This window comes from Alphaproteobacteria bacterium (genome assembly GCA_035625915.1).
Classification (GTDB): Bacteria; Pseudomonadota; Alphaproteobacteria; order JACZXZ01; family JACZXZ01; genus DATDHA01.
Genome location: DASPOR010000118.1, coordinates 1 through 51,947 on the forward strand (window position 1 = coordinate 1; position 51,947 = coordinate 51,947).

Here is a 51,947-nt window from a genome sequence, read left to right on the forward strand (position 1 = left end):
TATCCGTGGGTGCGGCCATATCGGCCGATCCGAATGCGGGCACGGTCGCCATCGCCGCCGACGGGTCGATTGCGGAAACGCCCGGCGGCTTCGTGAGCGCGAGCGCACTTGCACTCTCATCGGGGGTGGGGATCGGCACCAGCGGTGCTGCATTCGATATCTCGGCTCGGCATGTGAGTGCCGTGAACATGGGTGTTGGGGGGATCGATATCGCCAATTCCTTGGCGAGTGGTGCGACGGCGACGTTCTCGAATGTCGAGACGATGGCGGGTGACATTACAATTGCGCAGACGGGCGGCAACTTGGCGCTCGGCAATGCGGCGACCGATGTTTCCGGAAATTTGACCGTCGAAGTCGCCGGTGGTGGGAATCTGAGTGCAACCGACCTCACGACCCACGGTGGGGGCGATGTGACGCTCGATGCATCCGCGCACGGCAATATCCTGCTGAACGGAGCCGTCAACGCGACTGGCAGCGTGATTGCCAAGGCGGATGACGACCTGACGCTCATGGGTGCAACCATCGCGTCGGGCGGACAGGTGACATTAGTCGCGGACAATCAGGCGCCGTCGAGCCCGAATATCGGGTCCGGGCAATTCATCGTGAACGGGGTGGCGAGCATCTCAACCGTGTCCGGGGACGGGATCGGCATTTTCACGGCGCGCAGCAGTCAAAATCAAATCGACGGCAGCCTGACGCTCAACGGCATTGCTTTGGCATCACAACCAAAAGTTGCCATATTCGATACTTGGTTTTCGCCCTCGATCGCCTTCGGAAGCTCGCCCTTCACCATATTCTTCAAGGACTCGACCATGAACGCCCCGCCGCCCTCGGTCGAAACACCCGCCACGGCGATGACGGCGCCTTTCACGCTTCCGCCAAGCTTCGAGGACACGTCCGTCCTCACCCAATCCGACGATTTGATCTTCGGACAGAATTCGTTCCCGGTCGCCTTCGGCATTCTCTACGGCCAAGGTGCTAGCAAGCCCGACGGCTTCATGATCCAGGCGAGCAGCTTCGATATCGTGCCCGACAGCTTTTCGACCTTGAGCCGGAAGGTCTTCCTCGATCTGCAAAACCCCGCGACCGAGCTTCAAGGAATTGAGATCGAGGCGGCCACGAAGGCGGACAATGTGCTTGAGCGGGGATATTCCGGCGGTGGGGGTAGCGACGACGCGATCTCGTGCGCCGAGCTCCAATCCGTCCTGCCCGTCCTCAACAGCTCGACGGCAGAGAAGAATTACCAAGAGAGCTGCGAAAGTGCGCGCGCCAACGACGCACCCGAGCTTCGCAACCAGCACTTCTACCGGCCGGTCCTTCGCTGAAGTAGATCGCCCGGCGCGGCCTGTGCCGCATCCGGGAGCGTGATATTGGCAAGAAACTGCCGTGTTGCGTCCGGCCAGGAAAAGGAGAGCGCGTGGGCGCGGCATTCGTCGGCGTTCAATGTCAAGGCGCCCTCGATCGCTTCGGCGAGATTTTCGCGCATGCAGCCGGGACCGTTCGGTCCGACCACGTCGAGCGGTCCCGTGATCGGATAGGATGCGACCGGAAGCCCCGACGCGAGGGCTTCGAGCAGGACCAAGCCGAAGGTGTCGGAAAGGCTCGGGAAGACGAAGACGTCCGCTGCCGCATAGAACGCGGCCAGCGTGTCGTCGTCGACATAGCCCGTATAGCGCGCGTTGGGATATCGGTCCTTGAGCTTCTTGAGCTGCGGCCCCGCACCCACGACGTATTTCGTGCCGGGCAGATCGAGGCGCAAGAAGGCATCGATGTTCTTTTCGACGGCGACCCGCCCTGCATAGAGATAAATCGGCCGGCGGTCGTGAAGGAAATTCTTCGATCGCGGGCGGAAGAGTTCGCCGTCGACCCCGCGCGACCATGGCATGAGATTGGCAAAGCCGCGGCTTGCCAAACGCTCCTTCATCGTTTCAGTCGGCACCATGACCGCGCGCGAGGGCGCATGGAACCGGCGCATGAAGCCGTAACCGATTTCGAGCGTATAGGGCACACGCGCCTCGAGATACTCGGGAAAAGCCGTGTGGTAGGCGGTCGTGAAGGAAAGGCCGTGCTTCAGGCAGTAGCTTCGTGCGGCATTGCCGAGCGGCCCCTCGGTCACGATGTGGACGGCATCGGCCGCGGCGGCGTCGATGCGACGGTTGACTTCGCGTTGGGGAAAGATCGCGAGCGGGATTTCCGGATAGCTCGGGCATGGAATGCAGCGGAAGCCGTCGGGTGAGATCACTGCCGTCCGGTGGCCGAACGCCTCGAGATGCCGGATCGTTTCCTTGAGCGTCCGGACCACGCCATTCACCTGGGGCGGCCAGGCATCGGTGACGAGCAGGATCTTCATCCCGCGTCAGGCCGTGATACCTGGAGGGTGCGCATCGACATGCTCCAAGCGCCGCCCTGTCGATCGTTCGATGTCTGTCATTCGAAGCTCGACCCGCAATATATGGATGCGGTCCACCCATCGACCGCGAATTGTTGAGCGGTTGATACAGGGAGTCCGTGACGGATTGATGACGGCGCGAAAACGATGCGGCATCGCTACTCAGAGAAATCCGGTCGAAAGCCACGGCACGGCGGCGACGACGATCAAGGCCACGATAAGGGCCGCGAGATAGGGCCAAACGCGCCGCATGCTGTCGTCGGGCGAGACTCGGCCGATGGCGCAGGCGGCGTAGAACCCGACCCCGAAGGGTGGTGCGAAGAGGCCGATTCCCATGGCGAGGATGACCACCATCGCGTAGTGCACCTCATGAACGCCAACCGCGCGCGCGACGGGAAAAAGAAGCGGGCCGAACAGCACGATCGCCGGAATGCCTTCGAGCACGCTTCCGAGGATCACGAAGGCGACGACTGTGATCGCGAGGAATCCCGCATGCCCGCCCGGCACACTTGCCATCGTCGTGACGAGCTGACGCGAGAAGCCGGATTGCGTTAGCGCCCAGGCCATCGCGGTCGCGGTGCCGATGATGAGAAGGATCGCGCCCGAAAGCGACGCGGTTTCCACGAGGAGCGGATAGATCCTGCGCAACGGGAACTGGCGATAGACGAAAATGCCGACGACCGCCGTGTAGATGACGCCGACGGTCGAGACCTCCGTCGCAGTCGCCGCCCCTTTGACGACAGCCGCCCGGATCAGGAACGGCAGCACCAAGGCCGGCAGCGAGACCACGAAAGCGCGCAGTACTTCTCGCGCACGTGCCTTACGCACGTGGGTAATGTCCTCGCCCCTCGAGCGGAAATAGCACACCACGACGAGGGCCGCCGCCGCGACGAGGGCCGGGATCAGGCCGCCCGTAAAGAGTGCCGAGATGGAAACGCCGGTCACCGAGCCGATCGTGATGAGGACGAGGCTCGGCGGGATCGTTTCGGCCATGGCGCCAGACGAGGAAAGGAGGGCCACAAGCTCCCCGGGTTCGGCCCCGCGCCGCCTCATCTCCGGAAAGAGGACGGGTGCGACGGCCGCCATGTCGGCCGCCTTCGAGCCGGATATTCCCGAGACGAGATACATCGCCCCGAGCAGCACATAGGCGAGGCCGCCTCGGACATGCCCTAGGAGCGAGGCGAGAAAATCGACGAGCACCTTGGCAAGCCCCGTGATCTCGATGAGCAGGCCGAGGAAGACGAAAAGCGGTACCGACAGCAGCACGAACGTGGTCATGCCCTCGTCCATCCGACCGACCACAGTCAAAAGCGGAACATGGGTCGTGAGTGCGAGATAGGAAAACGTCGCGAGCCCGAATGCGAATGCGATGGGCACGCCCGCCGCGACGCATGCCGCAACGCCGATGACGAAAAACAACACGAGATTGAGATTGCCGAGCGAGATCAGCACGGGCTTGAGGAGCCAAAGCCCCGCCCCGGCCGCCGACAGCAAGACAAGCGCGCCAACCGTATATCGCAGCGTGGAACGTTCGACCAAACGCGAAACGGCGATCACGAGCATAAGCAGAATGCTCACGCCGATCGCAGCCACCCGATAACCGTCGCGGATCTCAAGCGGTGGGGCCGTGATGTCCCATTGAAACAGGAAATATTCGATGGAAGGCGGCAGAATCTGCAAAAGGAAGAGGGCTACCGCGACCGCGGCAAAACTGTCCCACCATCGTCGCCACGAGGCGCCCGCGAAGCCGACGACTGCCGTCAGCCGCATGTGCTCCCGGCGCCGAAGTGCAATCACGGCGCCGATCATGGCAAGCCAAAGGAAGAGGATCGAGGCTAGGCCGTCGGACCAAGTGAGCGGGCGGTTGAAGACGTAGCGGGAAACCACACCGGCGAAGAGTACGGCGATCTCAACCACGACCAAGATCGCTGCGGGCACCTCGGTCAGCCAACCCATGACGGCGTCGAAGCGGGGGAACCGAGCCCCGACCCGCACCTCGGCTCCGACCGCCTGCATTTCGGAAGCGATCGCGGCGGATTCCACAGGGGCGGTGCCGTCGGTCATGGCGCCCGCCCGATCGTCACGGGCGCCATCACGCAAGCTGGCCGACGGACGCCTCGAGGACACCCCAGGCCTCGGCGCCGTATTTGTCCTTCCACTCGGCGTAGAACCCGGCCTTGCGAAGCGCGTCCCGGAAGAGCTGGGCATCGGGGTTATTGAAGGCCATGCCCTTTTGGACGAGCTCGTCCTGCAGCGAATCGTTGAGGGCGCGCACGTCCCCGCGCTCGAGAAGTGCCGCCGCGTTCAAGTTGTGCTCGACGATCTCCCGTAGATTCTGCGGAAGTGCCGTCCACGCCCTCGCGTTGGCGAGGAACCAAAATCCGTCCCACATGTGGTTCGTGACGGAGACGTACCTTTGCACCTCGTAGAATCGGTTCAAGCTGATGAGCGTGAGGGGGTTTTCCTGACCTTCTACAACCTTGGTCTGGAGTGCTGAATAGACTTCGGCGAAATTCATGCTGGTGGGCGATGCGCCAAACGCCTTGAACATCGAGGTCCAGAGCGGACTTACTGGCACCCTGATCTTGAAACCCTTGAGGTCCTCGGGTGTTGCGATTGGGTGCGTGCTCGAGGTGATTTGGCGATAGCCGTTGTCCCACATATTCTCGAAGGCAAAGAGGCCGGATTTCGCAATCGCCGCGCGCACGTGAGCGCCGAGTGCGCCGTCCATTGCGGGCCACACCTGGTCGTAGCTCTTGAATGCAAAACCGATTCCGTTGATCGACGCGACTGGCACGAGCGTGGAAAGGATAAGGCCGGAGAGGATGAAAAACTCCAGAGCGCCGGTGCGGACCTGGGACAACATATCCGTGTCGCCGCCGAGCTGATTGTTGGGGAAGAGCTGGATTTCGATCCGCCCGCTCGTCTCCTCCCGAATTTTCGTCACGGCTTCCCGCAGCCGCACGTTCATCGGATGCGTCTCGACGTTGTTGTCGGCGAGTTTATATGTGAATTCGGCGGCGCTGGCGCGGTGCCTGAGAATCCCGAATGCCGCGATGCCGCCCGTTGCCGCCGCCGCGCGCAAAAGCCTTCGCCGACCGATCTTGCCCGTCATTTGGCCTCCCTCTCGATATTCCTACCGCCCACCGCCCCACCCGCTCCGATATGGCACGGAAAAGGGCGGCGGCGAAAGACTTCCCGATTATATTGCGTAATTATGCCGTACGCCCGCGCCCGAGCGACCGGTACTGGCGCGGCTGGAATGCGCTTGCAGCGCACCGCGAGGTGGCGCGGGATCGTGCCAGGGATGTCGACGTTATGCGTCCGGCCGAGTGCTGCAATCAGTGCTGCAATCAAGGGGGGCTGCTCGAAAGTCTACTTGAGCTGTGCGGCGACCTTCTCGATCCCGGCATTGGCGCAGGCTTCGTCCTTTTCCGCGCCCGGCGAGCCCGAAACGCCAATGGCGCCGATGACCTCGTTGCCGGCCTTGATCGGGACCCCGCCGCCGAGCGCAATCGTGCCGGCGGTATCCTTTAGTCCAGCCACCTCGGGGGTGGTCAGGACGCGGGTGGCCCATTCGGCCGAGGTTCGCTTGAATGTCACCGAGGTAAATGCCTTGCGCCGGGCGGTCGAAAGGGTGTGGGGGCCGCTTCCCTCGTCGCGAATGACGACCTTGTCGAGACCTTCGCGGTCAAGGACCGCGATGCTGACATGGTTGCCGTCCGCGCGGCATTTTTCGAGGGCCCCTTGCGCAATCGCTTGCGCCAGATCAAGCGAGAGCGCTTTCTCGGTAATGACACCTTGTGCGAGTGCTGAGGCAGTGGGAAGGGCGAGCAAAAGCGCCGCAAGGACAAAGCAAACAAGCGAACGAGCACGTGACATCCGATTTCCTCCTCTGACGACGGGTGCGGCCGAGAAGGCGCGTTCCCGAGCGGCCGGATTGTGTCAGGTTCGCCAACCTGGCGCCATCCACGCGGCGGTCAAATCTTGTTGAGCGACCGGCCAGGACGCAAGCCGGCCTTGGGACGCTTACGGGAAAAATCGCACTGGCCCTTCAAAACGAAATCGCTAAAGTACGCGACCTGAGAATATCGCTGAGGGTGGCCGTCTGGCCTCTGGCACCGTGCAAAAATATTCGATTTTCAGCTTGGCTCGGCATGCGCTGACGGGGCACCGCGACTGGCCTCGCGCTTGGCGCGATCCGGAGCCGAAGCCCGCCTACGATGTCGTCATCATCGGCGGTGGAGGACACGGCTTGGCGACGGCCTATTATCTGGCCAAGGAACACGGCGTCACCAAGGTGGCGGTGCTGGAGAAGGGCTGGCTCGGCGGAGGCAATACCGGGCGAAATACCACCATCGTGCGCTCAAACTATCTTCTCCCCGCCAACGCCCATTTCTACGAATGGTCGCTCAAACTGTGGGAAGGTCTCAGCGCCGACCTCAATTACAACGTGATGTTCAGCCAACGCGGAGTGCTCAATCTCGCCCACTCGGACTCCCAGCTCGACAGCTATGCGCGCCGCGGCAACGCCATGCGGCTTCACGGCATCGACGCCGAGCTTCTGACCCGCGAACAGGTGCGCGATTTGGTCCCGCTGCTCGATTGTTCTGAGCGCGCGCGCTTTCCGGTGGCCGGCGGCCTCTTTCAGCCGCGCGGGGGTACGGCGCGCCATGACGCAGTCGCCTGGGGATATGCGCGCGCCGCCGACGCCCGCGGCGTCGATATCATCCAGAATTGCGAGGTCACCGGCATCGAGCGCGAGGGCGGACACATCGTTGCGGTCGAGACCTCGCGGGGGCGTATCAAGGCTGACAAGATCGGCATTGCCGTGGCCGGGCACAGCGGCCATGTTGCGGCGATGGCGGGCATTCGCCTGCCGATTGAATCCCACCTCCTTCAAGCGATGGTGTCGGAGCCGCTCAAGCCGATGCTCGACACGGTCGTCACCTTCGGTGCCGGTCATTTCTATGTCAGCCAATCCGACAAGGGTGAGCTGGTCATGGGTGGCGATCTCGACATGTACAACAGCTACGCCCAGCGCGGGAACTTGCCGGCACTCGAGGAAGTGGCCGCAGGCGGGGCACAGCTTTTCCCGATCATGACCCGGCTAAGGATGATGCGGCATTGGGGTGGGGTGATGGATATGACGATGGACGGCAGCCCGATCATCGGGCCGCTCCCGGTCGGCGGCCTCTATCTCGACGGCGGATGGTGCTATGGCGGCTTCAAGGCGACACCCGGCTCGGGCTGGGTCTTTGCCCACACGATCGCGCAGGATCGGCCCCACCCCCTCTGCGAAGCCTTCTCGCTCGAGCGGTTCGCGCGCGGCGCCACGATCGACGAGAGGGGCGCTGGCCCCACCCCCAATGCCCATTGAGGACACGCTGGCATGCTGCTGATTGAATGCCCCTGGTGCGGCAAGCGCGACCAAACGGAATTCACCTACGGCGGCGATGGCACGCTTTTGCGCCCGGCAAGCACCGCGCCATTGGAGGCATGGCACGACTACGTCTACCTGCGGGATAATCCGCGTGGCCGCCACACGGAACTCTGGCAGCACACGTCGGGCTGCCGCCAGTGGATTCGGGTCGTGCGCGACACCTTGACCCATGAGATTTCCGGATGTTCCCCGGCCAGGTCGCCTTTGGACGATCGGAAGTCATGAGCCAACCGTTCCGCAATGGCCAGGGCGGCCTCATCGATCGTGGGCGCAGCATCGCCTTCACCTTCGACGGTAGGCCCTATGAAGGTCATCCGGGCGACACGCTGGCCTCGGCCCTCTTGGCGAACGGCGTGCAACTCGTCGGGCGCAGCTTCAAGTATCATCGCCCGCGCGGCGTCTATACGGCGGGGCCCGAGGAGCCGAACGCTCTTGTGCGGCTCGGTAGAGGTGCGCGCGCCGAGCCCAATAGCCGCGCGACAATGGTTGAGCTTTTCGACGGCCTTGTCGCGGAAAGCCAGAACCGTTGGCCGAGCCTTGGATTCGATGCCGGCGCGGTGGCCAATCTGCTGTCGCCAATCTTTCCTGCGGGCTTTTACTACAAAACCTTCATGTGGCCCCCGGACCGATGGCCGTTCTACGAAAAATACATCCGCAAGGCGGCGGGCCTCGGCATAACGGCGCGTGAGCCCGATCCGGATCGTTACGAGAAGCGCCACTTTCATTGCGACGTGCTGGTCGTGGGCGGTGGTGCGGCGGGACTTGCGGCCGGACTTGCCGCGGGGCGCGCGGGCGCACGGGTGCTCCTCGCCGACGAGACCGCCGCATGGGGCGGACAGCTCAAACGCGAGCGGATGACAATCGATGGGAAACCAGCCCTCGATTGGGTTGGCCGCACCATTGCCGAATTGCAATCGCTCCCGGAGGTCACGGCCCTTTTGCGGACCACCGCGTTCGGCTATTACGATCACAACCTCGTGGCCCTTGCCGAGCGGGTGTGTGACCACCTCTTGGAGCCGCCACCCTACCAACCGCGCGGCCGGCTGTGGTTCGTCCGCGCGGGGCAAGTCATTATCGCGAGCGGCGCTGTCGAGCGTCCCCTCGTATTCTCCGGCAACGATAAGCCCGGCATTATGCTGGCAAACGCGGCGCGCGCCTACGCCAATCAATTCGCGGTTCGTGCGGGACGTAGTGCCGTCATCTTCACGAATCACGACGACGCCTATCGCAGTGCGCTCGATCTTGCGGACGCGGGCGTTGCGCTCGCCGCCGTGGTTGACGCGCGAGCGGACGCAAGCGGACCCTTGATCGCTCGCGTGCGCGCCAAGGGGATCGAGGTTCTCGCCGGCCATGCCGTGGTCGCCGCAAACGGCGGGCGGCGAATTGCCGGCGTCGATGTGCGCGCACTCGACGGCGGTGGTGCGCCGACCGGCCAGGCGCGTGACATTGCCTGCGACCTGCTCGGCGTGTCGGGCGGATGGAGCCCGAGCGTCCACCTCCACAGCCAGTCGGGCGGCAAGATTGCCTATCGGGAGCCGATCGCCACTTTCGTACCGGATGCGCCCAAGCAGGCAACCCGCTCGGTGGGCGCTGCACGCGGAGTCTTCGGCCTTGCCGCTTGCCTCGCGGACGGCTTCGAAGCAGGCGCTTATGCTGCCCGCGACACTGGGTTCGGCACCGGCGCTGCACCGCCTTCGCCGCGGGCGGACGAGGAACGCGAGGCAGAAATCCGCCCGATCTGGGTCGTCGGCTCGCACGACGGTGCGAAGGGAAAGCGCTTTGTCGATATCCAGGACGATGTCACGGTCGAAGACGTTGGGCTCGCGGCGCGCGAGGGTTATCGCTCGGTCGAGCATCTCAAGCGCTACACGACACTCGGCATGGGTACGGATCAGGGCAAGACGTCCAACGTGAATGGCTTGGCCATCATGGCCGAGCTACGCGGAGAGGCGATACCGGCCGTTGGCGTGACGACGTTCCGTCCGCCCTATACGCCGGTGACGTTCGGCGTCATGGTCGGACGCGAAACCGGCAAGCACTTTGCCGCGACCCGGCGCACGCCCATGCACGATTGGCACGAGGAGCAGGGTGCGGCTTTCGTCGACGCCGGGTTATGGCTCCGCCCGCGCTATTATCCTCGCGCGGGCGAGGATATGCGGGCGGCCTCCGCACGCGAGGCGCGGCACGTCCGCGAGGCGGTCGGTCTCGTCGATGTCGGCACGCTCGGCAAGATCGACGTGCAAGGCCCCGATACCGCCGCATTTCTGAACCGAGTTTATGTCAACGGTTGGAGCACGCTGCCCATCGGCAAGGCCCGTTACGGCCTGATGCTGCGCGAGGACGGAATGGTGTTCGATGACGGCACCACCTCGCGCGTGGGCGAGCACCGCTATTTCATGACCACGACCACCGCGAACGCGGCAAAGGCCCTGAGCCATCTCGAATATTATCTCCAGGTCGTATGGCCGGAGCTCAGGGTCCACGTGACGTCGGTTACCGAGGAATGGGCGGCCATGGCGCTTGCCGGTCCACGAAGCCGTGCCGTACTGGCGAAGCTTGTCGACATCGACGTGGGCGATGGAGCGCTTCCTTATATGGGTGTGGTGGACTGCCGCATCGCAGGCATTCCGGCCCGCGTGTTCCGTATCAGCTTTTCGGGCGAGCTCGCTTACGAAATCAACGTGCCCGCCGATTGGGGCCGTGCCGTGTGGCAGTTGGCGATGGAAACCGGACGCGCCGAGAACATCATCGCCTACGGCACTGAGGCGATGGGAACGTTGCGGGTCGAGAAGGGCCACGTGGCCGGGCCCGAACTCAACGGCCAAACCACGCCCTACGATCTCGGTCTCGGCCATCTGGTCAGTACCAAGAAGGACTTTATCGGCCGCGTCCTTCTTCAACGTCCCGCATTGCAGGATCCGAACCGGATGCGGCTCGCGGGGCTCGTACCCGTCGACGGAAAAACGCGGATCCGCGCCGGCGCGCAAATCGTCGAGTCCGAGGGTGGGAAGGGGCCGGCCGTCGGGCATGTGACGTCGGCCGCGACAAGCCCGACACTCGGCCATCCGATCGCCCTTGGTCTTGTCGAGCGCGGCATGGAGCGCAAGGGCGAGACTCTTTACGCCAGTTATCCATTGCGCGGAGAGGTGGTGCCGGTCCGCGTGAGCGATGCGGTCTTTGTCGATCCCGAAGGGAGACGTCTTCGTGGCTGAACTTCCCGCGCGCCGGTCTGCCCTTGTCGATGTCGTGAAACCCGGCAATTTCGGAACCGTGCCGAGTTCCGGGCCCGGGGTCACGCTCGCCTTGCGCAGCAGCCTTGCCATTATTCAGGTCGCGGTCGAACCTCACCAATTCGACGCGGTGGCAGCCCGCGTCAGCGCCACACTCGATCTTAAATTGCCGCGCGAGCCAAACCGCGCGACCGTCTCCGGAGAACATGCGGCCCTTTGGACGGGGCCGGGGCGGTTTTGGATCGTCGGACCGGATGAGGCCGATCTTGAAGTGGCCCTCGCGCGCGCCCTCGATGGCGTCGGGGCTGCGATAACCGGTCTCGGGCATTCGCGCACCGTAATTCGTTTGACCGGTCAGCGTGTGCGCGATCTCCTCGGCAAGGGGTGCGGGCTTGATTTTCATCCCCGCACGTTCCGTGCCGGTGCGGCGCTGCAAAGCAACTACGAGAAGATCGGCGTTCTACTTCACGCCCTCGATGATGCCCCCACGGTCGATCTCTTCGTCTATCGTGGGTTTGCATTTTCGCTCTGGAATCATCTCGTCGACGGCGCGCTCGAATTCGGCTGCCGCATCGTCGCATGAGCGGGTCGCACGTTCCCGGCTACCGGATCGCGTCGAAGAACGCCGTGCCGCCAAGCGCCTTGAGCGCCCTGCCTGCCGCTTTGCCGATGTCGATGGCGTCAGCGCGCGGACCCGTTTGGGTCGCCCGATGGAGCACGCTGCCGTCCGGCAGGGCGACGAGGGCGCGAAGGGTCAGCATTCCAGTCGAGTCGATCTCCGCGAGGCCCGCGATCGGCGTGCGGCAGGATCCTTGAAGCTCATCGAGCAAAGCGCGCTCGGCGGCGATGCGCGACGCGGTTTCGGCGTGATTGATGGGTTCAAGCCATGCGTGCGCTCCATCGTCTCCAGCACGGATTTCGACGCCAATGGCGCCTTGCCCCGCTGCGGGCAGCATCTCCTCGGGGGTTAGCAGCCTGCGTGCGGCATCCTCGCGCCCGATGCGCCGCAGTCCGGCGAAACCAAGGAGTGTTGCGTCGAACTGCCCTTCCGCAACCTTGCGGATGCGGGTGTCGGCATTGCCGCGTATGGGTCGTACTTTCAGGTTGGGCCAGCGGTTGAGGACCTGCGCCTGACGGCGAAGCGAACTGGTGCCGATTGTCGCGTTCGCGGGCAAGTCGCCGAAATCGGCGGCATTGAACGAAACAAACGCGTCGCGCGGGTCGCCTCGCTCAAGGAAGCAGGCGAGAGCCAGACCATCGGGCAGCCAAGTCGGGATGTCCTTCACCGAATGAACCGCCAAGTCGATGCGTCGCTCGAATAGCGCTTCGTCGATCTCCTTGACGAAAAGACCTTTGCCGCCGATTTCCGCAAGGGATCGGTCCTGAATTTTGTCGCCGGTCGTCTTGATCGGTACGATCTCGACAGCGTGTGGTTCGGCGAGCCGCTTGTGGGCTGCGGCAAGCCTATCGCGCACCTCGTGCGCTTGACGGAGCGCCATTTGGCTGCCCCTGGTGCCGATTCGAAGGATTGGACTGCTCATGGACTCTCTTGCGTCAATCGAGGGCTCATTGATCGTGGAGTTTTCGTTGGGGATCAAGTGGTACTTGGCCCCCGTTCCGGCCGACGGGATGCCTGTTGCGTCGTGCACGGATTCGGGGAAAGCTCATCTGCGGCGAACCATAATGGCTGGCCGAGGAAGGGCCGGCCTCGCGGGGAGGAAAACGATGGAGCTTCAGGCGAGCGGGCTACGCGCCGTCGTTACCGCCGGGGCTGCGGGAATCGGCCGCGCGATCGCCGAGACCCTGATTGCGGCGGGTGCCAAGGTTTATGTCTGCGATGTGTCGGCAAAGGCGCTCGCCAGCTTCTCCGAAGCTAATCCCGCGGCCGGAACCAGCCAAGCGGACGTCTCGAACCTCGCTCAGGTCGATCGCCTCTTCGAGAACGTGGCGCGGGCTTTCGGCGGTCTCGACCTTCTCGTGAACAACGCCGGCATCGCCGGACCGACCGGACACGTAGAGGAGGTTGAACCGGCCGATTGGGATCGGACCCTGGCTGTCAATATCAATGGCCAGTTTTACTGCACACGCAAGGCCGTGCCTCTCCTCAAGCAGGCGGGCGGCGGCTCGATCGTCAATATTTCGTCGGCCGCGGGCAAGTTCGGCTTTCCCCTTCGAACGCCATATGCGGCATCGAAATGGGCCATTATCGGATTTACGCAATCGCTCGCGATCGAGCTGGGGCCGTCCAACATACGGGTCAACGCGATTTTGCCTGGCGTCGTCGAGGGGGAGCGAATCGATCGGGTGATCGAGGCGAAAGCCGCTTCCCTCGACATCACTGAAGACGAAATGCGCAAGCGCATGCTGGACAATGTTTCGATGAAATGCATGGTCAGCGCCCAGGATATCGCGAACATGGTGCTTTTCCTCATCTCACCGGCGGGTCAACGCATTTCCGGACAACCGCTCTCCGTCGACGGCCATCTGACATGCCTGAGCTGAAGTCGATGTCGAAGGAGTCCAGGGGCCGGATTGGCATCGTCGGGGCGGGTCTCATCGGCAGATCGTGGGCAATCGTGTTCGCGCGCGCGGGGCATTCGGTTGCAATCTGGGACGGCAATACCCCGGCTGGCCTTGCCTACAGATCGCCTCAAGGCGCGTGCCGCCTGGCGGGATCGGCGTCTGGCCGCCCTGATCGCCCACAAGCGCGCGCGAGACGAAATCGATCGATAGCTTTCGCTTAAAGAGGAGGACACGAAATGGCCGCGAGCCGCAAAGTCATCATCACCTGCGCCGTCACGGGCTCGATTCACACACCGACAATGTCGCCGCATCTACCGATCACGCCGGACGAAGTGGCGCGCGACGCCATCGCCGCGGCGGAAGCGGGGGCGGCGATTCTGCATCTCCACGCGCGCGATCCGAAGAACGGTCGGCCGACGCCGAGCCCGGATGTATTCATGCAATTCCTTCCCCGCATCAAGCAGCAGTCGAACGCCGTCGTGAACATCACGACCGGCGGCGGCCAAGGCATGACCCTGCAGGAGCGCCTCGCAGCACCGCTCAGGGCCAAGCCGGAAATGTGCTCGCTCAACATGGGCTCGATGAACTTCGGGCTTTATCCGATGCTCAATCGCTACAAGGAATGGAAGTACGAATGGGAGCCGCATCATCTCGAGGCGTCGCGTGACTCTATATTCCGCAATACATTCAAGGATATCGAGCACATTCTAAAGGATTTGGGCGAGGGATGCGGCACGCGCTTCGAGTTCGAGTGCTACGACATCGGCCATCTTTACACTCTCGCGCATTTTCTCGATCGCGGGCTGGTCAAACCGCCACTCTTCGTGCAGACGATCTTCGGCATCCTCGGCGGCATCGGGGCCGATCCCGAGAATCTCATGCACATGCGCCGCATCGCCGACAAGCTGTTCGGAAATGCCTATCACTGGTCGATCCTAGCCGCGGGCCGTCACCAGATGAATTTCATCACCATCGGCGCCATCATGGGCGGCAATGTACGCGTCGGGCTCGAGGACAGCCTTTACATCGGCAAAGGCAAGCTAGCCGAGAGCAACGCGGACCAGGTTGCAAAGATCAAACGCATCGTTGAGGAACTTTCCCTCGAAGTGGCGACACCCGACGAAGCGCGGCGTATGCTGGCGCTCAAGGGTGGGGATCAGGTCGCGTTTTGAGGTGAGCGCTCACAAGCCGAGATAGATGCGCCGCACTTGCGGATCATTGGCAAGCTGGCTCGCCGGGCCTTCAAGCACCGTACGTCCGGTTTGCAGGACATAACCGTAGTCCGCGACCTCGAGCGCCAGATGGATCGATTGCTCGGCAAGCAGCAGCGTCAACCCGCCGTCGTGCAGGCGGTCGAGCGTCTCGTAGAGCGTCTCGACGATCGCCGGGGCGAGACCGAGGCTCGGTTCGTCCAGCAGTAGGATACTCGGCTCGCTCATAAGTGCGCGCCCAAGGGCCAGCATCTGCCGCTCGCCGCCCGAAAGCGTTCCGGCACGCTGCTTGCGGCGCTCCTTGAGGCGAGGGAAGAGCTCGTAGACACGCTCGAGAATGGCAGGACCGCGGCGCTTGTCTTGAAGCGAGGTCGTCCCGAGCCTCAGATTCTGTTCGACCGTCTGCGCGGTGAAAAGCCGCCAACCTTCCGGCGAGAGCGCCATTCTCTTGCGCACGATGGCGAAAGCAGGCTCGCCCGCAATACTTTCCCCGCGCCACTCGATCTTGCCCCTTGTGGCCGCCACGAGGCCCGCGATCGCGTTGAGCGTCGTGGTTTTGCCCGCACCGTTCGAGCCGAGAAGCGCTACGATCGTGCCCGATCTCACTTCGAGCGATACGTCAGCCACCCCTACCAAATCCCCATAGCGGACCTCGAGATGCTCGACCTTGAGAAAGTCCACTGGAGGTGCGGTCAAACGATACCCCCTTCTCGGCTTCGGCGCGCGTGCGAATGACCGAGATAGGCGTCGATCACCACCGGGTCGTTGACGACGTCTCTGGGGGCGCCTTGTGCGATCACGTGGCCTTGGTTGAAGACCACGACGCGATTCGCGAGCGTCAGAATCACATCCATGATGTGCTCAACGATGACAAGCGTCACGCCGGTGCGGTGAATGGCGCGCACGAGCTCGATTGCCCGCTGGATCTCCGTTGGATTGAGGCCGGCGAGCGCTTCGTCGAGCAGAATAAGACGCGGTTCCGTCGCCATCGCGCGTGCGAGCTCGAGGCGCTTGCGGCCTGGTGTTCCGAGATTGCCCGCGCGCCGCTCGGCCTTATCGGCGAGGCCGGTTAATTCGAGGACTTGCCGTGCTGCCCGGCGGGCAATCGCCGCATTCGAATGACGCAAAAAAGCACCGACCATCACGTTTTCGAGAACGGTCAGGTCCGCGAACGTCGCGGGGACTTGAAACGTGCGCGCGATTCCGCTCCGCGCATGCATCTCGGGCGTTGCCCTCGTCACATCGACCGTATCGAAGGTTACACGGCCGGCGGTCGGTGTAAGGTCGCCGGCCAGGCAATTGAAGAAGGTCGATTTCCCGGCGCCGTTCGGCCCGATCAACCCGACGATTTCGCCCTCCGCCACCTCGAATGTAGCACCCGAGACGGCGAGGAAGCCGTCGAATGCCATCGTGATGTCGTTGGCCTCAAGCAGCATGGGCGCCTCCCGCATCGGCTTCGGCCCCTGCCGCGCGAGCCCGAACGCGTGCCCTGATACGCTCCGACATCTGAATGAGGCCCCCCGGTTCGAACCGTGCGATCAGGAGGATGATGCCGCCATAAAACACATAGGTCAGGCCCGTCCCTCCGCCGCCGAATATCGAGTTCATTGTGGTCTGCAGAGGCACCAGGATTGTGGCGCCCAAAAGCGGGCCGAGCAGGCGCCCGGCGCCGCCGAGGGCCGCCATGATCACCATATTGACCGAGACGAGGATCGCCAGCCCGCTGTTCGGATCGACGAAGCCGAACTTCGCCGCATAAAGCGAACCCGCGAGGGATGTGAAGCCGGCACTTACCATAAGTGCTAAGAGCTTGTAGCGGCTGACCGGCACGCCCAGGCTTCGGGCCGCGCGCTCATTGGCGCGGATCGCGCGGAGGTAATAGCCGAAACGGCTCCGTTCCATCCACCGCGTGATGGCGAGGAGAATCGCGAGCACGCTCAGGAAAATATAGTAATAAGGAACCGAGCTTCGAAACACGAGGTCCCACCACCCACGCGCCGTGGGCGGTCCCATGAGCCCGATCGAGGCCCCAAGGAAGTCCCAGTTGCCGACGAGGATGCGGATCAGTTCGGCGACTGCGATGGTTGCCATGCTGAAATAATGTCCGGATAGCCTGAATGTGGGCACGCCGATTCCCACCGCGATAATTACGCCGACTGCAATGCCCGCGGGAAAGCCCAGAATCGGGCTTACCCCCCAAAGCTTATAAAACAGAAGCGGCATATAGGCTCCGGCGCCAAAGAAAACGGCATGCCCGACCGAGACCTGCCCCGCATAGCCGCCAATCAGGTTCCACGCAGAGGCCGCAATCGCCGAGAGGATGACCAATGCCGCAAGCTGCTCGTAATACGCACCGGTGAAGACAAGCGGGAATCCGAGCAGCGCGATCGTCAGCGCCGACCACCCGATTGCCCGGCCCCGAAACATCTAGGCCTTCCCCATGAGGCCATGAGGCCGCACCCATAAGACAACGACGAAAAGCCCATAAACGAACACGTCCTGATAGACGGGGCCAAAATAATACGCGGACAAGGATTCAATGAGTCCGATGACGAGACCGGCAATCATCGCACCCGGCACGCTTCCGAACCCGCCGAGGGTCACGACGACAAAGGCGATCAGTGCGAGGGACTCGCCGACTGTCGGCGAAATCGGAAAGAACGTGGCGATCAAAGCGCCCGCGATTCCCGCGGAGGCGCCTGCGAGTCCCCATGCAATCGCTTGCATGCGGTCTGGGCGGATTCCCATCAGCATGGCCGCATCGCGATCTTCGGCGACCGCCAGGATCTGACTGCCGACCGCTGTACGCGTCAGAAGTACGTGCATGCCGATCGTCAGTGCGAGTGCGACGATACCGGCGAGAAGCTTGGGCGCGCTGAGAAGGATTCCGCCGAGATTGAAGCCGGGTCCGACCAACCCTTCGGGAAGTGTCACGAAATTCGCGCTGAATGCCCAGAACGCCGCATAGCGAAGCAGGAGCAGAAGTCCGAAGGTTGCAAGAATCTGCGCGAGCATCGGTCCTCGGATGACATGCCGGATCAGAGCCATGTACACGACGATGCCGAGAATGAAGAGGAGTATGGCTGCGAGTGCGGTGAAACTCAGCGGACCGGCACCGACAAGCGTGAAGGCCCAAAACGCGACATACATGCCGAGCATGACGAACTCGCCGTGGGCGAAGTTGATCACGTTCATCATGCCCCAGACGAGGGTGAGTCCCGATGAGAAGAGCGCATAGACGGCCCCAATCAAAAGGCCGCCGACGATCACTTGAAGGAGGATCAAGACGCTGTCATCCGGGCCGTTCTAGTTCCAGCCCTTGAAGGGATATTCGAATTGACGCTGCGCCGACTTTCCCGGCCACACGGCCACGTAATTTTCGCCGAAGAGCTGGATCAAATAGGTCGCCGCGAGCGTATTCTGTCCAGTGTCGTCGAACTTCACCCCGCGATAGCCCATCATGAGCTGATCGGCCTTGAGGTCCGTTGCCCGCAGCGCATTTTGAATCGCCGTGGGATCGGTCGAGCCCGCACGATTAATCGCATCGAACAATACGAACGCCGCTTGCATGTCGCGCGCACTCGTATCGTCCATGTCATGACCTGTCTTGGCTTTGAACATGTCGTTGATGCGCTGCGTCGTGCTATCCTTCGGGCCGATATCCCACGCACTTCGGTTGATCGCCCCTTGCGCGATATTGCCTACAGCCTTAATGAATGCAGGATCGGAGAATCCAGAATCGTCCCCAATGACCAGCTTGGGCAAGTAGTCGAGACTCTTCATTGTCTTCATGTAAAGAATCGAATCGGCGGTATAGCTGATGAAGATCACGGCATCCGGGTTCTTCTCCTTGAGCTGAAGCACCTGGGGCGAGACGTCGGCACCGTTCGCGTTATAAGCGATGTCGGCGACGATATTGACGCCGTGCCGCTTCGCGGCATCACGCACCGTTCCGGCGACGGACGTGCCGTAGTCGGTATTCTCGTACACGACGGCGATGTTGCCTGCCGGGTGGCCGGCCTTCTTGAGCTCGTCCAGGAAATCCATGTAGACGTTGGCAAAGTCGGTCGCCACAGGGGTCGTTCGGAAAACCCACTTGAATCCGCGGCCGGTGATGTTCGCCGCGACCGAGTCGCCAACGACGAATGGGACGCCATAGCGCTCTGCGACCGCGGTTGCCGTGAAGCTCACGTTCGACTGGTAACTCCCGATGAGTGCCACGACATGCTCCTGGGTGATCAGTCGGAGCGCCTGATTCTGACCTTCAGACGGGTTGCCCTGGTGATCGGCGACAACGAGTTGGATTTTGGCGCCACCCAAGTTCGGTAGGCCGGCGGTGGCGGCGAGCGGAAGGTTCGTCAATTCGGGGTGCGGATTGTTGACGATCTCGGCGGCAAGCTCGATCGCCGCCTTGGCGGATTGACCGGCACTCGCGGAGTTTCCGCTGAGCGGCATGAGGACGCCGACCTTGACCGCATCCTGTGCGGTTGAAACCGTGGCGACCCCCATTCCCGCCAGGAGAAGGGCTGCTATCATTAGCTTCTTCATGTTTTTCCCCCGCATTCGCACTCGTCCAGGCCCGACGACTGCGGTATCAGCCCACGAACTATGATGCCTTCGGGCCTGGGCCTTGGCAAACGTGTTCGCCACATCTGGGGGCGAGGTCGTGAGCGAATTTCGGATTCAAAGCACGATTGTGCGTTGCGTCTGACAAACGATTCCGGACTTCTCCATTCGTGTGGATGCCCGGGTCAAGCCCGGGCATGACGGTTATGGTTTGTCTTGCGCAGAGCCCGGTCCGCCAAAATCTAAATCGGACAGCCCCGAACCTCTCCCATTGTCATGCCCGGGCTGAACACTTGACCCGGGCATCCACGTGCTTTTGCCCAATCGCTGAAAGACGTGGATGGCCGGCCCTCGGCGTTCGGCCGGTAAGACGACCCAAATAGGAATTGGGGGCCTGAACGAGAGCCCTAATTTAACCGCCAGCGCGAAGTGCAGCCGTGCGCCTCGGGTCGACCCTTCCTTCGTCGGTAAGTGCTACGCGGTAAACGCTCTCGGCTGTTTTGCGATCAATGAGGCCATCGGCGACGTCCTCGGCGACATGCTCTGGGTTTCGCTTTTCGGGTGCGCCAAAGCCGCCCCCGCCTGGAAGCTCGAGCCGGATACGGTCGCGACTGGGCACGGTCTGTCGACCCTTGGGACGGATGGGCCGGCCCGAAGCAAGACTGACCGAACCGGAAGCGCCCTGTTTGCCGCCATCTCGACCGCGCGCGGGATTCCGCACGCGCTCGAAATTGCACAGCAGACTAATGGGCATGCCGCCCGCACCACCGAGCTCGATAACCTGGCCGAGCCCGCCGCGGTGAGCACCGGCCCCGCCGGACCCTTCGCGGAACTCTCGCCGCCAGAACACGATGGGTGCAACGGTCTCCGTCGCCTCAACGGGAATCGTACGCACCCCGCTTGGGAAGGCGGTAACGTTAAGGCCGTCCTTGGCCGGCCGCGCGCCCGATCCGCCACAGTGGAAGATCACTGTTGAAAACTGGGGCAAAGTCGAGGGATCGACGCCGTCGTCGATTTGGTCGACCATAGAGCCACCGCCATAGATTTGCGGATTCCAGAGCGACGAGGCCCCTTCAGCGGGAACACCACCCTTGATCACTTGATGGAGGCACCCGAACATCACGTCGGGCAACATATGGCCGACCGTGTGGCGTGCTGCCACCGCCCACGGACGCTTGACATTGAGCACCGATCCCTCGGGTGCGGAGACGGTGATCGTTCCGAGCGAGCCCGCATTATTCGGCACGTCGGGTGCGACGAGGCACCGCACGCCGAAGGCCGTGTAAGCCGTCGTGTAATTGAGCACGACATTGATACCGTAAGAGCTCGCGAGTGAAGTTCCTTCGTAGTCGACATGAATCCCGTCGTAACCGATCGTCATGGCGGCGGCGAGGGTCAGCGGCTTGTCGTAGCCGTCCATCGTCAGACTGTTTCGATAAACACCGGGCTTCAGATTGCGGATCGCATTGAGGGTCGCCTGCCGCGATGCCTCGATGATCTGGTCGCCAAGCGTTTCGACGTCGGCAAGCTCGAATTCGTTCATCATCTCGACGAGACGCCGTGCGCCGTCCTCGTTGCATGCCGCGCAAGCGAAGATGTCGCCCTCGACCTGGAACGGCTCCCGCACGTTGGCGCGGACGATGCGAAGGAGGTCCTCGTTGAATCGGCCTTCCTTCGCGAGGGGCATGATCGGGATCGCCAAACCCTCCTCGTAGACCTGGCGCCCATCGGGGCCCATCCCAAGGCCGCCGATATCGACGACGTGAATGGTATTGGCGAAGAGCGCGATCGGCCGGCCATTCTTGAAGGCAGGCGTTACGACCGTGATGTCGTGGAGATGTCCCGAGGTGAGCCAGGGATCGTTGGTGATGTAATGATCGCCCGGCTGCATCTTGTCGATCGGATAGACGTCGAGGAAATGCTTGACGCCGGTGGCCATCGAGTTGACATGGCCCGGCGTGCCGGTGATGGCCTGCGCGAGCATGCGGCCCTGGCGGTCGAAGACGCCTGCGGAAAGATCGCCTGCCTCGCGCACGGATGTCGAGAAGGCCGTGCGCATCAGCGTTTGCGCCTGCTCCTCGACGACCGCGATGAGCCGGCTCCACATGATCTGCATGTGGATTTGCGAGAGTGCGGTATTGGATTTCGCGACCATGGAAAAACCTACCCTGTACGGCGAGTGAGTTCAATGTAGCCGAACCCGTCGACCCGCGCGTCGAACACCGGGCTTACGACCGTGGATGTCTCGTCTTCCTCGATCACAGCCGGACCGGGAACGGTCCAGCCGGGTTTCATCGACTCTCGGCGATAGAACGGTACCTCCTGATATTCCCCGGAAGCAGGATCGAAGACCTTGCGTCGCGAAATCGGGCTGGGCGATCCCGCCTGAGCCTTGGACGGAGTCTCGCGGACCTCGTCGATGGGGGCGCTGACGACCGTGACCCAGCTCAAGATCTCGACTTCGACCCCGGGGATGGCCCGGCTGTAGAGCTGCCGATAGGCCTCCTCGAATGCAGCGAGCAGGACCGGTTTGTCGTCCGCGTTGAAATCGCGCGCGGGAAGCGGCACGGAAATCTCGTGGCCTTGGCCGCGATAGCGCATGAAGGCAGCGCGACGCTCTTCGAGCTTTGCTTTCGTTCCCGCGCCCTGCCGCACGATCGCCTCAGCTTCGGCGCGCATCTCCGCGAGAATGCGATTGGCGAGGCCGGCGTCGAAGGTACCGAGGCGCTGGATGTGGCTTCTCACGATCTCGTAGGCGATGGGTGCGCGCAGGAATCCGACAGCGGAGCCCACACCGGCGCTCGTCGGCACGAGCACGCGCTTCAGCCCGAGCTTTTCCGCAACCCGCGCGGCATGAAGCGGAGCCGCACCGCCGAATGCAATGAGCGTACGGTCAGCCACGTTCTTTCCGCTCTCGATCGTATGCACGCGAGCGGCGTTCGACATGTTTTCGTCAACCATCTCGCTGACGCCGAGGGCGGCGAACTCGGTGGCAAGGCCGAGCTTTTCGCCGACGTGGTGCACCACGGCGGCCTCCGCACCGGGTTGGTCGAGGTTCATTTTGCCGCCCGCGAATGCGCCAGGGTCGATGCGCCCGAGGAGCAGGTCCGCATCCGTCACGGTCGGCTCACTGCCGCCCCGCCCATAGCATGCGGGTCCCGGCTCCGAGCCTGCGCTGTCGGGCCCGACCGCGATGCGCCCCATCGCGTCGACGCGCGCGATCGACCCGCCGCCAGCACCGATCTCCACCATCTCGATCACCGGAATCCGGAGCGGGATGCCCGACCCCTTCTTGAAGCGATAGATGCGTGCAACCTCGAAAAGGCGATTTGTCTGGGGCTTGGCGTTGTCGATCAGGCAAATCTTGGCGGTCGTCCCGCCCATGTCGAACGAGATGACCTTGTCGAGGTTGCAGAGATTCGCGATGTGGCTCGCAAAGATTGCCCCACCCGCGGGACCCGATTCAACGAGCCGGACGGGGAATCGAATTGCGGTCTCGACAGTCGTGAGACCTCCACCCGATGACATGAGGAAAAGCGGGCAACGAAACCCCTTTGCCCTCAACCCGTCCTCGAGCTTGCGAAGGTACCGTCCCATTAGCGGCTGCACATATGCATTGGCGCAAGCCGTCGAGAAACGTTCATATTCGCGCATCTCCGGTGAGACCTCGGAGGAGAGCGTCACGGTGACGCCGGGCAGGCGCTTTGCGATGGCGTCGCGCACGCGGCGCTCGTGTACCGGATTCGTGAAGCTGTGCAGAAAGCCGACTGCAATGCTTTTGATGCCCTGTTGCTCGATTTTCTCGAGCGCGCTTGAGAGCGAGGCTTCGTCGAGGGGCGCAAGAATATTGCCCTGAGCATCGATGCGCTCCTTCACCCCATGGCGCCAGCGACGCGGGACGAGCGGGGGCGGGAGATCGATGTTCACGTCGTATTGCTCGAAGCGGTTTTCGTGCCGTATTTCGATCACGTCGCGAAAACCCTCGGTTGTGATGAGGGCGGTCGGCGGGCCTTTGCGCTCGATCAGGGCGTTGGTCGCAAGTGTCGTCCCGTGGATGATGACACCGAGTGCGGCAGGCGCAAGTTTGGCTTCGGCCAGCGCCAAGCGCACGGCCTCGAGGACACCTTCCTCGGGGGCCTGCGTCGTCGTAAGGATTTTACTGGTGTAGCGCTTGCCGGCGACCTCGAGGGCGACGTCGGTGAAAGTGCCGCCGATATCCACGCCAAGTCGCGCGCCGTCTTTCGCATCCATCAAGCCCTGCCCTCCGCCGGACGCGGAAGGCCGCCCGTCCGGCTCGTTTGCGGTGTCACTGTGGCGGCAAGAGTGCTCAGTGCGTTCGGTCGTGTCAACGGCGGATACGGGCCGGGGGAGTGGGCTCGTTCGTGAGATTGAGCGAGCGGGCGACGAGGGTGAGGCATTCGAGCACCACCGTACCGGCGAGAAACGCGGTCATTCCGCCCACGTCGTGGGGCGGGCTTACGGTATTCACATCGGCTGCCACGATGTTCAGGCCCGCGAGTCCCTGCAGAAGCTGCAAGCCCTCGCGCGCCGTGGCCCCGCCCCACGCGGGCGTGCAAACCCCCGGCGCACAAGACGGGTCGAAGAAATCCATATCGAAGCACAGATAGACCGGCCGGCTGGCGAGCCGCTCATGGATGTGGACGAGCGTAGCCGCGATCCCGCGCTGGTAAAGATCGACCCCGTCGATCAACTCATAGCCGAACTGGCGCGTGAATTCGAACACATGCTGCTCGGATGTCGGCCCGCGTGCGCCGATATGGATGGCGTGGCCGAGATCGAGGACACCTTCCTCCGCTGCACGCGTAAAAGTCGTCGCGGTATTGTATTTGTCGAGCGCTTCGCCTTCGCCGGGATAGGTATCGGTATGGGCGTCGATGTGGAGCACGGCGAGGTCCGCGTATTTGCGATGCAAGGCCCGGAGTTGCGGCAGGGTCACCGCCCCGTCGCCCCCCATCGTGATTGGCACGGCACCCGCCTGGACGATGCGAGAGACTGCGTCCTCGATCTTCTCGAAGGCGTCGAGCACGAGGCTTGGGGTCACGTTCACGTCGCCGCAATCGACGACGCCGAGGCGCTCGATCGGGTTGAAATCGGCCTGGGGCGGTTGGTAGGGGCGGACAAGGGCGGACTGCTCACGAATGGCGCTCGGCCCGAGCCGCGCCCCGATTCGCGTGGGATGGATGCCGCAATCGAACGGCACGCCCAGGATCGCGGCCTTAGCACCCGTGAGATCGTAACGGTTGGGTGCGGCCATAAACGAACGAGTGGGGCGAAACAGTCTCGGATCGAAGATTTCCCTTGAAACCGGGTGGTTGACCATCACCAGCCGTCCTTTCGCCGCAAACCCTGGCGTTGCTTGATCTTGCCGAATGAATGCGCTGTATTGCCAGCCCAAATTCGGGCACATGACCCGATAGCCTCTCGTCAATCGGCAATCGAGGTGATAAACCTACTGGTCTCTTGTATACCAGCCCGAAACACGAAGTCACCGCGCGTGTCGCCGCGAAAATCCAAGGGAGACCCCAATGGCCGAAGTCAAAAGCGATATCGAGATCGCGCGAAAAGCGCGCATGGAGCCGATCGAAGCTGTCGGTCAGAAACTCGGCATCCCCTCCGAATCGCTCTTCCGCTTCGGCCACTACAAGGCAAAGATCAGCCTCGATTTCGTCGAAAAGCTCGCGTCAAAGCCGAACGGCAATCTCGTTCTCGTCACGGCAATTACGCCGACTCCTGCGGGCGAAGGAAAGACCACGACCACGGTTGGCCTAGGCGACGGCCTCAACCGGATCGGGAAAAAGGCGGCCATATGCCTCCGAGAGCCGAGCCTCGGTCCCTGCTTCGGCGTGAAGGGCGGGGCGGCGGGCGGGGGTTATGCCCAAGTGGTGCCGATGGAAGACATCAATCTCCACTTCACCGGCGATTTCCACGCCATTACCTCGGCCAACAACCTGCTCGCCGCCATGATCGACAACCACGTCTACTGGGGCAATGAACTCAACATCGACGTCCGCCGGATAAGCTGGCGGCGCGTGATGGACATGAACGACCGGGCCCTTCGCTCAATCGTTTCATCGCTTGGCGGGGTGGCTAATGGGTTCCCGCGCGAAGATGGGTTCGACATTACGGTCGCGTCCGAGGTCATGGCGATCTTCTGTCTCGCCAAGGACATGAATGACCTGATGCATCGGCTTGGCAACATCATCGTCGGCCAAACCCGGGATCGCAAGCCGGTGCGCGCAAGTCAGCTCAAGGCGGACGGCTCAATGGCGGTCCTGCTCAAGGACGCGCTTCAGCCCAATCTCGTGCAGACGCTGGAAGGTAATCCCGCCTTCGTGCATGGCGGCCCATTCGCCAACATTGCGCATGGCTGCAATTCGGTCATGGCGACGACCACGGCCCTCAGGCTCGCGGACTATGTGGTGACGGAGGCGGGCTTCGGCGCCGATCTCGGTGCGGAGAAGTTTTTCGACATCAAGTGCCGCAAGGCGGGACTCTCGCCTTCAGCGGCGGTCATCGTAGCGACGGTGCGCGCGCTCAAGATGCATGGCGGCGTTGCCAAGGAAGACCTCGGCAAGGAGAACCTCCAAGCACTCGAGAAGGGCTTCGCCAATCTCGCGCGTCACGTCGAGAATGTCGGTAAGTTCGGTGTGCCGGCCGTCGTCGCGATCAACGGGTTCACCTCGGACACCGACGCCGAGCATGAGCTCATAAGGCAGAAATGCGGCGAGATCGGCGTTGAGGCCATTCGCTGCAGCCATTGGGCCGAGGGAAGCAAGGGCACGGAGAAGCTTGCACGAACCGTGGTCCGGATCGTCGAGGCGAAGAAGGCAAGGTTTAAGACGCTTTATCCCGACGATATGGCGCTTTGGGACAAGATCCGTACAATCGCCCAGTCGCTTTATGGCGCGCAGGGCATCATTGCAGATCAGCGTGTGCGCGATCAGATCAAGGACTACCAGCAGTCCGGCTTCGGTCATTATCCCGTTTGCATGGCCAAGACCCAGTACAGCTTCTCGACCGATCCCCAGCTCAAAGGTGCGCCGTCGAACCACGTCGTGCCGATCCGCGAAGTTAGGCTTGCGGGTGGTGCGGAGTTCATGGTCGCAATCTGCGGCGAGCTCATGACCATGCCGGGATTGCCTCGCGAACCCGCGGCGCACAAGATCCGCGTCAATGAACAGGGTCAGGTCGAAGGGCTGTTTTAAATTTGGGTGTCGCCCCGACTTTCGTGTCGGAGCCAAGGGGAGGGCGTGGACAAGGGATAAAGCCGCTGCGCGTCAGAGTGTCACGCCTCGGCCTGCGCGCCCACACCGGCAACGTTTGCCTCATGTGAGGCGTGGGGTCGGGTTTGACGTGTGGGCGCTAACCCGAGGCCGATTTTGCCTGGACTGGCCCGACGACAATCCGCTCGCATGGAAAGAGCGCCGTCGCGGTCGTCCCGTGGCCGAGCTTGCTCTTGAGGAACAGTGTTCCACCGTGAAGCTCGACGAGCCGGCGCGTGAGCGGAAGGCCGAGGCCGGTGCCCTCAATACTGCGATTGCGCTCGCTGTCGACCTGCACGAACGCTTCCATCACCTTTGCCTGGTCGGCATCGGAGATTCCAACGCCGGTGTCGCTCACCGAAATCTCCATGTTCCCCGCCAAATCGATTCCAGCCGAGACCTCCACCCGACCGCCGGCGGGCGTGTACTTGATGGCGTTCGTTACGAGATTGAGAACGATCTGGCGCAAGCGCCTGTCGTCCGCGCGCAAATCGGGCAGTCCATGTGGAACGACCGAGCGCAGCGTCACGTTTCCACGCGCCGCACGTGCCAGCACCATGCGCGCACACGACTCGATGATCTTGGCGACTTCACAACGCTCTTCGTGGAGCATGAGCTGACCGGCCTCGACCTTCGAGAAATCGAGGATATCGTTGATGAGGTCGAGCAGGTGATTGCCGCTGTCGTGAATGATTGCCGCATACTCGGCATAGCGCCTGTCGGCATGGGCGCCGTAGGCCTCTTCGCGAATCAAGTCGGAGAAGCCAATGATCGCGTTGAGTGGGGTTCGCAGCTCGTGGCTCATGTTGGCAAGGAATTGCGATTTGGCCCCACTTGCTTGCTCGGCGCGCTGCTTGGCCGCGGCAAGATCCTCCGCAAGGGCGGCAAGCTCTGCACTTTGTTCCTCGAGGCGGTCCTTCGAAAGCTCGATCTGGTTCACGTAGTCTTGCAGCCGCTCCTCGCTCTCGGCGAGGGCGCGCTCGAGTTCGTGGCGTCGGCGTTCGTGAATCAGGAGGCCGCCGAGAAGGATCGTGCCGATCGGAGTGAAAATCAGCAGTTCGGGCGCCCAAATTTGAAACGTCTGCCGGAAATAGCTCCAGCCCGGCAGTAGTGAAATAATAATAACGCCGTGCAGAACGAGGAGGAGCGATAGCAGGCCAAGATGTCGATAGGCGATCTCGATCCGCCGACGCGACGCATAGGCCGAAAGGCCTATGCCTAACAGCGACGCCAATGAAATTCCGACAACGCCAGGATATACGCCGATACCGCCCAGGGCTAACCGATATCCCACGGCGAGCAACGCGGCGACCACGGCTGCGGCGGGGCCGGCGAAGGGCCCGGTCAATGCCAAAATGACGGATCGCATGTCGAAATAGACGCCGTCGTTTACTTCGATCGGCGTCAGCATCACGAATATTGCGGCGAGCCCGAATATTGTTCCGCCGACGGCCGCGCGTCCCCACTCAGGCAGGTTCTCCATCCGCCGCGCGAGCAACGAATAGATGACCATGACGGAAACAAGAACCGCCAGATGGGTCGTCAAATCGACGAAGATGGCGATCAGGCTGAGTTGCAAGCGAATATGCTCCAAGGATGCAATGCAACTGCTGCGAGCATCCCCCTAGCCGCAGCGAACCTGTTGTCGCCGGCAAATATATCACTTACGGCTCAACCTTTGGCGGGTTTGCAGCGACAGATGCGCACAAAATTGTCGAAGCCATGGTGACGCGGGCCCTACGATAGACTTGCCGCCCTCGGCTGACAGCCCGCTTTACTGCTTCTCGTCCGCAAACTCGCGCTCAATTGCATCGTTGTGTTCGCCGACCTCGGGTATCCTGCCGAGCGGTCCATCCGGCCGGTCCGGGCGACGCACGGGCGGCGCGATGAGGTCGATTCCGCCTGCGCTCGATTGCACGGAAATCCTCCGAAGCTGTGGATGCCGTGCCGCCGATTCGATTGAGTTGAGCGAGCCGAATGCAATTCCGAATCGCTTGAGCCGTTCGATCAGTTCGACGCGCTCGATCGACAGGAATCGCGGTGCAATCTCCGCATCGAGCGATTTGCGGTTGAGATTGCGCCGGGACATATCGCCGTAGAGTGCGTGATCGGCAAGTTCGGGACGCTCGATTACGCCCTCGCAGAAGGAACGCCATTCGCGCTCGTTCTGGATCGAAATCACCACCGGTTCGCCCTTCGTCGCGTACGCTCCGTAAGGCACGATCGAGTGATGGCCGATGCCCACGCGCTTTGGGGCTTCCCCGGTATAATGATACTGAAGGAGGAGCGGGGACATCCAATCTGCGATCACATCGAAAAGCGAAACGGCAAGCCGCGCACCCTGTCCTGTCCGCTCCCGTTCCTGCAGCGCTTCGAGGATTGCGGCGTAGGCCGTGAGCCCCGTCGAAATGTCGCAAATCGACACGCCGACCCGGCCTGGAGCTTCGGGAGGCCCCGTGACGGAGGCAAGCCCGCTCTCCGCCTGCACGAGTAGATCGTAGGCCTTCATGTCGCGGTAAGGTCCGTCCTCGCCATAACCCGAAATGTCGCACGTGATGAGGCGGGGATGTCTTTCGCACAGGTCCTCTGAACCGAACCCCGCACGTGTTGCCGCACCGGGCGCCAGGTTCTGAATGAAAATATCCGCCTTTGCGAGGATGCGATGGAGAAGTGCGGCGTCCTTCGGCTTCTTCACGTCGAGTGCGAGCGACTCCTTGCCGCGGTTGAGCCACACGAAGTAAGTCGATTGTCCCTTAACGAACTTGTCGTAATGGCGGGCAAAATCGCCCTCGATGCGTTCGATCTTGATAACGCGCGCACCCGCATCGGCGAACTTGGCGCTGCAGTAGGGCGCAGCCACCGCCTGCTCGAGCGATACGACGAGAAGGCCGGAAAGTGGCTTGGTCATGCGTTGGCTCCGGCCGAAAGCGCCGTCATCGATATGGTTTGCCCTTCTTGTCGGTCCAATGCTCGGCGTCGTTGACGACTTTGAGGTCGAGATCGATGTCGGAATAGTGAACGACGTCGTCTTTCACGCGCGTGCCGATTTCGAGGTAGCGTGCCGGCTTGGCGCTTCGATTGATCATATGATGGCCGCTCGATTTACCGGCCGGAAAGCCCGCACAGTGTCCGCTCGCGAGAACTTGCTCGCCCTCATCCGTGATAAGCGTGAGCTCGCCTTCGAGCACGTAGACGAATTCGTCCTCGACCTCGTGCCAATGGCGCTGCGACGACATGTCGCCTGGGCCGAGGTCGACGAGATTGACGCCATATTGCGTGATGCCGACCGCGTCACCGATGCGGCGCTTGCGTCGACTGGCGATGGCTTGGCGGAATTGCTCTGGGAGCGATGATCCCGTGCGCACGGGCACGGTGGCCGGATCGGCCGCGGGCGGTTTCAAGGTTTGGGGCATTGCGAGGTCTCCGTCGGCTTCAATAGGAACGCGGTAGGCCGAGAACATGCTCGGCGAGGAAGGAGAGTATGAGATTGGTCGATATCGGCGCCACTTGATAAAGACGCGTTTCGCGAAATTTGCGCTCCACGTCGTATTCCTCGGCAAACCCGAAACCGCCATGCGTTTGCACGCACATGTCGGCGGCATGCCAGGATGCGTCGGCGGCAAGAAGCTTCGACATGTTGGCTTCCTTCCCGCAAGGTTCGCCCCGGTCGTAAAGCGTTGCCGCGCGCTCGACCATGAGCGCTGCGGCCTCGCTCTCCGCATAGACGCGCGCGATCGGGAATTGAATGCCCTGATTCTGTCCGATGGGCCGACCAAACACGACGCGCTCGCGCGCATATCGGCTTGCTTTCTCGATGAACCAGCGTGCATCGCCAATGCATTCCGATGCGATGAGGATTCGTTCGGCGTTCATGCCGTCCAGGATGTAGCGAAAGCCGTGCCCCTCGACGCCGATCAGATTCTCCGTCGGCACGCGCAGATCGTCGAAGAAAATTTCGGTCGTGGCATGATTCATCATGGTGCGGATGGGCCGGATGGCGAGGCCCTTGCCGATCGCATCCCGCATGTCGACCACCATGACCGAGAGCCCCTCGGTCCGCTTCTTGACATGCTCCTTGGGTGTGGTGCGCGCGAGCAACAGCATGAGATCGGAATGTTCAGCGCGCGAGGTCCAAACCTTTTGCCCATTCACAACGTATTGATTGCCCTCGCGCACCGCCGTCGTGCGGAGCGAAAGTGTGTCGGTGCCCGATGTGGGTTCTGTGACGCCGAACGCCTGCAGCCGAAGTTCGCCCTTCGCGATCTGCGGTAGCCACCGCGCCTTTTGTTCTGCGCTACCGTGCCGCAGGATCGTTCCCATTGTGTACATCTGGGCGTGGCAGGCAGCACCGTTGCAACCGTTGCGGTGAATCGTCTCCATGATCGTCGCCGCGGCCGTCATGCCGAGCCCACTCCCGCCATAGGCTTCGGGGATCAGCGTTGCGAGGAAGCCGGCTTCAGTCAGGGCGCGGACGAACGCGGTGGGATATGCGCGGTCCCGGTCCAGTGCGCGCCAATATTCGCCCGGGTAGTCGGCGCAGAGTGCCGCCACGGCGTCGCGAACCTGCGCGATCTCCTCGAGGCTTGCGGGGGCGGGTGCCGACGTAGGAGGCCCAACCAATTCGACTTCATCCGAGGTGGCTCGGGCGGTCATTTTTCAACCTCTTCGATAGCGGGACAGTCAAGCGGGTATCGGTTCGGCACGCAAGACCAAGGCTTCGCTCATCGAGGTACGGTCAGCGCCGCCCTGTCAAGCCGAATGACGTCGACATCCGGCGCGCCGTCGAAGAGACGCTCAACCGTCCTCGCCCGCCGTTCGAGGACGGCGCGCTGGTTGATGTAGCCTTTGTCCGTGATTTCCCCCGCGTCAATCGAGGGAGGGTCGATCAGAAGGATCGCGCGGGCTATTCGCCGGCTGCTCGAATTGTTGGTGGCGTTATACGACTCGAATCTTGAAATTAGCAGGCGACGAATCTCGGGTCGTCCGACGAGCTCGGCAAGCGGTGCCTCGCCCTTGATATCCGGGCAGACCGAGCAGCAACCCGCGACGTTGGGGAAGATCAGCAAGCCAATCTCGGTCCGGTCGTGGCCAGCCACGACAACATCCTGGATGACGGGTGCGCCCGCCGTGATCGCCTCTGTGCGAAGATCCCCCACGTTGACCCACGCGCCGGTGCTGAGCTTGAAATTCTCCGCGAGTCTGCCATCGAATACGATGCCCTTGCAGGGATCGAGAGAGTCGGCGAGCCTGCCCGCGTCGCCCATTTTCAAAAATCCGTCTTCATCGAACATGCCGACCGTCAGGTCATCCCGCTTCCAGTATCCAGGCGTCACACAGGGACCTCTGACCCGTAATTCCAGCTTTGCGCCGACCGGCGCCAATTTGATTTCCGTGCCGGGTCCGGGTAAGCCAATCACGCCGGCGCGCTCGGTCGGAAAATGCACCTTGGTCGCACTTGGCGCCGTTTCGGTCGATCCCCAGGCGGACAGCATGACGACGCGCTCACCGATTGCCTCGATCGAAAGCCGCTCGAGCTTTTCCCAGAGATGTTGGGGTAATGCAGCACCTGCATAGAACATCATGTCGAGATCGCGGAAGAAATTCTCGCGCAGCTCCCGATCTCGCTCGAGATATGGGATCAGCATGTCGTAGCCGCGCGGCACATTGAAATAGGCGGTCGGCGCCACCTCGCGCAAATTTCGGACCGTGGTCTCGACCAGCCTGCCGACAGGCTTGCCGAAATCGATGTAGAGAGTGCCGCCGTTCCGGAGGATCAGGTTGAAATTGTGATTTCCGCCGAAAGTGTGGTTCCAAGGCAACCAATCGACGATCACGGGTGGGCGCTCCTCGAGAAAGGGCCATAATTGCGCGATCGACTGCTGGTTCGAGCAGAGCATGCGCTGTGTGTTGATGACGCCCTTGGGCTTTCCGGTCGAGCCCGATGTGAAAAGTACCTTGGCCGCGGTCTCGGGGCCGACTTCCGCAAAGCGTCGGCCGACCGTCTCGTCCGATGCGGCAGAAAGGAGGTCGGAAAACGGCGTTGCCCTTCGCCCCGGCGGCTCATTGACGCTTGTCACGAGTTCCACGTAGTCGGGTACCGCGGCGGCAATGGCGCCTGCGAATTTCATTCCATCGGCCGCGTAGACCAGGCCGGGCTCGATCAGCGCCAGCACGTATTTGAGCTGGCTGCCGTCCCGCGAAATCAGGGAATAGGCGGGCGAAACCGGTACCGCCGGGATCCCGATATGCATCGCGGCGAGTTGGAGAAGGCCGTTATCGATCCCGTTGTCGGAAAGGATGGCCACCGGACGATCCGCGTCGAGCCCGCGACGAAGCAGGCTGGCCGCAATGCGCTCGACCGCAATGAGGGCCGCGGCATAGCCGACACGACGCCAACGCCCGTCCTCTCTGCGCTCCGCGAGAAAGCATCGCGAAGGTGCGGCGCTCGCCCAATAGCGCAAGTACTCGCCAACCATGCGCGCATGAGGTTTCAATTCGCTGCGCGCGCGGAGCAGGAGTCCGCCGCCCGGGAGTGCGCGGCTATCGATCTCGGGGAGCGCCAGATTCAAAGCCTTGAACGGCGGTTTCGCCATCGCAACCGATTCTCCCGAAGAAGCCTTCGGTTCGCGTCGCTGTATCGCAATCTTATCTCGGCCTATCTCAACCCAGCCTCCTCCTAATGTCGAGTGCCGGAATAAGCGGCTCCGAGCGCCACAACGGATAACAATTTATTGATCGAGAGGCTTGGGCGTGTTCGAGGCCGTGATCGTTGCAACGCTTCCCGATATATCGTCGGAGTCCTCGACGGGCGCTATCCTCAAATTTCGCTGCATCGATTTCCTGTTTCTGCTCGGCGGTTATCGACCTACGGAACCGCCTGCGGTTTGATTTCGTCTTCGCCGGCGGTCGCCTCGAATTCCAAGGTAACGCGGAGGCCGGGGTTGTTGTCTTCGAGGCGCAGTGCTGCTCTGTGGAGTTGTGCTACCGCCGCGACAAGGCTCAACCCAAGTCCGCTGCCTGGCGAGCTGCGGCTTGCGTCGAGCCGCACGAAGCGTTCGAGCACATGCTGACGTTCGGAGGCCGGGATACCGGGGCCTGTGTCGGCGATAACCAGTGCCGACCTGTCCCGTCCGCGACGAACCGTGAGGGTGATCGTCCCACCCTGCGGCGTGCATTTGATCGCATTGTCCAGCAGATTTGCCACACTCTGGGCAAGCAGTTGGGCGTGGCCGATGATGAAGGTGTCCGCCTCGATCTCGGGTTTGAGCGTCAATCCTTTCTCGTCGGCAAGGGGCTCGTAAAGATCGAAAGCGTCTTGCGCGATCGAGCCGAGATTGACGCGCGACATGCTCGATCGCGCAGCACCCGCTTCGGCTTGCGAGATCGAAAGCAGTGCGTTGAATGTGGCGAGTATCGCATCGACATCCGCATTCGCCCGTTCGAGTGTCTCTCGATAGTGCGGACCGTCGGGCTGGCTGCGGAGTGCGTTTTCGATGCGGCCCTTGAGGCGGGTGAGGGGGCTGCGCAGGTCGTGCGCAAGGCTGTCGGTGACCGCCCTCATGCCAGTCATGAGGTGCTCGATCTGGTCGAGCATCTCGTTGAGGCTTGTCGAGAGCCGGTCGAACTCATCGCCGCTTCCTTGCAAGGGTACGCGACCCGCGAGATCGCCGCGCACGATGGTGCGGCTTGTCTCTGCGACCGCCTCGACCCGAGCGAGAAGCATGCGGCTCAAATAGAGTGCTCCGGCGACACCGAGCGCCATCGCAATGCCAAGGGCAATTGTCAGCGTCTTGGCGATCACGGCGCGAAAGGCTGCACGCTCCGCCATATCGCGACCGACAAGGAGGCGGAAGCCGCCCTCGATTCGGAATACTTTGGCGCGAATCTGACGGGTCGTGGCGTTGCCCCCGCTGCTGCGGTCGATTTCGAAATTGATCCAACCGTCGCGCGACACGGTGTTCCGGGTTTCGGGCCAAGCGTCAAGATTGCCGGCGAGCGGATGGAGATCGGGTCCGGTCAAAAGATAGACTGCACCTTTTTCGCCGTTTGGCCCGCTTCGCTCTGCCACGACCTGGACCAGGCGGTCGAGGCCATGCGCGCCATATTGTTCGGCAAGACCGCGCACCTCGGCCTCGATGGTCGCATTGGTCTGAGAGTCGATGAGGCCGAGCGTCGCCCAATAGAGGACGGCGAACAGCACGAATACTAGGATTCCGAACGGGGCCAGATAGAGTAACGTAAGGCGAAACGTCGACGTGCGGAATATTCGGCCAGCCTTCATGGTGCGTGGGCCTTCATGACGCACGGTCCTTCATGGCTTGCCGATTTTTATTGCCCAGAAGTGCCGGCGCGCGCTCGAAGTCGTGCTCATGAAGTCATGCGGTTTCCGGACGAAGGCTGTAGCCAGCACCGCGTATCGTGTGGAGGAGGGGATGATCGAACCCCTTGTCGATCTTTTGGCGCAGGCGGCTGACATGCACATCGATCACGTTTGTTTGAGGGTCGAAATGATAGTCCCACACACCTTCGAGCAGCATCGTACGCGTAACGACCTGCCCCGCATGGCGCATAAGATATTCGAGAAGCTTGAATTCCCGTGGTTGAAGTTCGATCGACCTGCCCGCCCGCTTAACCGCGCGCGTTAGAAGGTCCATCTCGAGATCGCCGACGCGGAGCTTCGGGTCGCCTGGTTCGCCGGTACCGCGCCGAAGTATGGCTTCAAGGCGAGCGAGCAGCTCCGAGAAAGCGTATGGCTTTGTCAGGTAATCGTCACCACCCGCTCGCAGACCTTTCACACGATCGTCCACTTGACCAAGGGCCGAGAGGATCAGGACAGGGGTGCGATTGTCTTGCGCCCGCAATGTCTGGACGATCGACAGCCCATCGAGCCCGGGCAACATGCGATCGACGATCATGGCGTCGTAACTTTGGCCAAGCGCGAGGAAAAGGCCGTCGCGCCCATCCGATGCGCGGTCGACGACGTAGCCGCTTTCCGCGAGGCCCTTTACGAGGTAATCGGCGACGTCGACGTCATCTTCGATGACTAGGATGTGCATGGTGGAAAGCTACCAATTATTGCGGGTTTCACCAATCGCACGGAGGGCTTGGCCTCGGTGAACGGCATGGCCCGAAGGAAGGGGCATCGCAGTTGGAGTGCTGCGATGCCCGATCCGTTCGAACACCCTCACGCTGGCACGAAGGGAAGTGCCACGAAGAGTTCGTTGCCGCGCCGATTCACCAGCACCAGAACCGCCTTTTGATTGGCGTTCTTCGCCTTGGCGATGCGTTCGGCCGCATCCTTCGGCGAATCGACCTGCTCCTGGCCAACCTTGACGATCACGTCGCCGGGCTTGATACCCTGTTCGGCGGCGGGAGCGCTGTCGTCCACGTCGGTCACAAGAGCGCCTTTTACGTCACTGCCGAGGCCCAGCTCTTTGCGTGCGTCGCCGGTCAACGCGCCAAGCGTAATGCCGAGGGACGGCACCTTGGTCTCCTCGGCCGCGGGTGCGGCGGACTGAGGCTGTTCCTCGTCTTCCGCGACGTTGGTCTCGGGCGCCTTCGCGATATCGACGCGGAAGTCCTTATCGTTGCCGTCACGCCATACGGTTACCGGCGCTTGCGTTCCCGGCCGGGTATCGGCAACGGCGCGGGTAAGGTCTCGGATGTCCTTGATGTCGGTGCCGTTGAAGTTGACGATCACGTCGCCCTGTCGGAGACCGGCATTCTTCGCCGGGCTGTCCTTCGTGAGACTCGCGACGAGCGCACCTTCCGGTTTCTTGAGGCCGAGGCTTTCGGCCATCTCGGGGGTCACCTGCTGAATCTGCACGCCGAGCCAGCCGCGCTCGACCGAGCCGTGCTCCTTGAGCTGGGCAATCACGGGCTTGGCAATGGAGGACGGGATCGCGAAACCGATGCCTACACTCCCGCCATTTGGCGAGTAAATGGCGCTGTTGATGCCGATTACCTTGCCGTCCATGTTGAACATCGGGCCGCCCGAGTTGCCGCGGTTGATGGCGGCATCCGTCTGAATGAAGCTGTCATAAGGCCCCTCGTGAAGATCTCTGCCGCGCGCCGAAATGATGCCCGCGGTCACTGTGCCGCCGAGGCCGAAGGGATTGCCGACCGCCACGACCCAATCGCCAACCTGCGCCTTGTCGCTGTCGCCCCATGCCACGGCCGGGAGGCTCTCATCGGCCTTGATCTTGAGAAGTGCCAAGTCGGTACGCTGATCGCGCCCGATAAGCTTGGCTTTGTAGGTCTTGCCGTTCGTCAACGTGACGTCGATATCGGTGGCCTTGCCAACCACGTGATTGTTGGTCACCACATAGCCGGAAGAATCGACGATGAATCCGGATCCGAGGGAATGTTGCTCGATCGTACGTCCGCCACCGTTCCCACCCTGACCGCCGGGTCCCATCGGGCCATTTGGGCCATTTGGGCCATTGAAGAAACGCTTGAAGAAATCGCGGAAGGGTGAATCCTCAGGCAGGTCCTGGAAGGGGAAATCCATCATCGGACCACCCTGGACCTTTTGGGTGGTCGAGACATTGACGACCGCCGGTGCCACGTCTTTCACAAGTGGAGCGAAACTCGTCGGCGTTTCGGCCGCCAGCGCCGGAGCAAGGAAGAAGGTAGCGGCAATCAGGCCGAAGATCAGGCTGCTAGCGGCACTTTGCTTGCGCCACCGGCCGGGCCCGCGAAGCCCGGGCTTCACGACGTTGTCGGCGTTTGAAGGCAGGCTCATTGTTTTCTCCATAGGATACAAACCAAAAATACACCGCAGCGGCGCCACGGAGAGAGATGCACGTTAAATATGCCGAAGGGAGCTTACCTGACAGTGGCTGGCGCATTAAAGATTCGTAAGATATTTTTGTTATGTATTTCAAATTATTATGGCCCATTCCTCAAAAATTTGTTTGACAGGCTATGCACCAGTCGGGGCGACGCCGTCGCGCGAGCGCCGGTGCGATTACGGGGCGAAAGGGGCGCTCAGAGATAAATTCGGTAGGCCCACTCGATGCCCGTGGACAATACCGACTTCGGGCGTTACCTCTAGGCGCGCGAATGGCTGCGGCCGCGAGAGATGAGGCAAGAATGAGCGAGCGCCCGACGATGCGCACCGGCGGACAGATTTTGGTGGACCAGCTGAAGTTCCACGGCGTCGACACGGCATATTGCGTTCCGGGTGAAAGCTACCTTGCCGTGCTGGATGCACTTTACGATGCACGCAGCCGGATCAGGCTCATCGTCGCACGCCAGGAAGGGGGTGCGGCTTACATGGCGGATGCCTACGGCAAGCTCACGGGCAGGCCGGGCATCTGCTTCGTGACGCGTGGACCCGGCGCCACCAACGCGAGCGTTGGAGTCCATACTGCATTTCAGGATTCCACGCCGATGATCCTGTTCATCGGGCAAGTGTCGCGTGGTGACATGGAGCGGGAGGCGTTCCAGGAAATCGACTATCGCCGAATGTACGGCCAGCTCGCGAAATGGGTCGCGCAGATCGACGATCCCGGCCGCATACCGGAAATGGTGGCCCATGCTTTCGCGCTTGCGACCTCGGGGCGACCCGGCCCTGTCGTCCTCGCTTTGCCCGAGGATATGCTCCGCGAACCCGCCGCGGTCGCCGATGCCCAACATTACAAAAGCGTTCAGGCGCATCCGGGCGCGGACGACATGGCGAAGCTGCGGGACATGCTCGCCGCATCGAATCGGCCGATGCTGCTTCTGGGCGGCAGCACCTGGAATGCCCATGCGGTCGCCGACATCATGAACTTCGCGGACGCGAACAAACTTCCGGCGGCGACGTCCTTTCGCTGCCAGGACCGCTTCGACAACTTGCATCCCTGTTACGCGGGCGACCTCGGCATCGGCCCGAATCCAAAGCTGGCCGCGCGCGTTCAAGACGCGGATCTAATCATCGCAGCCGGACCTCGGCTCGGCGAAATGACGACCGGCGGCTATACGCTTTTCAATGTTCCGCGGCCGAAGCAGAAGCTTGTGCACGTTCACGTGGGGGCGGAAGAACTCGGGCGCGTCTATCAGGCGGATTTGCCCATCAACGCGGGAATGGCGCCCTTTGCCGCAGCGGCGAAGTCCTTGAAGCCCGTCGATTCGGCCGTCTGGGCGGCAAGTACCGAGACTGCGCACAAGGACTATCTTGAATACACGATGCCCGTTTCAAATCCCGGCGCTCTGCAGCTTGCCGAAATCGTCGCTTCCCTGCGTGACCAGCTTCCCCCGGACACGATTGTCACGAACGGTGCGGGCAATTATGCCGGTTGGGTCCATCGCTTCTGGCGCTTTCGTCGCTACGGCACGCAGCTTGCGCCCACGAACGGGTCGATGGGCTATGGCGTGCCCGCAGGCGTTGCGGCGGCAATTGCCTGTCCGGACCGTACCGTGCTCGCGTTTTCCGGCGACGGTTGCTTCCAGATGAATGGGCAGGAGCTCGGCACCGCGGTCCAATACGGCGCCAAGCCGATCTTTTTCGTCGTGAATAACGGGATGTACGGCACGATTCGCATGCACCAAGAGCGCGAGTATCCGAGCCGTGTCAGCGGAACCGACATCGTGAATCCCGATTTCGCCGCCCTGGCGCGAGCCTATGGCGCACACGGCGAGACGATCGGGCGGACCGAAGATTTCGCCGCTGCGATGGAGCGCGCGCAGAAATGCGGACGGGCGGCGCTCATCGAATTGCGCCTCGACGCCGAAGCGATCTCGACGCGAACGACCTTAAGCAAGATCCGCGCCGCATCGCTCGCGGCAAAGACCAAATCGAATTAGGGCCAAACGACATGCGTGGCACAATGCGTGCAATCGCGGCAGTGGCGCGAGCCGCCGGAATTGTTGTTGCTCTCTCCTCGGCGTCGGCCGGCGCGCAAACGCAAGCCCCTGGCTCGGCCCCGGTCGGTTCGCCCGGTCCTTACAGGCTCGTCAAAACGATCGATCTTCCAGGCGATCGCGGCGGTGTTGGAGGGCAGATCGCGTTCGATGCGGAAACCGCCACCGTCTGGGTTGCACAAGCCCCCTCTAAAAACGTCGTCGTGATCGAAACCGGTGCGAACACCGTGCGCCAGGTCGTTGAAGGCATCGAAAATCCCTCCGGTATTTGCTTCAGCGAGCATTACGCATTTATCGCCGACACCGCTGCAAACGCCACGGCCGTCGTCGGCAAGCGCTCCCTAGAAAAGGCGACGTCGCTGAAGCTCGTAGGCCAGCAGCCCGACAATGTCTACTTCGATACCAAGAACGGTGCTCTCTGGATCGCTGCCTCCGGCGGCGAGATCACAGTCTACAAGGCGGTCGGGCGCGGCGGCCTCAAGCACCTCGCGGGCGTCAAGCTAAAGCCTGCCCCTGTCAAGGAACCGCTCGGACGGGGAATATACGTTGCCTCCAAGGACCTCATCTTTCAGCCGATCGATGACAGGATTGAGGTGATCGATCCGATGAGCCGCAGGTCGGAGCGCGCTTGGAAGGTCGCTGACGCCGTGCGCATTACGAGCGTTGCCTACGATCCAAAGTCAGAACGCCTGATTGCCGGAACTGTCGGCAAGTTCGTGGCCGTCGTCGATGCGAAGACGGGCAAGGAACTCGGCAAGGTGGCGCTCAAAGGCGAAATCGGCGCGATCGCAATCGATTCCGGCACGCGTCACGCCTTCGCGGCCGACCGCGCCGGGCAGGTCGCGGCAATCGACATCGATCGAGCCGCGCTTGTCGCTTCGATCCCATCGGATGCGGAAGTGCGGGCACTCACGCTCGATCCGCACAGCCATTACCTCTACGTCTATCGGGACCAGGCGAACAAGGTAGACATCTTCGAGCCTCGCCAATGAGGCTGACATGCGGGGCAAGTGCGGCCTCGCTTGCAGATCGGGTTCCTCTCCTGTTTGATTTTTGCAGCTCGCCCGGTGTAAAGCTCTCGCCATGAGCGAGTTGCAGCATCGGATCGGACCAAGCCACCGTGTGTCCGTCGCACCCATGATGGACTGGACGGATCGGCATTGCCGATATTTCCTCCGGCTCATCAGTCGACGCGTCCTTCTCTATACCGAGATGGTTACGACGAGCGCGATCCTGCATGGGGACCGCAATCGGCTGTTGGCTTTCGATGTTGCCGAACATCCGTTAGCGCTTCAATTGGGTGGCTCAGAGCCAGCGGCACTCGCGGCGTGCGCGAGGATCGCGGAGGAATTCGGTTATGACGAAGTGAATCTCAATCTCGGTTGCCCGAGCGACCGGGTGCAGTCGGCCAAATTCGGCGTATGCTTGATGACGGAGCCGTCGCTTGTCGCCAAAGGCGTTTCGGCCATGATCGCGGCGACGCGGCTGCCGGTCACCGTCAAGACCCGGATCGGCGTCGACGCGCACGATTCGTATGTCGAGTTGCTCGCCTTCGTTCGCCGCCTCGCCGATGCCGGATGTCGGAGCTTTGCGGTCCACGCCCGCAAGGCTTGGCTCCAAGGATTGAGCCCCAAGGAAAATCGAGAGATCCCGCCGCTGCGCTGGGACATCGTCCATCGGCTGAAGGCCGACAATCCGGGCCTCGAGATTGTGCTCAATGGTGGTATCGAGTGCCTCGACCAGGTGGAAACGCAGCTTGAGTTGGTCGACGGTGTGATGATCGGCCGTGCCGCCTATCGAGACCCCTACATGCTTGCGTCGCTCGACCGTCGGTTCTTTCGCGAGTCAGCGCCTGCGCCGAGCCGCCGCGAGGTCATCGAGAATCTCGTGCCGTACATCGAGCGCTGCCGCGTGCGGGACGTCCCGCTCAACTCGATTGCACGGCATATCCTGGGTCTGTTCCAAGGCGTTCCAGGCGCACGCGCATGGCGCCGTCACTTGAGCACCGAAGCGCACCGCGGTGGTGCCGGACAGGAAGTCGTCGTGGCCGCGCTGTCTCTGATCGCGGATGACATACTCCCCGCAACGACCGGGTCGGCGGCAACGACGCTAATCGTACCGAGTGCAGCCTGACAGGCGTTCACGAAAGTCCGGTCTCTTCAACGCCGGTTTTGCCCGACATGCAAGTGCTGCTCAATTTGTACGGTCGTCTTCGTCTTCGCCGTCGCTCTCGTCTTCGTCCTCAATTTCCCACATGTCGTCATCGGGGAACTGGTCGTCATCCACGAGCATCCGCGGGATCGATGTGTCGACGATGTGAATTGTGCCCGTTGCCGCCACAGGGCGCGTGACGCCACTCATTGCCGCAAGATCGTCTTTGAGCGCTTCAACCGCGGCCCCGATCAACGTCGCGACCAATGAATTCTTCGCTGAGCAGGCCTCGAAATAAAGATATTCAAGGGACTTTAGCAGCGCTGCGTGTCGCATCGAATGCTCGGCGGCTTTGTCGTTTGCTTGCCCGCCAAGTGACTCTGGAAGCTGTCGCGCCATGGGTGCCGAACTCCTTTCGAACCGCACACCCTTGACCGGATGTGCGAGGATTGTGCCGTACCGACCCTCCCGACGGCACTCGGCTTCGTCCCATGCCCCGAAGGGCGAGCTTATAGCACAGGTTCCAAACCGGGAGCCACATCCGCGACGATGCTCTCCAAGATTGAATGGCAGTTATGTGCTGCTACTTTACGCTGCGCACGATGACGCCGACTGCTGCCACTCGGCCAGGACGTCGGGATCGGATTCCTTGGCGACCCACTTCGTTTTGATGGTCGCGAAAGTGGTGCTATCGACAATTTGTCCGAGCGCCCAAACGGTCATTGCGCGGACGAGGGGCGAAGTGTCGCCCAATAATGGTTCGATGCGCGGCGCAAGGTTCGGGTCGGCGCTATTGCCGATCGCGATAAGCACGTTCCGAACAAAGCGGTCCCGGCCGATTCGTCTGATGGGTGAGCCGGCGAATACTTGGCGGAAGGCGGTTCCGTCGAGCATGACGAGATCGGCGAGCTTAGGTGCGGTGAGATAGATGCGCGGCAGGAACGCATATTCGCGCGTGCGTGACGCGAATTTGTTCCATGGACAAACCGCGAGGCAATCGTCGCAACCATAGATACGGTTGCCCATCGGTTGGCGGAACTCCGGCGGAATGTGGCCCTTATGCTCGATGGTGAGATAGGAAATGCAGCGGCGTGCGTCGAGCTGATAGGGTGCGGGAAATGCGCGGGTCGGACAAGCATCGAGGCACCGCCGGCATTGGCCGCAGTGATCCGTCTCGGCCCGATCGGGTGGGAAGTTGTAAGTCGAAAAGATTGTACCAAGGAACAGCCAGGACCCAAAGCGGCGCGATACCAGATTCGTATGCTTGCCTTGCCAACCGATGCCGGCGGCTTCGGCCAGAGGTTTTTCCATGACCGGTGCGGTGTCGACGAACAGCTTCACCTCGCTCCCGGTTTGTTCCACCATCCAGCGCGCAAGTATCTTGAGGCCTTTTTTCATGACATCGTGATAGTCGAGGCCGCGGGCGTAAACCGACACACTTGCCCGTTCGGAATGGCGCGTGAGAGCGAGAGGGTCATCGCAAGGCGCATAGTTCAATCCGAGCACGACAACACTTTTGGCCGCCGGCCAAAGTGTGGCCGGATTACCTCGGCGCTCGAGGGTTTCCGCGAGCCATGCCATATCGCCGTGATATCGCCGGCGCACATACTCCGTGAGATTATGTTTGGCTCGTGCATCGAGCCGGGCAGGTGCGAAGGCCACAAGGTCGAAGCCGAGGTCGTTTGCCTGTCGCTTGATCGCGGCCGCGAGCGTCGCCGTCATCGTCGCACTACCCGCGTCCGCGATAAGGTGCAGCACCTTGATCGGGTATCCACAGGTCCTTGGGTGGAGGTCCAGACTGGTAGAAAATATCGATCGGCATGCCGCCGCGCGGATACCAGTAGCCGCCGATCCTGAGCCATTGTGGCTTCAGGAATGAGGTCAGGCGTTTCGCAATCGAGACGGTCGTTTCCTCGTGGAACCCGCCCCGATTTCGGAAGGCCGCAAGGTAAAGCTTCAATGACTTGCTCTCGACGAGTCGCAATCTTGGCACGTAGTCGATGACGAGATGCGCGAAATCCGGCTGGCCCGTGATGGGGCAAAGGCACGTGAACTCAGGACAGGTGAAACGTACAAGGTATCGCTGGCGCGGATGCGGGTTCGGGACGCTTTCGAGCCGTGCCGCCTCGGGCGATTTCGGCAGGGTCGATTTGCTGCCGAGCATAGTCAAAGTGTGGTTGCTTCTCTTTCCCATGTCCAACCTTGCCTCGAAGTCGGCCGATCATATAGAGCCGGGCGGAACCAGTCGACAAGGGACGCGGAAATCCCGGCCGCGAACGGTTCCTGTTTCTCGGCGGTTTCTTGCTTCGGAAGTTTAAGGTCCTGGTCGAGTGATTGCAGGCGGCCCTCCACGTACCGCCGGTTTCCGTCCATCAACGACTGAAGTGCTACATCGGGCGTGAGGGAACTTTGCGCAGCGGCGGCCCTCGGCGTGGCAACGACGCGAGCCAAGACGCCGCTTGCGGAACCAGCGAGGGCCGAGTGCAGGAAACGCCGTCGCGAAGGACCATCCGCAACCACTCGCTCAGTCGCTTGCGAGAGTATGGACCCGCCGTAGGCGCATGCATCGATTCCTGCCGGAGACGTTGAATTCGTCATTGCACAGCCCCCCGTTCAATTTGCGATGCGCAATGCGTGCGGCGCAATGATATCGAAATGCCTGGAGCGATCCAATGGGTCGGACTGCTCGATGGATCCGATCCCGAGAAATGATCGTGTGCGGGGCCGTGTCAAGCAGGCTCGATGTCGCCTTGATCCTGCTCGACGCGAAAGCGATCGATCGCCTCGTTGAATCGATCTTCTTCAATCGCGCTGCGGAGCGAGGCCATCAGATCCTGGTAGTAAGTAAGATTGTGCCATGTGAGAAGCATGGCGCCGAGGATTTCGCCGGCCTTGACGAGATGATGAAGGTAGGCGCGGCTGAAATTCCGGCATGCGGGGCAGCGGCAGCTCCCGTCGAGCGGTCGAGGGTCCGAAGCATGGCGCGCGTTGCGGATATTGATTTGCGCGCGGCTTGTAAAGGCTTGGCCCGTGCGACCGGAGCGTGTCGGGAGCACACAATCGAACATGTCGACGCCGCGCACAACGGCACCCACAATGTCGTCCGGTTTCCCGACTCCCATGAGATAGCGCGGTTTCTCCCTCGGCAGATGAGGAATCGTCGAATCGATCGTGGCCAGCATCTTCGCCTGACCTTCGCCAACCGCAAGTCCACCGACCGCGTAGCCATCGAAACCGATTGCCGTAAGGGCCATGGCGGATTGCTCCCGCAACGACGGATAGACACTTCCTTGTACGATACCAAACAACCCGTAGCCCGATCGATTCACGAATGCCGCCCTTGAGCGGGCCGCCCATCGCATGGATAGCTCCATCGACTTGATTGCGGTCGCCTCATCGCACGGCCAGGCGGTGCATTCGTCGAGCGCCATGGTGATTGTGGCGTCCAGAAGGTGCTGGACTTCCACGGAGCGCTCCGGTGAGAGCATGTGACGAGTACCGTCGACATGCGATTGGAAGGCAACGCCCTCCTCCTTGAGGACGCGGAGCTGGGCGAGGGACATCACCTGATAACCGCCCGAGTCCGTCAGTATCGGCCCGGGCCAATTCATGAAACGCTGGAGTCCACCGAGCGTTGCAATACGCTCGGCGCCCGGGCGCAGCATCAGGTGGTACGTGTTACCGAGAATGATCTGCGCACCGGTTGCAATCACCGATTCCGGCATCATCGCCTTGACGGTGCCCGCTGTCCCCACGGGCATGAACGCTGGCGTGTCGACAATGCCATGTGCGGTCGAAAGCCGGCCGCGCCGAGCGGCCCCGGCGGTCTTTATCACTTCGAAGCCGAATCCTTTCGTCACGCGGCCCCCGAACGCTCGATAAGGCAGCAATCGCCATAGGAATAAAAGCGATAGCCAGCGGCAATCGCGTGGCGATACGCAGCGCGCATGCGCTCCAACCCGGCGAATGCCGATACCAGCACGAATAGCGTCGAACGCGGCAGGTGAAAATTGGTGAGCATGACGTCGGCGATGCGGAATCGATAGTCAGGCATGATGAAAAGATCGGTCTCGCCCGCAAAAGGCGCTACGTCGCCTTGCTCGTTCGCGGCCGTTTCGAGTACGCGCAGGCTGGTCGATCCGACCGCCACGATTCGGCCTCCGCGCGCTTTCGTGTCATTGACGAGTTGCGCCGTGGACGACGACAGCATGGCATGCTCGCTGTGCATGCGATGCTCGCGGAGATCGTCGACCTTGACCGGTAGGAAGGTCCCCGCGCCAACATGGAGAGTTATGGTCGTTCGTTTGACGCCGCGTGCCTCGAGTGCGGCTACTAGTTCCTCGGTGAAGTGGAGACCGGCAGTGGGTGCCGCGACCGCACCGGGATGACGCGCGAAGATCGTCTGGTAATCCTCGCTATCTTGCGCATCCGGTCCCTGGGCGCGCTTGATATAAGGCGGGAGTGGAGCGACGCCATGTCGCTCGAATGCTGCAAATAGTGCCGGGCCAGCACGATCGAAGCGCAATGCGACCTCACCGTCACCGCCTTTCTCGACAATTTCGCAGCCAAAATCCTCGGCGAAATCCACACGATCGCCAATCTTGAGTTTGCGCGCGGGCTTGGCAAAGGCGCGCCAACAATCATCGCTCTTTTGACGATGGAGTGTGAGTTCGATTTTCGCAGCACCGCGCATTCCCGCAAGACGTGCGGGGATGACCTTCGTGTCGTTGAGCACCAGAAGATCGCCTGGCTGCAGGCGTTGCGGCAGCTCCCGCACGATATGGTCGCTCAGCGTCCTCGGCGTGACGTGCAGAAGCCGTGCGGCGTCGCGTGGACGCACCGGCCTTGATGCGATCAACTCGCGAGGTAGGTCGAAATCAAATGACCCGATCGGGATCGGTCCGTCCGACACGGTTTATTCGTCTTTTAGCTGCGGCTTCGTCGGCCAAAACGCCGCCCGCCCGTCGAGGCGAAGAACCATCTCGATGCCAAGCGCCTTGCCATGCACCTAGGTGAAGGCCTTGAAGGCTATGAGCGTAAAGGTGTCCTTGATTCCCGCGACTCGTTGGATCTGGGAAGCGACGAAGTGACCGATATCCATGTCCTGCGGTAGGTAGCACTTGACCATGAGGTCGTACTGGCCGGAGATGGAATGCACTTCCGAGACTTGTTCGACGTTCAGCACAAGGTCGTTCGCCACGTCATAGGTCCTGCCTAAATCGCATTTGACCATGATGAAGATGGTCTGCATCGCGCTCCGCCTTGCTATGGCAATGGATTGCCGCTCATCTCGCGGTGACCGGTATTTGGGCACCCAGCAGCCGGCATTGTGCGTGGCCGGGGTTCGGCTGTCCAGTGGAGCGGTGAAAGGGAATAACAGTCCCCGGGGGAATTGTCCGCTTCGTCGCCGATCCGGCGTCGACTTAGCACCTCGCGCGAAACCGAGTGCGACCAGAGGTGTGCTTCAGCGGCCGCTTGCGAGACGGATGGAACGCATCAGGAATGCGGGGACATGATCCCCCATGCCGACAACAGGCTCATCGACGTCATCGTCGTGACGCCGACCGCGCTGCCGGCCGCCGCGCTGCGGGGTCTCGACATTAGGCGGTCGACGGCGCACCGCCTGAGGACCCGCGTTATCGCGCGGATCTCCATGCATGGCGGGGCCGGTAGCCGGCAAGAGCGCCGTCGGAGAGATCTCGGGCTGCGCCGCGTCAAGAGGAAACGGACTTTCAGCGGCAACCGCAGCGACAGAGTCGTTTCGCATACGCTTATCGCGCCGCTCGTGCCGTCCGTCTCCGCGCCGACGTTCACGGCGTGGGCCGCGGTGCATGCCCCGACTCCGCATCTCGCCAGTCCCTTCCGACGGGTCGGGTGCGCGCAATTCCGGCAACGCCTCCCGGACGATCTCATGCTTCATGAGCCGCTCGATCGCGGCAAGTGATTTTGCCTCCGCCGGTGTGGCAAGCATGATCGAGCGCCCGCGGCGTCCAGCACGACCGGTACGACCGATGCGGTGAATATAATCCTCCGCATTGTGAGGAACGTCGAAATTGAATACGTGGGACAGAAATTGGATATCGAGCCCGCGTGCCGCAACGTCGCTGCAGACCAGGATGCGAATCTCGCCGCGCTTGAAACGCTCGAGCGTGTCGGTGCGCAGTTCCTGGGCCAGATCGCCATGAAGGGCTGCGGTGTCGAAGCCGTGCTTCTTGAGCGAACGGAACAAAATGTCTACGTCGCGCTTGCGATTGCAGAAGACGAGTGCATTGCGCACGTCTTCGCGCTGGATCAAAAGACGCAAGGCTTCCCGCTTGTCGGCGGTGTCGACCATGACGAGGCTTTGATCTACGGTCTCGGCTGGCGAGGCAGGTGGGGCGACGGAGATCTCCTTGGGGTTCATCAAGAACGCGTCGGCGAGGCGACGAATTTCCGGCGCCATGGTCGCGGAGAAGAAAAGGGTCTGGCGGATTTTCGGGATCATCGACACGATTCGCTCGACATCCGGGATAAAGCCCATGTCGAGCATACGATCGGCTTCGTCGATCACGAGGATCTTGATGTCGCTCAGCAGCACCTTGCCGCGCTCTATGTGGTCGAGAAGCCGGCCCGGTGTCGCGATCAGCACGTCCACGCCACGGTCGATCAACTTCTCCTGATCGTCGAAAGAAACACCCCCGATCAGGAGTGCCTTCGAGAGCTTGGCGTGCTTGCCGTAAACCTCGAAGCTTTCGCCCACCTGTGATGCCAGCTCCCGCGTCGGCTCGAGGATGAGCGAGCGGGGCATCCGCGCTCTGGCGCGACCGCTTGACAGAATGTCGATCATCGGCAGCGTGAACGCGGCCGTCTTGCCTGTCCCTGTCTGGGCGCAGCCGAGCACGTCGCGCCCTTGCAACACGATAGGGATGGCTTGCTCCTGGATTGGCGTAGGCGTTTCGTAGCCTGCATCCGAAACGGAACGGAGAACGTCTTCGCTAAGGCCGAGATCGGAAAACTTCATAAAGGCTATCTGCTCTTGCGCGAGAGCCGCAGTCTGCTCAAGCTATGGGGAACTGATAGGAAAATGTGGCCGGGATCATAGTTTTTCCAGTGGTCCTGTCAATCTTTGTCGTATTTTTCGCGCGTTTCCACCGTGGCGGTGACAATGGGACCACTTGGCGTGCGGGCGGCGGCGCATTACCCTGTTAGAACGCCAAGCCGCTCAATCTCCAACGGATTCCCATGACCGACCGCACCTCGCTTGTCCTCATCCCTGGCCTGCTTTGCGACCGCGCACTGTGGCGTCATCAGGCGGCCCACCTCGCCGACTTGGCGGATGTCATCGTCGCGGACGTGAGCGAGCAGAGTTCAATGGCGGCAATGGCGGATGCGGTACTTGCGCAGGCGCCGGCCGGGAAGGTTGCCTTGGCCGGGCTTTCAATGGGCGGCTACGTCGCCTTCGAGATCATGCGCCGCGCACCAGAGCGCGTTTCGCGTCTGGCACTCCTCGATACCATGGCGCGCAAGGATACCGAGGAGCAACGTCACCGCCGCCTCTCGATGATCGCGCAGGCTGAAAAGGGGGACTTCCACGGGGTCACCAGCCGCCTTCTCCCGCTTTTCGTCCATCCCGATCGCGTGACGGACGCTCCGCTCGTCGAGGAGATCATGGCGATGACCAAGCGCGTCGGCAGGGACGCCTTCCTCCGCGAACAAACGGCGATCATGGGCCGGGCGGACAGCCGACTGCACCTCGGCGAAATCCGCGTGCCGACCCTTGTGCTGGTCGGACGGCAGGACGCGCTGACCCCTGTGGAAGTGCACGAGGAACTCGCATCACGCATTGCGCGTGCCAAGCTGGTCGTCGTCGAAAATTGTGGCCACCTGTCGACGATGGAGCGACCGGAGGCCGTTACCGCGGTGATGCGCTATTGGCTACAGGAATAAGGAAAGGCAGGATTTCGGCGGCTGCCGGTCCGTTCGCCGCCGCGCTATTTCACCCACTTGGCGAGAATTGCCTTGTACTCGCCGCTCTCGATGGCCTGATGAAGCCATTGGTCGACGAAATCCTTCCACACAGCGTCGCGCGGCAGGAGATAAGCCTTTTCGGAGAAATTGAAGGGCCGATCCGGATTGATGGCGCAAAGCCCCGGGTGCTCCTTCTCCCAGAAGCGGGTTTCGCTTGCATCCGTGATCATGAGATCGGCCTTGCCGTCGAGAATCTGCTGCCAGATCGTTCTGTTGTCGGGATAAACCTCGATCGTTGCGTGCTTCAACGTCGCGCGGTCGAACTTCTCGTTGGTTCCGCCGGGATTGGTCACCACCTTGACACCCGCTCGGTCGATGTCCGCGAGCGTTTGATACTTTGTCCGGTCGTCGCAGCGCGCCACCGCCGCCTTGCCGTCGACCATGAGCGGTATGGTGAAGAGTGCCGTTTTCTGGCGTTCCATCGACACCGAAACACCACCCATCGCGATGTCGTACTTATCGGCGATGAGGTCAGGCATAAGGTCGGACCATTTGGTCTGGACAAACTGGACCTCGACGCCAAGGGTGGCGCCGAGCGACTTGGCCATTTCGATGTCGATGCCTTCGAAGGTCTTCGTTTCGGGATTGAGGTAGGAAAAGGGCTTGTAGTCGCCCGTGGTGCCGATGCGCAGCACCTTGGATTCTATGATCGTGTCGAGTTTGGTGTTCGGCGATTCCGCTGTGCGTACCGATACGGCACTGACGGCAAGGCCGATGAACACAATGAAGGTCAGCCCGACCAGGGTCAGTACGACACGCCGAATTTCTTTCATTGAAAACTCTCCGCGGAACTTGCCTCCCACCCTGCACGCTACGCGAGCAGAGAAGGCAAAGCCAGAACCTTTTTACTAATATAATAAATAGCTTACGTTTTGTTTAACATTGAGCGTGGGAGCGGAAATTCCGGTTTGGGGCAGGGGCTATGCCGCCGGAAGTCGGGTCAGGTATGCGAAGGAACGCCGGGCTGTTCTCCCAAATCCCAGAATAGGCCCGCCATGATCCTGAGCCCATCGCGCAGGATCGGAACCAGCCCGTGCTCATTCGGGGCGTGCTGGGAACAGCCCGCGTAGGAGTGCGGCACCCATATCGTCGGCATGCCGAGAATATCGGCGAAACACTCGTTCGGCAGGGATCCGCCGAGATTGGGCAACACGGCGGGTTTGGCGCCAACCGTGCGTTCGATCGAGGCGACGGCCCATTGCGCCCAGGGGTGGGTAGGGTCGAGGCGGGTCGCCTGCATGAAGCCCTTTTCCCAAAGCTTAACCTGGACCATCGGAAAACCGGCCCTGTCGAGATGGCGGCGGATCGCATCGATGAAGCCATTGGGATCGGTATCGACGGTATAGCGGATTTGGCATGCGGCCGTGGCGCGCGGCGGAATGGCGTTCACGGGATTGTCGGGATTGCCGGTGCGGAAAGCGAGTACCTCGAAGGTATTCCATGCAAATACCTTCTCGGCCGGGGTCAATCCTGGCTCACCCCAATCGGGATCTATGGCAGGTGCGTCGTCTCCCCCACCGACCTCGAGGCCGGCGACCGCCTCGTGCACCGAAATCGGGATCGCGCGCGGCACCAGTTCCCGCACCTGGACCCTGCCGGACTTGGTCACGATCGAGGCGATCGCGTTCGCAAGGATAATGCCGGGGTTGGCAAGGAGCCCTCCCCAATTGCCCGAATGGTGGCCGCCTTGACGTAAATCGACGATGAGGTCGAAATTCATGGCCCCACGCGAGCCCATGAAAATCGTAGCACGGTCCGGCGCCAAGCGCGGGCCATCCGAGGCAAGCAGCAGATCCGCCGCAAGCCGCCCCTTTTGTTCGGCGCAGAATTTGTCGAGGCCGGGCGATCCGATTTCCTCGCTGGTCTCCAGGAGGATTTTCGAGTTGAAGCCGAGCTTGCCGCGCTCGGCGAGCACGCACTCGAGGGCGGCGATATTGATCGTGTGCTGGCCTTTATTGTCGGCGACCCCGCGCCCGTAGAGGACATCCCCCCGACGCTCGAGCTTCCAAGGCGAAAGTCGGTCCTTCCATTGCGCGTCCAAGCCCCGGATGACGTCGCCGTGGCCGTAGGTGAGGGCGGTTGGAAGGTTCGCCCCCTCGATCCGTTCCGCCACCAGAAACGGACCACCCCACGCGACCGGATTGTCGAAGATTTCCGTGCGGTATCCGAGACGGGCGAGGGCAGGAGAGATTTCCTTCGCCAGATATTCGACGAGATGCGGCCGGCTTTCGGGTTCCTGGCTCTCAGTCTTGACGGCGACGCGCCGGGCCAGCGTTTCGAAGAAAGGGCCGTCGTCGA

At 62.0% G+C, this 51,947-nt stretch carries 42 protein-coding genes and 1 pseudogene; 13 read left to right on the top strand and 30 right to left on the bottom strand.

Features of this window, described 5'->3' with window-relative positions; all coding sequences use genetic code 11:
• The coding region (locus tag VEJ16_09605; protein ID HYB09915.1) for a hypothetical protein at window positions 1–1,325 on the top strand (1,325 nt) is incomplete at its 5' end.
• Here the strand turns inward: VEJ16_09605 and VEJ16_09610 are convergent.
• The 4 genes from VEJ16_09610 to VEJ16_09625 all read right to left on the bottom strand — a co-directional run bounded on the left by VEJ16_09610 (window position 1,304) and on the right by VEJ16_09625 (window position 6,271).
• Window positions 1,304–2,350, bottom strand: a complete 1,047-nt coding sequence (locus VEJ16_09610; GenBank protein HYB09916.1) for a glycosyltransferase family 1 protein — start codon at window positions 2,348–2,350, stop codon at window positions 1,304–1,306. The two genes, VEJ16_09605 and VEJ16_09610, sit on opposite strands and share 22 nt — an antisense overlap.
• 201 nt (window positions 2,351–2,551) lie before the next feature.
• The gene (locus VEJ16_09615; protein ID HYB09917.1) at window positions 2,552–4,405 is read right to left on the bottom strand and encodes a TRAP transporter large permease subunit; all 1,854 of its coding nucleotides are present in this window, start codon (window positions 4,403–4,405) and stop codon (window positions 2,552–2,554) included.
• 76 nt (window positions 4,406–4,481) lie between these two features.
• Window positions 4,482–5,504 (bottom strand): TRAP transporter substrate-binding protein, encoded by a 1,023-nt coding sequence (locus VEJ16_09620; GenBank protein ID HYB09918.1) that lies wholly within the window; start codon window positions 5,502–5,504, stop codon window positions 4,482–4,484.
• A 260-nt stretch (window positions 5,505–5,764) separates the two neighbouring features.
• Window positions 5,765–6,271: a heme-binding protein gene (locus tag VEJ16_09625; GenBank protein HYB09919.1), complete on the bottom strand. Its 507-nt coding sequence runs from the start codon at window positions 6,269–6,271 to the stop codon at window positions 5,765–5,767.
• A 241-nt stretch (window positions 6,272–6,512) separates the two neighbouring features.
• Between VEJ16_09625 and VEJ16_09630 the strand changes: the two genes are divergently transcribed.
• The 4 genes from VEJ16_09630 to VEJ16_09645 are packed head-to-tail and all read left to right on the top strand — an operon-like array spanning window position 6,513 to window position 11,645.
• Window positions 6,513–7,769 carry a sarcosine oxidase subunit beta family protein gene (locus VEJ16_09630; protein HYB09920.1) on the top strand — a complete coding sequence of 419 codons (1,257 nt, stop codon included), beginning with the start codon at window positions 6,513–6,515 and terminating at the stop codon, window positions 7,767–7,769.
• A 12-nt stretch (window positions 7,770–7,781) separates the two neighbouring features.
• Window positions 7,782–8,057 (top strand): sarcosine oxidase subunit delta, encoded by a 276-nt coding sequence (locus VEJ16_09635; GenBank protein ID HYB09921.1) that lies wholly within the window; start codon window positions 7,782–7,784, stop codon window positions 8,055–8,057.
• Complete coding sequence (locus VEJ16_09640; GenBank protein HYB09922.1) at window positions 8,054–11,044, top strand: sarcosine oxidase subunit alpha family protein; 2,991 nt, start codon at window positions 8,054–8,056, stop codon at window positions 11,042–11,044. Before VEJ16_09635 ends, VEJ16_09640 begins: the two co-directional genes overlap by 4 nt.
• On the top strand, window positions 11,037–11,645 hold the full coding sequence (locus tag VEJ16_09645; protein ID HYB09923.1) for a sarcosine oxidase subunit gamma family protein: 609 nt from the start codon (window positions 11,037–11,039) through the stop codon (window positions 11,643–11,645). Before VEJ16_09640 ends, VEJ16_09645 begins: the two co-directional genes overlap by 8 nt.
• Before the next feature lie 19 nt (window positions 11,646–11,664).
• On the opposite strand, the gene hemC is transcribed toward VEJ16_09645, so the two are convergent.
• Window positions 11,665–12,603 carry a hydroxymethylbilane synthase gene (hemC, locus tag VEJ16_09650; protein HYB09924.1) on the bottom strand — a complete coding sequence of 313 codons (939 nt, stop codon included), beginning with the start codon at window positions 12,601–12,603 and terminating at the stop codon, window positions 11,665–11,667.
• A 184-nt stretch (window positions 12,604–12,787) separates the two neighbouring features.
• Between hemC and VEJ16_09655 the strand changes: the two genes are divergently transcribed.
• From VEJ16_09655 to VEJ16_09665, 3 genes and pseudogenes are all read left to right on the top strand, one after another.
• A complete protein-coding gene (locus VEJ16_09655; GenBank protein ID HYB09925.1) occupies window positions 12,788–13,564 on the top strand; it encodes an SDR family oxidoreductase in 777 nt (258 codons plus the stop codon).
• A 5-nt stretch (window positions 13,565–13,569) separates the two neighbouring features.
• Window positions 13,570–13,677: pseudogene (locus VEJ16_09660) on the top strand (3-hydroxyacyl-CoA dehydrogenase NAD-binding domain-containing protein).
• Window positions 13,678–13,821: 144 nt separating this feature from the next.
• Window positions 13,822–14,757, top strand: a complete 936-nt coding sequence (locus VEJ16_09665) for a 3-keto-5-aminohexanoate cleavage protein (GenBank protein HYB09926.1) — start codon at window positions 13,822–13,824, stop codon at window positions 14,755–14,757.
• 9 nt (window positions 14,758–14,766) lie between these two features.
• On the opposite strand, the gene VEJ16_09670 is transcribed toward VEJ16_09665, so the two are convergent.
• The 8 genes from VEJ16_09670 to VEJ16_09705 form a co-directional block, all read right to left on the bottom strand.
• Window positions 14,767–15,492, bottom strand: a complete 726-nt coding sequence (locus tag VEJ16_09670; protein HYB09927.1) for an ABC transporter ATP-binding protein — start codon at window positions 15,490–15,492, stop codon at window positions 14,767–14,769.
• On the bottom strand, window positions 15,489–16,232 hold the full coding sequence (locus VEJ16_09675) for an ABC transporter ATP-binding protein (GenBank protein ID HYB09928.1): 744 nt from the start codon (window positions 16,230–16,232) through the stop codon (window positions 15,489–15,491). Before VEJ16_09675 ends, VEJ16_09670 begins: the two co-directional genes overlap by 4 nt.
• The gene (locus tag VEJ16_09680) at window positions 16,222–17,223 is read right to left on the bottom strand and encodes a branched-chain amino acid ABC transporter permease (protein ID HYB09929.1); all 1,002 of its coding nucleotides are present in this window, start codon (window positions 17,221–17,223) and stop codon (window positions 16,222–16,224) included. The genes VEJ16_09675 and VEJ16_09680 overlap by 11 nt, the downstream gene beginning before the upstream one ends.
• Window positions 17,224–18,081, bottom strand: a complete 858-nt coding sequence (locus VEJ16_09685; protein HYB09930.1) for a branched-chain amino acid ABC transporter permease — start codon at window positions 18,079–18,081, stop codon at window positions 17,224–17,226.
• A gap of 21 nt (window positions 18,082–18,102) precedes the next feature.
• Window positions 18,103–19,344 (bottom strand): ABC transporter substrate-binding protein, encoded by a 1,242-nt coding sequence (locus VEJ16_09690; GenBank protein HYB09931.1) that lies wholly within the window; start codon window positions 19,342–19,344, stop codon window positions 18,103–18,105.
• A 430-nt stretch (window positions 19,345–19,774) separates the two neighbouring features.
• Complete coding sequence (locus VEJ16_09695; protein HYB09932.1) at window positions 19,775–21,517, bottom strand: hydantoinase B/oxoprolinase family protein; 1,743 nt, start codon at window positions 21,515–21,517, stop codon at window positions 19,775–19,777.
• 8 nt (window positions 21,518–21,525) lie between these two features.
• Window positions 21,526–23,613 carry a hydantoinase/oxoprolinase family protein gene (locus VEJ16_09700; protein HYB09933.1) on the bottom strand — a complete coding sequence of 696 codons (2,088 nt, stop codon included), beginning with the start codon at window positions 23,611–23,613 and terminating at the stop codon, window positions 21,526–21,528.
• Window positions 23,614–23,707: 94 nt separating this feature from the next.
• Window positions 23,708–24,703 (bottom strand): arginase family protein, encoded by a 996-nt coding sequence (locus tag VEJ16_09705; protein HYB09934.1) that lies wholly within the window; start codon window positions 24,701–24,703, stop codon window positions 23,708–23,710.
• A gap of 205 nt (window positions 24,704–24,908) precedes the next feature.
• Here VEJ16_09705 and VEJ16_09710 point away from each other — a divergent pair, with 205 nt between their 5' ends.
• The gene (locus tag VEJ16_09710) at window positions 24,909–26,588 is read left to right on the top strand and encodes a formate--tetrahydrofolate ligase (protein ID HYB09935.1); all 1,680 of its coding nucleotides are present in this window, start codon (window positions 24,909–24,911) and stop codon (window positions 26,586–26,588) included.
• Between the two features lie 157 nt (window positions 26,589–26,745).
• On the opposite strand, the gene VEJ16_09715 is transcribed toward VEJ16_09710, so the two are convergent.
• The 8 genes from VEJ16_09715 to VEJ16_09750 all read right to left on the bottom strand — a co-directional run bounded on the left by VEJ16_09715 (window position 26,746) and on the right by VEJ16_09750 (window position 37,389).
• Window positions 26,746–28,224 (bottom strand): ATP-binding protein, encoded by a 1,479-nt coding sequence (locus VEJ16_09715; GenBank protein HYB09936.1) that lies wholly within the window; start codon window positions 28,222–28,224, stop codon window positions 26,746–26,748.
• A 195-nt stretch (window positions 28,225–28,419) separates the two neighbouring features.
• On the bottom strand, window positions 28,420–29,553 hold the full coding sequence (locus VEJ16_09720) for a CaiB/BaiF CoA-transferase family protein (protein HYB09937.1): 1,134 nt from the start codon (window positions 29,551–29,553) through the stop codon (window positions 28,420–28,422).
• A 25-nt stretch (window positions 29,554–29,578) separates the two neighbouring features.
• Window positions 29,579–30,058 carry a cupin domain-containing protein gene (locus VEJ16_09725; GenBank protein HYB09938.1) on the bottom strand — a complete coding sequence of 160 codons (480 nt, stop codon included), beginning with the start codon at window positions 30,056–30,058 and terminating at the stop codon, window positions 29,579–29,581.
• Window positions 30,059–30,077: 19 nt separating this feature from the next.
• Window positions 30,078–31,298, bottom strand: coding sequence for an acyl-CoA dehydrogenase family protein (locus tag VEJ16_09730; protein ID HYB09939.1), 1,221 nt, complete (start codon window positions 31,296–31,298; stop codon window positions 30,078–30,080).
• Window positions 31,299–31,366: 68 nt separating this feature from the next.
• On the bottom strand, window positions 31,367–33,238 hold the full coding sequence (locus VEJ16_09735) for a feruloyl-CoA synthase (protein HYB09940.1): 1,872 nt from the start codon (window positions 33,236–33,238) through the stop codon (window positions 31,367–31,369).
• 272 nt (window positions 33,239–33,510) lie between these two features.
• Window positions 33,511–34,926 carry an ATP-binding protein gene (locus tag VEJ16_09740; GenBank protein ID HYB09941.1) on the bottom strand — a complete coding sequence of 472 codons (1,416 nt, stop codon included), beginning with the start codon at window positions 34,924–34,926 and terminating at the stop codon, window positions 33,511–33,513.
• A gap of 94 nt (window positions 34,927–35,020) precedes the next feature.
• Window positions 35,021–35,701 (bottom strand): response regulator transcription factor, encoded by a 681-nt coding sequence (locus VEJ16_09745; GenBank protein ID HYB09942.1) that lies wholly within the window; start codon window positions 35,699–35,701, stop codon window positions 35,021–35,023.
• Window positions 35,702–35,829: 128 nt separating this feature from the next.
• Entirely contained in the window at window positions 35,830–37,389 is a 1,560-nt protein-coding gene (locus tag VEJ16_09750) for a DegQ family serine endoprotease (protein HYB09943.1), read from the bottom strand.
• Between the two features lie 350 nt (window positions 37,390–37,739).
• On the opposite strand from VEJ16_09750, the gene VEJ16_09755 reads away from it, so the two are divergent.
• The 3 genes from VEJ16_09755 (at window position 37,740) to dusA (ending at window position 41,624) form a co-directional block, all read left to right on the top strand.
• On the top strand, window positions 37,740–39,434 hold the full coding sequence (locus VEJ16_09755; protein ID HYB09944.1) for a thiamine pyrophosphate-binding protein: 1,695 nt from the start codon (window positions 37,740–37,742) through the stop codon (window positions 39,432–39,434).
• 23 nt (window positions 39,435–39,457) lie between these two features.
• Window positions 39,458–40,483 carry a hypothetical protein gene (locus VEJ16_09760; GenBank protein HYB09945.1) on the top strand — a complete coding sequence of 342 codons (1,026 nt, stop codon included), beginning with the start codon at window positions 39,458–39,460 and terminating at the stop codon, window positions 40,481–40,483.
• 91 nt (window positions 40,484–40,574) lie between these two features.
• Complete coding sequence (gene dusA / locus VEJ16_09765; GenBank protein HYB09946.1) at window positions 40,575–41,624, top strand: tRNA dihydrouridine(20/20a) synthase DusA; 1,050 nt, start codon at window positions 40,575–40,577, stop codon at window positions 41,622–41,624.
• Between the two features lie 60 nt (window positions 41,625–41,684).
• Here dusA and VEJ16_09770 read toward each other — a convergent pair whose 3' ends face one another.
• The 7 genes from VEJ16_09770 to VEJ16_09800 form a co-directional block, all read right to left on the bottom strand.
• Window positions 41,685–42,041 carry a hypothetical protein gene (locus VEJ16_09770; GenBank protein HYB09947.1) on the bottom strand — a complete coding sequence of 119 codons (357 nt, stop codon included), beginning with the start codon at window positions 42,039–42,041 and terminating at the stop codon, window positions 41,685–41,687.
• Between the two features lie 189 nt (window positions 42,042–42,230).
• Complete coding sequence (gene queG, locus VEJ16_09775) at window positions 42,231–43,364, bottom strand: tRNA epoxyqueuosine(34) reductase QueG (GenBank protein ID HYB09948.1); 1,134 nt, start codon at window positions 43,362–43,364, stop codon at window positions 42,231–42,233.
• Window positions 43,365–43,371: 7 nt separating this feature from the next.
• Entirely contained in the window at window positions 43,372–43,836 is a 465-nt protein-coding gene (gene queF, locus VEJ16_09780; GenBank protein ID HYB09949.1) for a preQ(1) synthase, read from the bottom strand.
• A gap of 535 nt (window positions 43,837–44,371) precedes the next feature.
• Window positions 44,372–45,502: a tRNA guanosine(34) transglycosylase Tgt gene (gene tgt, locus VEJ16_09785; protein HYB09950.1), complete on the bottom strand. Its 1,131-nt coding sequence runs from the start codon at window positions 45,500–45,502 to the stop codon at window positions 44,372–44,374.
• Entirely contained in the window at window positions 45,499–46,539 is a 1,041-nt protein-coding gene (gene queA / locus VEJ16_09790) for a tRNA preQ1(34) S-adenosylmethionine ribosyltransferase-isomerase QueA (GenBank protein HYB09951.1), read from the bottom strand. The genes tgt and queA overlap by 4 nt, the downstream gene beginning before the upstream one ends.
• 111 nt (window positions 46,540–46,650) lie before the next feature.
• Entirely contained in the window at window positions 46,651–46,893 is a 243-nt protein-coding gene (locus VEJ16_09795; protein HYB09952.1) for an Lrp/AsnC ligand binding domain-containing protein, read from the bottom strand.
• A 213-nt stretch (window positions 46,894–47,106) separates the two neighbouring features.
• Window positions 47,107–48,642: a DEAD/DEAH box helicase gene (locus VEJ16_09800; protein ID HYB09953.1), complete on the bottom strand. Its 1,536-nt coding sequence runs from the start codon at window positions 48,640–48,642 to the stop codon at window positions 47,107–47,109.
• Window positions 48,643–48,863: 221 nt separating this feature from the next.
• On the opposite strand from VEJ16_09800, the gene VEJ16_09805 reads away from it, so the two are divergent.
• Window positions 48,864–49,568 carry an alpha/beta fold hydrolase gene (locus VEJ16_09805; protein HYB09954.1) on the top strand — a complete coding sequence of 235 codons (705 nt, stop codon included), beginning with the start codon at window positions 48,864–48,866 and terminating at the stop codon, window positions 49,566–49,568.
• A 44-nt stretch (window positions 49,569–49,612) separates the two neighbouring features.
• On the opposite strand, the gene VEJ16_09810 is transcribed toward VEJ16_09805, so the two are convergent.
• Together VEJ16_09810 and VEJ16_09815 are read right to left on the bottom strand one after the other, a co-directional pair.
• Window positions 49,613–50,422, bottom strand: coding sequence for a transporter substrate-binding domain-containing protein (locus VEJ16_09810; protein ID HYB09955.1), 810 nt, complete (start codon window positions 50,420–50,422; stop codon window positions 49,613–49,615).
• Between the two features lie 167 nt (window positions 50,423–50,589).
• The coding region (locus VEJ16_09815) for a M20 family metallopeptidase (GenBank protein ID HYB09956.1) at window positions 50,590–51,947 on the bottom strand (1,358 nt) is incomplete at its 5' end.

Excerpts from the sequence above, each read along its gene's own strand:
- VEJ16_09610 (HYB09916.1), bottom strand. The coding sequence starts at position 2,350 with ATGAAGATCCTGCTCGTCACCGATGCCTGGCCGCCCCAGGTGAATGGC.
- VEJ16_09615 (HYB09917.1), bottom strand. The coding sequence starts at position 4,405 with ATGCAGGCGGTCGGAGCCGAGGTGCGGGTCGGGGCTCGGTTCCCCCGC.
- VEJ16_09620 (HYB09918.1), bottom strand. The coding sequence starts at position 5,504 with ATGACGGGCAAGATCGGTCGGCGAAGGCTTTTGCGCGCGGCGGCGGCA.
- VEJ16_09625 (HYB09919.1), bottom strand. The coding sequence starts at position 6,271 with ATGTCACGTGCTCGTTCGCTTGTTTGCTTTGTCCTTGCGGCGCTTTTG.
- VEJ16_09635 (HYB09921.1), top strand. The coding sequence starts at position 7,782 with ATGCTGCTGATTGAATGCCCCTGGTGCGGCAAGCGCGACCAAACGGAA.
- VEJ16_09640 (HYB09922.1), top strand. The coding sequence starts at position 8,054 with ATGAGCCAACCGTTCCGCAATGGCCAGGGCGGCCTCATCGATCGTGGG.
- hemC (HYB09924.1), bottom strand. The coding sequence starts at position 12,603 with ATGAGCAGTCCAATCCTTCGAATCGGCACCAGGGGCAGCCAAATGGCG.
- VEJ16_09655 (HYB09925.1), top strand. The coding sequence starts at position 12,788 with ATGGAGCTTCAGGCGAGCGGGCTACGCGCCGTCGTTACCGCCGGGGCT.
- VEJ16_09665 (HYB09926.1), top strand. The coding sequence starts at position 13,822 with ATGGCCGCGAGCCGCAAAGTCATCATCACCTGCGCCGTCACGGGCTCG.
- VEJ16_09675 (HYB09928.1), bottom strand. The coding sequence starts at position 16,232 with ATGCTGCTTGAGGCCAACGACATCACGATGGCATTCGACGGCTTCCTC.
- VEJ16_09680 (HYB09929.1), bottom strand. The coding sequence starts at position 17,223 with ATGTTTCGGGGCCGGGCAATCGGGTGGTCGGCGCTGACGATCGCGCTG.
- VEJ16_09690 (HYB09931.1), bottom strand. The coding sequence starts at position 19,344 with ATGAAGAAGCTAATGATAGCAGCCCTTCTCCTGGCGGGAATGGGGGTC.
- VEJ16_09695 (HYB09932.1), bottom strand. The coding sequence starts at position 21,517 with ATGGTCGCGAAATCCAATACCGCACTCTCGCAAATCCACATGCAGATC.
- VEJ16_09700 (HYB09933.1), bottom strand. The coding sequence starts at position 23,613 with ATGGATGCGAAAGACGGCGCGCGACTTGGCGTGGATATCGGCGGCACT.
- VEJ16_09705 (HYB09934.1), bottom strand. The coding sequence starts at position 24,703 with ATGGTCAACCACCCGGTTTCAAGGGAAATCTTCGATCCGAGACTGTTT.
- VEJ16_09710 (HYB09935.1), top strand. The coding sequence starts at position 24,909 with ATGGCCGAAGTCAAAAGCGATATCGAGATCGCGCGAAAAGCGCGCATG.
- VEJ16_09720 (HYB09937.1), bottom strand. The coding sequence starts at position 29,553 with ATGACCAAGCCACTTTCCGGCCTTCTCGTCGTATCGCTCGAGCAGGCG.
- VEJ16_09725 (HYB09938.1), bottom strand. The coding sequence starts at position 30,058 with ATGCCCCAAACCTTGAAACCGCCCGCGGCCGATCCGGCCACCGTGCCC.
- VEJ16_09730 (HYB09939.1), bottom strand. The coding sequence starts at position 31,298 with ATGACCGCCCGAGCCACCTCGGATGAAGTCGAATTGGTTGGGCCTCCT.
- VEJ16_09735 (HYB09940.1), bottom strand. The coding sequence starts at position 33,238 with ATGGCGAAACCGCCGTTCAAGGCTTTGAATCTGGCGCTCCCCGAGATC.
- VEJ16_09740 (HYB09941.1), bottom strand. The coding sequence starts at position 34,926 with ATGAAGGCTGGCCGAATATTCCGCACGTCGACGTTTCGCCTTACGTTA.
- VEJ16_09745 (HYB09942.1), bottom strand. The coding sequence starts at position 35,701 with ATGCACATCCTAGTCATCGAAGATGACGTCGACGTCGCCGATTACCTC.
- VEJ16_09750 (HYB09943.1), bottom strand. The coding sequence starts at position 37,389 with ATGAGCCTGCCTTCAAACGCCGACAACGTCGTGAAGCCCGGGCTTCGC.
- VEJ16_09755 (HYB09944.1), top strand. The coding sequence starts at position 37,740 with ATGAGCGAGCGCCCGACGATGCGCACCGGCGGACAGATTTTGGTGGAC.
- VEJ16_09760 (HYB09945.1), top strand. The coding sequence starts at position 39,458 with ATGCGTGCAATCGCGGCAGTGGCGCGAGCCGCCGGAATTGTTGTTGCT.
- dusA (HYB09946.1), top strand. The coding sequence starts at position 40,575 with ATGAGCGAGTTGCAGCATCGGATCGGACCAAGCCACCGTGTGTCCGTC.
- VEJ16_09770 (HYB09947.1), bottom strand. The coding sequence starts at position 42,041 with ATGGCGCGACAGCTTCCAGAGTCACTTGGCGGGCAAGCAAACGACAAA.
- queG (HYB09948.1), bottom strand. The coding sequence starts at position 43,364 with ATGACGGCGACGCTCGCGGCCGCGATCAAGCGACAGGCAAACGACCTC.
- queF (HYB09949.1), bottom strand. The coding sequence starts at position 43,836 with ATGGGAAAGAGAAGCAACCACACTTTGACTATGCTCGGCAGCAAATCG.
- VEJ16_09795 (HYB09952.1), bottom strand. The coding sequence starts at position 46,893 with ATGCAGACCATCTTCATCATGGTCAAATGCGATTTAGGCAGGACCTAT.
- VEJ16_09800 (HYB09953.1), bottom strand. The coding sequence starts at position 48,642 with ATGAAGTTTTCCGATCTCGGCCTTAGCGAAGACGTTCTCCGTTCCGTT.
- VEJ16_09805 (HYB09954.1), top strand. The coding sequence starts at position 48,864 with ATGACCGACCGCACCTCGCTTGTCCTCATCCCTGGCCTGCTTTGCGAC.
- VEJ16_09810 (HYB09955.1), bottom strand. The coding sequence starts at position 50,422 with ATGAAAGAAATTCGGCGTGTCGTACTGACCCTGGTCGGGCTGACCTTC.